Source organism: Microcystis sp. M144S2 (assembly GCF_020246065.1).
In the GTDB taxonomy this organism is placed as follows: domain Bacteria; phylum Cyanobacteriota; class Cyanobacteriia; order Cyanobacteriales; family Microcystaceae; genus Microcystis; species Microcystis ichthyoblabe_A.
In genome coordinates, this window is the sequence record NZ_JADBTR010000120.1 from 1 (window position 1) to 41,504 (window position 41,504).

The window sequence follows — 41,504 nt, forward strand, 5'->3', positions numbered from 1 at the left end:
AGATAAATCCAGGTAAAAGAATTATTATCTTTTGGGATGTAGCTTCCTATCATAGAGGGGAATTAATACAAGGTTTTTTAGCTGAAGTAAATGAAGGTTTAGCCCCAGAAAACTGGAAAATAACCTGTCATTTATTTGCTCCTTATGCTCCTGAAGAAAATACGATTGAAGCAATTTGGCTATCATTAAAAACTCTGGTAAGGAGATGCTACCGTTTCTGTAAAAATTTTCGGATTATGAAGAAGATATTTAATCTTTTAATCAACCTTAAACTATTTACTTTTCCTAATCTCCACAATTACGATGCTTTTTCATGTCTCATTTGAAAACGCTATATCTTCTCTGGAATCGGTAAACCCGAACCCTTATAAGGAGGAGCAATTTTTTGGGCATGGCGATCGCTTTTTGGGCAAGAGGAGGAACGAGCGCATCTCTCCTAGGGTAGAACGCTGATGGCAAAGGATGGTCAGTCACCCCTAGATAGTCAACAGCCTACCCGAAAAAGCTAGATTTTGTAACAAAATTTAGTATTACTTAGTGCTGTGTATAGAGAAGTTGCGAATTGTTAACCTTAGCTTTGCTAGGAAAATAAAATGTGATATTGTGACCCCAAGGCCGTGAAAAACGGCAAGGTTTTCAGTTTTTTTAAACATCAGGTCGCTACATTCTACAGCTATTTTCGCTCAAAAAAAACGATTTTCTAGGCCTTTCTATGACTTATCTTGTTGAACATCCTTCTACAACCTTTTATTCCTATACCGATACGGGGGTCGATCCCCTGAAAACCGCTCACGGAGTTTATATCACGGTTCACGGACATTTTTACCAACCACCGCGAGAAAATCCCTATCTAGACAGAATTGAACGGCAGCCGAGCGCCCATCCCTTCCACAATTGGAATGAACGCATCCATCACGAGTGTTATCGTGCCAATGCTTTTGCACGCATTTACAATGACCGGGGGGAAGTGATCAAAATAGTTAATAACTACGAATATCTCAGCTTTAACATCGGGGCCACCCTCATGTCATGGATGCAATCCCATGATCCCGAAGTTTATCAACGCATCCTGACAGCGGACAGAAAAAGTTGTCAACGCTTAAACGGTCATGGTAACGCCATCGCCCAGGTCTATAATCATATCATTCTGCCCCTAGCCAACAAACAGGACAAATACACCCAAATTCGCTGGGGAAAAGCTGATTTTCAGCACCGTTTCGGCCGCGATCCCGAAGGAATGTGGTTAGCGGAAACAGCCATTGATTTAGCCACAGTGACAGCTTTAATCGATGAAGGGATTAAATTCACCATTTTAGCCCCTTCCCAGGCCCTGCGCTGTCGTCCTTTCCCTAGCGACCACGATCCTCATCCCCAATGGCACGCGGTGGCCGGAGGTCAAATCGATCCCACCCGTCCCTATCGCTGTTACATCCCCGATGGTCGTTATCTGGATATTTTCTTCTACGATGGTCCAATTTCTCGCGATATGGGCTTTAATGATGTCCTAGCCAGTAGTGATTTTCTCGTCGGTCGTCTGGGACAAGCAATTAAAGGGGATCATCGACCCTCCCAGTTAATCAGCGTCGCTACCGATGGGGAAACCTTCGGCCACCACAAACAGGGGACAGAGAAGTGTCTTAGCTATGCTTTTACGGAATCTTTCCCTAAAAACGGCTGGACAGTCACCAATTTCGCCCATTATCTCAGTATTTGCCCCCCCACTTGGGAAGTGGAATTAAAACCCGTGACCGCGTGGAGTTGTGTCCATGGCGTAAATCGTTGGCAGGATGACTGTGGTTGCGGGGGAGGGGGAAATTACCAGCAAAAATGGCGTAAACCCCTGCGGGAGTCCCTAAATTGGCTCAGAGATGAGTTGATTAAGGTCTATGAGATTCAGGGACAGGAATTTTTCCGCGATCCTTGGCAGACAAGGGATGACTACATTGCAGTTATTTTAGATCGATCCCCAGACGCGATCGAACATTTCCTGGCTTTGCATCAAAGTCGCAACCTGAGTAAAAGCGAGAAAATCGATGCTTTGCGTTTATTAGAAATGCAAAGACAGGCTTTATTGATGTTTACCAGTTGTGGCTGGTTTTTTGAGGAAATTTCTCGACCTGAAGGCACGCAAATTTTGAGATATGCTGGCCGGGCCCTGGAATTAGCCGGAGAAGTGGCCGGAATTCAATTAGAAATGAATTTCCTCAGTCGTCTAGCTTTCGCTCCCAGTAACGTTAAGTTATATCAAGATGGGGCCGATGTCTATCGACAATTGGTCACTTCTGCGCGGGTCGATTTGGAACGGGTGGCGGCCCATTACGCTATTAGTTCCCTATTTACCAATTATCCCAGTCATCATCGGATTTATTGTTACAATACCCGTCAATTAGATTATCAAAAACAAGCGATCGGGTCTTTAACTTTAGCAGTGGGACAGGTGGAATTAACCTCGGAAATTACCCAAGAAAGTGAACATTTTGTTTTTGCTGTTCTACATTTAGGAGGTTGGGATTTTTACTGCTCCATTCAACCTTTTAACAGTCGGTTAATCTATACCAATCTTAAGGATCATCTCTTTGAATCTTTACAACAGGCCAGTGTCTCAACCATGATCGTAGAAATGGGGCGCGGATTGGGAGAAAACTTTTTTGCTTTACCCCATCTTTTTGCCGACGAAAGACACCGGATCATGCAGAAGGTGACAGCCGAAACTAAAAAACGTCTTGATCAATTATACACCCAAGTTTATCGGGATAATTACGGCATTTTAGCTGCTTTCCAACGGGATGAGATTCCCGTACCTCAAGAGTTACAGGTAGCGGCAGATATTGCCATTTCTCACCGTTGTTTACAGGTGATTAATGCCCTAGAAAAAGATTTTGAGCAGCGGCAAGCGACGGAGAATAATCTCGATCAATTATTGGCTATTGCTAAGGAAGCCAATCATTTACGCTGTCAATTAAATATTCCCGAAGCGCGTCAAACCTTAGAAAGTTTGCTCTGGCAATCTCTTGGGAAATTATTACACGATGGCGATCCTTTAACTGCGGAGGAGGATACTCGCTTAATCACCCGTTTAATTGAAGTTGGCCAACAATTAAAGCTAGGATTATCCCTCGATCGCTCTCAGGAATTATACTATAATTATTTCCACGAGCGTCTAGTTCCTAATTGTTTGCGGTCTAATTCAATAGATGTTTCCTGTCCCTGGCCGATGACTCAATTAAAATGGTTATTACTATTAGGACAGGTGTTAAAAGTGGATGTGAGTATTTGGCTGTAAAATCAGTCAAAGGGTGGGCAATGCTCACCCTTTGATTATTGGGTAGGTTAGGCGATGATTGCCCTCGAACTCAGGTTAACCCAGAGACTAAACCCTTAGATTTATAATGGATCACAAGTCTCTCATCGAAGGTTTACATGACTATCACGCCGATTTATACCGCCTCAGCCAGCACAGTAACCCAGTATCCCGATGCTTTTGGGCGTTTTGGACGCTACGGGGGCAAATACGTCCCAGAAACCCTGATGCCAGCCTTAAGTGAACTAGAAACGGCCTATAATCAGTATAAGGACGACCCCGATTTTCAAGACGAATTAAATCAACTGCTCAAGGATTACGTCGGCAGACCTAGTCCCTTATATTTTGCCGAACGTCTCACCGCCCATTATGCCAAAGCTGACGGCACTGGGGCGCAAATTTACCTGAAACGGGAAGATTTAAACCATACCGGGGCCCACAAGATTAATAACGCCCTCGGTCAGGTTTTATTAGCCAAACGCATGGGTAAAAAGCGAATTATCGCCGAAACCGGGGCAGGACAGCACGGCGTGGCCACCGCTACGGTTTGCGCTCGTTTTGGTCTAGAATGCGTGATTTATATGGGAATTCACGACATGGAACGCCAGGAACTCAATGTTTTCCGCATGAGACTGCTTGGCGCGACGGTGCAACCCGTGGCCGCCGGGACGGGAACCCTGAAAGATGCCACCTCGGAAGCGATTCGCGACTGGGTAACTAATGTCGAAACCACTCACTACATCCTTGGTTCTGTGGCAGGTCCCCATCCCTATCCGATGATGGTGCGCGATTTTCACGCGGTTATCGGTCAAGAAACTCGTCAGCAAAGTCTGGAAAAATGGGGCGGTTTACCGGATATTCTCCTCGCTTGCGTGGGGGGTGGTTCTAATGCTATGGGTTTATTTCATGAGTTTGTTAAAGAAGCTTCCGTGCGTTTAATTGGTGTTGAGGCTGCCGGAGAAAGTATCGCCTCTGGAAAACACGCAGCTACCCTTACCCAAGGTCAACCGGGGGTTTTACATGGGGCCATGAGTTATTTATTACAAGATAACGAAGGTCAAGTTATCGAGGCCCACTCCATTAGTGCCGGTTTAGATTATCCCGGAGTCGGGCCAGAACATAGCTTTTTAAAAGATAGTGGTCGCGCTGAATATTACAGTGTCACTGACCGGGAAGCACTAGAAGCTTTTCAACGAGTTTCCCGTTTAGAAGGGATTATTCCGGCCCTAGAAACTGCCCATGCTTTAGCCTATTTAGAAACTCTTTGCCCACAAGTAACTGGTAGTCCTCGCATTGTTATTAATTTCTCTGGACGGGGTGATAAAGATGTGCAATCGGTGGCTAAATATCTATCGATGAATGGTTAACAGTGAGCAGTTATCAGTTATCAGTTATCAGTGAGAGGGATAAGCTATGGTGCATCTAAATTTGATATTCGTTTTGACCTATTTCCCGTTCCAGACTAGCTTAACATGAAAAGTTCTTTTAAGAAGCGTTATCAGTTAGGAATTTTGATGCTTATATCGACAAGTTTAATGGCCTGTAGTGCCTTAAACTATAGCTCTTTTAAGGAACTCGTACCATCTTTCTCTCCCTCTCCTTCTCCCTCTCCTTTAGATGCGGCAACTTTACTTATTTTAGAGAATAAAATTTATCAACAGGTCAATCGCTATCGTCAATCTCGCAATTTATCTCCCCTACTGTTAAATCGGGCAATTTCGCAACAAGCAAGATTACATAGCCAACGTATGGCCTCGGGTTTGGTTCCTTTTAGTCACCAAGATTTTGACAAAAGAGCGCAAACTATTGGTGTTTCAGTTCCCTATGAAGCGGTGGGGGAAAATCTGGCAGTTAATCAAGGTTATGAGGACCCGGTAATGATTGCTGTGGATGGTTGGATTAAAAGTCAAGGTCATCGGGAAAATATGGAGGGAGATTTTGATAGTACCGGGATTGGAGTAGCGACGGATAGTCAAGGAAAATTGTACTTTACTCAAATCTTTTTAAAACGTCAATCCGCTCCTGTTTCTACTAATCCCCTTAGCTACGATCCTATCGGGAATCAATCTTTTTTTATTACCCTTGAAGAAAACACTAATTATCAAGTTAATCGCTACCGAATTTCTCAAAATTTACCGCCCCTACGTCTCGATGCTCGTATTAGTCATGAAGCTCGCTTATTTAGTCAAAAAATGGCCAATAAACAGGCTCCTTTTAGTCATGATGGTTTTGAGGGAAGAGTCAAGGCAGTACAAAGGAAGATTCCTTTAGAAAAAATGGGCGAAAATTTGGCTTTTATGAAGGGATATCCTGACCCCGTTAGCGTTGCCGTCAAGGGTTGGATTAATAGCCCCGGTCATCAAAAAAATATGGTTGGTGATTATAATCTCACTGGTATCGGTATCGCTAAAAATAATGCTGGTGAATATTATTTTACACAACTTTTTGTTAAAAAGCGTTGACAAAATGACCATGATGATACCTAAAATTAATTACCAGTCTTTAGCTATCAGCCTTTTCAGTTATCAGTGATCAGTTATCAGTGATCAGTTATCAGGGAAATAAAGGCACTCGTGCAATAGGCAAAAGCATTACAAATTTCCCTCCTGTCTCCTGTCTCCTATCTGCTAAATATATGAACTTAGATAATTTTCAAGTGTGCGATCGAGATTTAAGCGATGACCTATTATCCCGTTATCTAGGGGTTAATTCGATCGCTGTAGATACAGAAACGATGGGATTAATACCGGGGCGCGATCGACTGTGTTTAATTCAACTCTGTGATCCCAGTGGTTTTGTCACCGCTATTCGCATTTTTAGGGGGCAAACAGAGGCTCCTAATCTCAAAAAGGTCATGGAGAATGAGCGGATAGAAAAAGTCTTTCATTTCGCCCGTTTTGATGTGGCTCAATTGTCCCAAACTTTTGGCATTGCCACTAAACCGATTTTCTGCACTAAAATCGCCAGTAAACTGGCTCGGACTTATACTAGCAGTCACGGGTTAAAAAGTCTCGTGCAGGAATTGGAAGGCATAGAATTAGATAAAACCGCTCAAAGTTCTGATTGGGGAAATGTCGCTAATCTTACTCCAAAACAACTGATTTACGCGGCTAACGATGTGCGCTATTTACTGTCAGTGCGAGATAAACTAATTGTGATGCTGCAAAGAGAAGAAAGATGGGAATTAGCCCAAAAGTGCTTTAGTTGTATCCCCATCTTCACCGCTTTAGATTTACAGCAATACAAAGATATATTTGAGCATTAGTCGGCAAAAGTTACGGTCTATTTAATAAGTAAATAGAAGAGAGATTTTGTCTTTGATCCCCCCTTAATCCCCCCTTAATAAGGGGGGTATCTGACAATTTTTAACACCGACCTACTTAGTATGATTGACTCCCAATCGAACTTTAAAAACCCAGTTATGGATTGTTTCTCCCCACTCCCCACTCCCCACTTCCCTCACTGATTACTGATCACTGAAAATGCTTCCTACTGCTAAAAGCTGCCAAGATCACAAAAAAGACCGCTATGATCCAAAATAGAAATCATCGTCATTGGTAGAGAATAGGTAAAAAATCTATGACATCTTATGCGGCCTCCTCTGCACGAGCCGAAATGAGCGAACTTCGGCGCCTAAAAACCCTACTGCCCCCAGAATTACAAAGTTGGGTAACGGTAGAAGGTTCCACAGAGGTTAACCCCCCCCTGATCCGTTGTGAAGAAATTGGCAGAGACGAGGTAGAAATTCAGATAGATTTGGCAAAATGGGAAAATTTAGCCATCGATCAGCGTAATTTGCTCTTTTGGCATGAAGTGGCCAGGATTCAAAATGATAGTATTCCGCGGGAAGGCTGGGAAATGGCCGCCCTCGCTATTGGTTTAGGTGGTGCGGTGGGGGAATTATGGGTACAGGACGGGTTATTATTGCTTTTGGCTATGGGATTATGTGGGATTTCCGGTTATCGTCTCTGGCGCAAAAATAATGGCGATAAAATTCTCAAAGAAGCGATCGAAGCCGATGAAAAAGCGATCGCCCTGGCCACCCGTTTCGGTTATTCTCTGCCCAACGCCTATAAGAGCCTAGGCAGTGCCTTTAAAACCCTAATTGAACAAACGCCCAACCGTCGTCTGCGTAAGCGTTATGAGACCCGTTTAGATGCCCTGAGAAAGAGTGCTGCCAAAGCGAAAGCCCAAACCCAAGGCCGTCCGCCCCTGGGTGAGATTCGTTAGCCGATAATCACAGGTAATCTGTGACATTACCCATTGGTATTTGGGGAAAAGTGTAGTAAAAATTTAAGTGGGTCATCAGGCCTTGTTCATCTATCAAACCACCTCTTTGTGTCGATGACTTCCCAAATTCCTGAAACACGTTTTCTGATCATTCCGATGGAGTATCCGGTTTTGCGGATGCCGGATCGCTTGACTGTCTTGGAAGCAGTACAGTTTAAGGATCTGTTTCACCATCTCATCGCCCAAACACCCACTCCCGAAAAAGTCATTCTCGATCTGAATGCCACTCAATTTATGGATAGTAGTGGTGTGGGTGCTTTAGTCCATAATCTCAAAGCGGCCAGGGCAGAAAATATCGAGTTAGTGCTGGCTAACGTCCATCCCCCAGTGATGGGGGTTTTATCGATTACGGGACTAGATCAATTATTCACTTTCCAAACCTCCCCCCTAGCAGCCCAAGAAAACGGCCTTACTACCCCTGAAAACCATCTACCAGAAACCCATCCCTCGATTCGCAGTTGGTTAAAGCGCGGTCTTGACATTCTTGGTGGCATCGTGGGTTTATTAATCACGGGGGTTATTTTTGTCCCCATTGCTATCGCTATTAAGTTAGACAGTCCAGGGCCAATTTTTTTCAGTCAAACCCGCTGCGGTTGGTTGGGAAAGGAATTTAAGATTCTTAAGTTTCGTTCCATGTGTGTGGATGCAGAAACACTCAAGGATAAAATCCCCAATCAAGCGGAGGGAGCTTTTTTTAAGAATAAAAATGATCCCAGGATTACCCGGGTAGGAAAATTTTTACGTCGTACCAGTTTAGACGAATTGCCCCAGTTTTGGAATGTGATCGCCGGTGAAATGAGTCTTGTCGGCACTCGTCCCCCCACACCGGATGAGGTGGAACGCTACGATGTTCCCCAATGGCAACGTTTAGATGTAAAACCCGGTATGACGGGAGAATGGCAGGTGAATGGTCGCTCTCAGGTGCGTAATTTTGAAGAGGTAATTCAACTAGATTTGCGCTATCAAGAAAATTGGAGTTTAGGCTACGATCTACAACTGATTTTTAAAACAATTTTGATTCTCTTTCAAAAAAACAGTGGTGCCTTCTGAAGTCTTAAATTCCCCTTCTTCCCCCCTCCAATTCCATCTACAAGTCCAGACGGAATTGGCAGCTTTAATCCCAGTTCTACAATGGTTTGAATCTCACGGCAGTTCCTTTCTACCCGACTCGGTGCTTTGGCAGTGTAAGGTGGCTTTAGCAGAAGGATTTACTAATGCTGTCCGTTACGCTCACCAACATTTACCCCCAACTACACCCATCGATCTAGAATTAACTTTTTCGTCCCATTCTCTAGAAATAAGAATATGGGATCACGGTCAACCTTTTGATCTGCAAGCCAAACTCGATTCTCTACAACAACATCCCCTCGCACCTTTGGAAATGGAAAGCGATCGAGGATTACTTTTCATGCGTTCTCTTACCGATACTTTACAATATATCCGCACTGGCGAAGGCAGAAATTGTTTAATTCTCCAGAAAAGTTTTTAAGTCAATTTACCCCCTGTTAGAAACTACGTCAATGGCACACAGGTTTCCAGACGAGAAAAAAGAATTATTCCACCCCCCACACCCCACACAAGGGTGGGAAGATGTCCGGAGGGTGCTTTGAGAGAGAAAGTAATTTGATCGTAGTATAACCACTTGTTATTAACTCGCCAACCGACTTTTGTTCCAAAAGCGTTCCATTTTTGTTGATCATAATTGCCGCTTCCTCCCAAACTTTCATAGATTCTTTTCTGAACAGATATACCGAATTTTCCCTGACTATATTGTAACCAGAGTTGATTGATAGTGGCTAAATCTTCACAGGGAAAGTTATCTATATCTTCTATCTTAAGATATTTTTCTTTAGTTTGATCGGCAACTTTTAATAATAAATTAGCCGTTTCTTGATCTGCCTCTTGCCATTTTTCTTGCGCTAATAAATCCCGCAGATTGGTGTAATCAATTGCCTTGACACTTTTGAGGTTAATTTCCTCCCTGGTGGCAACTGGAAAAACTGATAAAACCGTTTCTTGAATTGTGTCCTGTGATCGGGGTTTTGGCGGAATCACTACGGCTAATTTTACCGCTAACTCTTGCAGGACTTCCTCGACTGATTGATAACGTTTTTTGGTACCAAATTCAATTAATTTATCTAAAATTTCGCCTAATTCAACACTAACAGGATTATTAATAAGGTACTGTCTCCATACCCATTCATGTTCACTGACATCGAATAATTCAAAGGGAGATACTCCCGTTAATAAATAGATACAAGTGACTCCTAAACTATATAAATCACTGCTATTAATAGCTTTACCATTACTTTGTTCCGGGGCGATATATCCCGCCGAACCGATCACTGTTCCTGTTAGGGAAAGATTAGCAATAGTGATAAATTTAGAGGCACCGAAATCAACTAAAATTAGTTTATTATCGATGCGTCTCCTAATTATATTAGCAGGTTTAATATCTCGATGAATGACTCTTTTAGCATGGATAAAATCAAGAATTGGCAAAATTTCTAATAAAAGATGTTTGATCTTTTCCTCATTAAAAACTCCCTCGCTTTGTAATTCTTGTTCTAGATTTTCTCCCTCAATATATTCTTGAACAAGATATTGTCGCCTATCATTGCCGGTAAAATAGGCATAGAGGGAGGGAATTTGTGGGTGTTGACCGAGATTATCTAAACTAATCGCTTCTTCTTTAAATAATTCCGCCGCTTTCTTGAGAGCATTACTGCCTTGAGCGCTAGGAAAAAATTGTTTAATCACACAATAGGGTTGAGAAGGTTTATCCTCATCAATTGCTTGGAAAGTTTTACCGAAACCTCCTTGACCAATTAATTTTATAGCACGATAACGATCTTTGAGTAATAATTGAAAGCGACATTTTTGACAGAATTTATCTGTAGGATCATTGTTATATAGACAATCGGGATTAAGACATAAACTCATTGTTAGTTCAAACAGGGATAGGGAAGATGTTTCAGTGAGCAGTAAACCGACAACTGATAACTGATAACTGATAACTGATAACTGATAACTGATAGCTAAATCGAGGTTTCTTCCTCTAGCCAAATTTCTGGCTGTTGATTTAATAAAAGCTGGGCTGCCTCTAACATATCATCAACAATATCGCGCAAATCTTCCTTATTGTCGATATAAGCTTTTAACGCCTCCATCGGATCTAATTGATTGCCCACCCCTAATTCCGGTAAACGGGGACGGGTTAATTGACTAATTAATTCCGCCCGAATACTATAACTATGGGCAGTTTTTAAAGCCTCGTCAAGCTGATTGGTGTTAATTAGTTCTAATTGTTCACTGCGAATTTTATAAACTAAGCGGATAACTGCTTCCTGAATATCATGTTTTTTGAGAGCTTTTAGCAATTCTTTTTGGGGGTTTGCTGCCTCGGAAACATCCACTTCGATGGAACGGAAACGACGCACGGGTAAAGGACAAAATTCCCATTTAACCTCTCCTTTAGCCACTTCTATTAAAACATAGCCTTTATCTTCTTTTTCCTCGCTAAAATCCACTCGATCAATGCTCCCCGGATAGACAATAGGCGGATCATTGCTAGGATTAAGATTTTGGTGTTTGTGAACATGGCCTAGGGCAACATACTCGAATTGTGGACGATTTAGCAGGGATAAAGGCACGGTAAAACCTTTACCAACCGCTAAAAATCTTTCTGCTCCTAAACTAGCTCTATCGGCCATTAAATGGGCTAATAAAACTGTTGGTACGCTTGTATCTAATTGGCGAATTTCTCCTTCTAAAACTGGTTCCAAACGGTTAATTAACAATTCATTTACCCCACTCAAGGATAAACCCTCGGTTTCGGGACGGGTTAAGAGAGTGGCGCGGGTTAACCAAGGTAAAGTAATTACTTGGATATCGCCGTTGCGAGTGGTGATGCGATGGGTGGTCAGGCGATCGCCAACAATAAACCCCGGCACCGCTAAGGTACGATAGATGGAGAGACTGACACCGCCATTACCCTGAGAATGTTGATCGTGATTACCCACTAATAACACCGTCGGGATCTTAGCATCGGCAAGACGACGGAATTGACTGGCAAAAGCTTCGTGAACAAAAGGAGGAGGAGTGGCATCGGGAAAGGCATCTCCCCCAAAAAGCACTAGATCCACAGGGGAGGCAATAGCCCGATCGATACAGAGGCTTAAACTGCCCATAAAATCCTCTAAACGAGTATTTAATCCCGTTTTTGGATTTAAACGTCCATGGGAAAAACCGCTCCCCATGTGAATATCCGATAAGTGCAGTATTTTAATCATAGTAAAGGAAAAACAGGCGCAATTAAGTACACCTGTTCAGAATTATTTATTTTCCTAATTTTTTATCGCCATCTTGACGACGGCGATCGCGCCATTCTGTAGTCGTCAGGTAGAGAATGCCACCACTGACGATAACGAGGAGAATTAAGGCGACTAGAAAGAGAGTGTTGAGAATCAAGGATGTTTCCATGGTATCTATAGATTACCTAGAAACCGTTACGACCCCAAACCACCATGGCGATCGACCAAGTGAACAGGGCGAGAATGCTAACCCAACCAAGTGTCAAAATATCCATAATTGCCTTTGTTAAACGAAATACTTAGGAGATAACTACTCAATTTATAATACTTCATCAGTGACTCCGTTTTAGAGAGGCGATCATGCAAATTACGCTCAAGGAAAGAATCGAATCCATACAGGTGGGGAGTATCTCGGCTCTGGCTTTCCTGGTTCCCTATCTGCTATTTTTAACTGTTGATCGACTATTGTTAGGGGAATCGCTCACACTAATTGGCGCTTTTGTCAAGATATCCGGGGCGATAATTAGCGGATTTCTCTTCGGTGTCACCTATCGTTATGTCGTCCGTAACGACGATAATCCCCATCTCAAAGATGGTACAGTGGCAGCTTTTGCCCTAGTCCGCGGCCTAGTTCCCCTACAATTATCCACAGACTTGATCGCTGACGCTTGGCAATTAAGTCTCTTTCTGGGAGAGAGCTTTATCTGTTTTTTATCCTGTCGTCTGCTCTTGGAGTTGACTAAGCTGCGCCCATAACCGACTCAGTTATCAGTTATCAGATTTAAGTTTTCAGTGAGCAGTATGTATTAAGTGAGCAGCATTAAATGGCAGTTTCCCACTGTCTTTTCACTGTTTACTGATCACTGTTTACTGATTACTGTTTACTGTTTACTGATCACTGAAACATCACCCCACACCCTATGGCTATTTGTATTCCCGTTAATTTACCTGATCGCTCCTATAATATTCTGATCGACAAGGGCAGTTTAGCTAATCTCGGTGCAGAAATGAGCCAGTTAAACTTAGGTAAAAAGGTTTTATTGGTTTCTAATCCCGAAATTTTTGAGTATTACGGACATACAGCCGTTAATTCTCTAGAAAAAGCGGGATTTGTCGTTTTTACTCATCTGATCCCCGCCGGCGAAAATTATAAAACCCTCGATTCGATCGCCCAAGTTTATGATACGGCCCTCGTTCACCGGTTGGAACGTTCCTCGACTATGGTTGCCCTCGGTGGTGGTGTAATCGGGGATATGACGGGATTTGCAGCAGCCACATGGTTACGGGGCGTTAATTTTGTCCAGGTTCCCACCACCCTGTTAGCCATGGTAGATGCTTCCATCGGGGGTAAAACCGGTGTTAATCATCCCCAGGGCAAAAATCTGATCGGGGCGTTTTATCAACCGAAATTAGTTCTGATCGATCCTAGCGTGCTTAAAACCCTACCCGTGCGAGAATTTCGGGCTGGAATGGCAGAAGTGATTAAATACGGTGTAATTTGGGATGCTGAGTTATTTCAACAGTTAGAAGACTCGGACAATTTAGCTAGTTTTTCTCAGATCGATGGCGAGCTATTGCAAACAATTATTACAAAGTCTTGCCAAGCTAAAGCAGATGTGGTAGGCAAAGACGAAAAAGAAGCGGGTTTGCGGGCGATCTTAAACTATGGTCACACGATCGCCCACGGCATTGAAAGTTTAACGGGATATACTAGCGTTAACCACGGGGAAGCGGTGGCCCTGGGGATGGTGGCGGCAGGAGCGATCGCTGTTAAACTGGGAATGTGGACCGCCGGGGAAAATCAACGTCAAACCGATTTAATCGAAAAAGCCGCCTTAGAAACCCGTATGCCGCCTTTAAATGCCGATGAGATGGTAAATGCTCTCACTGCCGATAAAAAGGTTAAAGATGGTCAAGTTAGATTTATTTTACCAACGGCAATCGGCCAAGTCACCATTAGCGATCGAGTCACCCCCACCCTGGTGCGCGAGGTGTTATCACCAACCGAATCCGGGCAGTAAAAGCTTTTTCAATTGTTGCATCGCTTGTCCCGTAACATCCCGGTATTTTAAATCTCCCACGAGAATACGTCCCATCAGTTGACCGGCGATCGGGCGTTTAACGGCGACATTGTAGGCGATTTGGGTAAATTGATAGAATAAACCGGCTAATTTAGCCGCTAAAGCCATATCTTCCCCCCATTCTTCCCGAATTATCCGACTATAGCCCGCTAAAGCCTGATTATCCCCGGCTAAAGCTCGATCGATCGCCTCGGCTGCCTTAACTCCCGTCAAAATTGCCGGACGGATACCCTCACCGATGAGCGGATCGAGAATACCCGCCGCTTCTCCTGCAATTAAGGCATTTTGGGCGTGTAGCGGTTGATTTCCATTCCAAAGGGCTAAAGCATACTCACTATAGCGATAATCCTCTAAATTCCAGCCCTTTTGATGGGCATAATTTAACAGTTGTTTTTTTAGCTCCTCGGATTTGATGCTGCCCTTAAAACAACCACCGCTAATTGTGTAACCATTAGACTTGGGAAAAGCCCAGATATAACCATTTTTTAGGGAACCAAAATCAAAAAAAGCTTTTTTGGGGGGAATAGTCGCTTCTGCGTTAGTAATTTCCAGAGTAGCCCCGATCGCTTGGTTTTTCGCCGGTAATCCCAACCAGCGACTGGTATTGCCCCTAACACCATCGGCAGCAATCAGATATTTGCCTGAAAATGTTCCTTGAGATGTGGTAACTTGCCAGTGATCTTGGACAAATTTGATCTGGGTAACTTCGCTGTTATCTTGGATAGTTGCCCCGACTGCGATCGCCTGTTGACCTAAAAAATCATCGAAACGATCCCTTTGTACCATCCACATCGGTTCTAGCATATTTAACTTAGTGGTGGCGGCATCCCCCTGTTTCCAAGTAAACTGTACTTGCGTGACGGTATTCTCGATCACGGGGGTAAAATCAAAATCAAACCATTGCTTAATTGCCGGGGATACTCCCCCACCACAGGGTTTATAACGGGGTAATTTCGCTTTATCGAGGATCAGGATCGATCGTCCCTTTTTAGCTAGATGATAACCCGCCGTCGCTCCTGCTGGTCCCGCACCGATGATAATACAGTCAAACATTTGTACTAATTCAAGTCGTTGAACAAATTTATAGACAATTTACGCTATTTTGGGCAACTTGTGTTGAGTCTGGTTTCTTGTCCCTTCATCAGGCGGTTGAGCTTGCCTCTCTAGTTTCTAACTGATTTATACCCCAATTTCCCAGAGAGTCTAATCTCTGGCTTTTTTGGCTAATTGATCAGTTATCTTCACCTAATCAATCGTATAATCAAAAAAACTATAACTGCTCGATTATGTCATGAAAATTGTTTCTATTAAAATAAAAAACTATCGTATGTTTAAAAATATACACATAAGAGATATTCCCCCTTTTTGTGTGATTATTGGAGCTAACGGCACGGGAAAATCTACTCTATTTGATATTTTTGGTTTTCTGCGAGATGCCCTCAAAAATAACATTCGCCAAGCTTTACAAATTCGCGGCGGTTATAGAGAAATTATCACTAGAGGTCAAGAACAGGAAGATATTGAAATCGAGCTGCAATTTCCCATGAAAATCTTAGATACAGAACGTCTGGTTACTTATATACTTATAATTGGACAAAACAAAAATCGCCCTGTTATCAAACGCGAAATACTTCGCTATAAACGGGGTGAACACGGTAAACCTTTTCATTTTTTAGATTTTCAACTTGGTCAAGGATATGCTATCACCAACGAAGAAGATTTTAGTAAACCGGATAAAGAACTCGATCGAGAAGAACAACAGCTAGAATCTAACGATATACTAGCAATCAAAGGATTAGGACAATTTCAACGTTTTAAAGCCGCTACAGCCTTTCGTTCTCTGATTGAAAATTGGCACGTTTCTGACTTTCATATTAGCGAAGCTAGAGGAAGTAAAGAACTATCTTATGCTGAACACTTATCCCCTACTGGCGACAATATAGCTACAGTTGCTCAATATATTTATCAACAATATCCCACAATTTTTCAGCAAATTCTCGAAAAAATGAAACAAAGAGTTCCGGGTATTTCCTCTGTGGAAGCCAAAGAAACCGAAGACGGTCGCTTGATTTTATGTTTTCAAGATCAGGCCTTTAAAGACCCTTTTATTGATCGCTATGTTTCTGACGGGACTATGAAAATGTTCGCCTATTTAATATTACTATTCGATCCCAATCCTCATCCCCTACTCTGTGTCGAAGAACCAGAAAACCAACTTTATCCTACTTTATTAAAAGAACTAGCCGAAGAATTCGCCCACTATAGCGATCAGGGGGGTCAGGTATTTATTTCTAGCCACTCCCCCGATTTTCTCAATGCGGTTCCACTAGCTAGTATTTTCTGGCTAATTAAATCCCAAGGTATCACCCAAATCCATAGGGCTGCCGATAGCGAAATCATCAAAAACTTAGTAGCGGAAGGCGATTTACCCGGCTATCTTTGGAATCAAGGCTGGTTTAAAGGAGTAGAACCCCAATGAACTATGATATCGTATTTTTGCTAGAAGAGTCATCTATAGAAAATGTGTTAAACGAACTTTTGCCTAAACTTATTCCCCCAGAAATTAGCTATATATGTATTAGTCATCAAGGTAAACAAGACCTAGCAAAATCTATTCCTATAAAACTCAAAGCTTTCAAGAAATCTAGTCCCAATACCAAATTTATTATTGTCCATGATCAGGATTCCCACGACTGTCAAAAACTCAAAAAAGACCTAGGGGAAATTTGTCAAAATGCCAGTGATGCTCAAGTCTTAATTAGGATTATTTGCCATGAATTAGAATCTTGGTTTCTGGGAGATTTAGCAGCGGTAGCCAAGGCCTATAAGTAGGTAGGCGTTAAAAATTATCAGATCCCCCCCTTATTAAGGGGGGATTAAGGGGGGATCCCCCCGCCTATCGGCACCCCCCTTATCAAGGGGGGCAGGGGGGATCGAACCTAAAATCCATTTTTAATTTAATTATAACCAGCTACTTAATTTAAATAGTCTCGGCCAAAAACAAAATAAAAGTAAATACAGAGAACCAGACCTGCTTAACTCGGCCAAACAAGAATTAAAAAAGCTAGTGAAAGAGTATTATGCAGGAACCCACTCTAAACAGATTGCCCCCCATCTTTCCCTAACTGAAAATAAATCGCGTAGTTTTCAAACTTTTATCCAAGGTATCAAAAATGTTGTGGAAATGATACAACGCCCCAATCCGAACCCGAACTAAAATAGACCTCGACCTAATATAATTAAAAGCTTGTAAACTCCTAACTAGAGTTGGCTGAAAAAATCTAATACCATTTCTCTAAATTAAAACTACACATCGAATTTAAGTCACCCTTTTTAAGGGGGATTTAGGGGGATTAAACTTCTGTAGTCAGACTTTGGAGAATTGGTATAAAAATCTTGTTGGATAATATCTTTAGGCTTTTTTAAAATCAAAAAGTGCCGGCCCTGGGAGTGAGCGGGGGGAAGATTTAGGCATTTTTGCGCCCAAAAATATTCCCCCCGGCAGAACCGAGGGGAAAGTGGAGAAAAACCGCTAATCTAGCAGTTTAAGGCTAAGTCTTGGGATTCTTTTTTCAAGAGATTAACGAGGGTTTCGTCACCATTCTCTTGAGCGATTTGTAAACGACGTTCCAGACGACGACGAATATTGTTCAGATGGACGCTAGAAAGGGTTTCCTCTTGGACGACAATAGGGGGTTTGACAACCGGCAACGGACAAGTGTTCGGGGTGACTTGTCCAGCAAGATGAGGACGGGTGCTGTAGGCAACTCCACGATACTGACGATGCAGTTTCGGTTCTAATTGGAGCATATGGCGAGGATAATGGTGATTCCAGTCTTGACCTCGGTATTTACCCCCGATATCTCCGGTCTTCATCTCCAAGGGGAGAGAATCCCTTTCGTACTTAACTCCTCGATAGGCTAACATCATATCACTGACTCCCTGCAATGCTTTAAAGTGACTTTAATCCCCCTTGTCGTCCCTATTTAGGGACAGCAAGCTAGAAGATTTTATTTCTTATTCTGTATCTATTTTTACATTTTGTTAGGGAAATTGAAAAAACTTTATAAAAATTTAATATTTTCTAGCTGGCGATAGTATCCTTTTCTGGCTGAGTTTGATTGCCCACCAAAGGAGCCTCTAGGGATTTGAGGATTAATTTTGGTTGCTCGTCCTCATCAATGAGACGAATTTGAATTTGCGGGCCGGAGGCGGCTAAACGAACCACCATACCATCAACGACGGCGGTTTTCTCGATCGGTTTGCCATTGAGAAACGTCCCATTTGCCCCTAAATTTTCCAATTCCCAATCATTGCGATCATTACGGTGGATTTCTAAGTGCCGCCTCGAAACCACAGCACTATAGAGAACTACATGATTATCCAGCGCCCTGCCGATGAGAATGGTTGATTGATCATTGTCAAATTGCCAATGTTGTAGAGGCGTGGCTTGACTGGGGTGTAAAAGAGTTAATGTGATCACGGTGACTGTTGGCGGCACGATAGAGGAGGTGGACAGGGTAAATCTTATCTGCTGTCAAGATTGATCCTTGCTATTAAGTCTTAAATCCTAGCAATGAATATCTCTAGTTAATTGACTGAGCCTTTTCTTTCCATTGTCTCATACTTTCCTCTTCCCTCGGAACCGACCTCCCCCAGAAAATCTAGCCCCTTCGCCCTAGTATTAATAAAACTGATGGGGGATGATTTCCACATTTTGACCAATTTTTAACCTCTTCAGGGATAAGATAGTGCTGGTGTCCCCTAAACATTCATCTATGAGCGGCTTTATTATCAAAATAATCTTGATATCGGCTTTAATTTCCCTGGGAATTAAATATCTTGCCCCTTTATTATCGATCGCTCCTGGTCCTCTTAACACTTTAATTCTGGTTTTTACTCCTTTTCTGCTCACGGTTTTTGCCCTCTGGAGACGGACAATAACTGATTAGGAATTTTTCTCCTTACTCACCATGACTTTTGGCAGCAGCCTCGGTTTAGTCCTGTTAGTCTTTTGTCTGCTGATTCTCTGGCAGATTCGACAGATTCTCTTATTACTATTGATGGCGATTCTTCTGGCGCAGATTTTAAATTTAGCTGTGACTTGGTGGCAGCGTCATCACCTCAAGCGTTCCCACGCCCTAATTATTACCCTTTTTGGCTTCTTTATTGGTATTATCGGTATTTTTGTGGGGATTATACCCGCTTTAGTTCAACAATTTCGCCAATTATTTAGTTTACTGCCCCAAGCTATAGAAAGACTCTGGGGACAAGTGCATCGTCTTGAGGATTATCTCGATCCTAGTTTGGCCAGTGTCTTTCCAGACTTTAAAACCCTGCTGGCTCAATTACAACCCCTGATTAACCAAATTGCTGGCCGGGGTTTGAGCATTTTTTACGGTACTTTCGGCATTATCCTCAGCTTACTGCTAATTATTGCCCTGAGCTTGATGATTCTCGCCGATCCTGCCGCTTACCACCGTTGTTTTCTGCGTTTATTTCCCGCTTTCTACCGTTCTCGGGTACGATCGATCCTAGAACAGTGCGATCGAGATTTAAAAGCTTGGCTAAAAGGGATTTTCTGTCATATGTTGATTATGACCTTGGGCAGTTGCCTAGGTCTATCCCTGATCGGCATTCCTCTGGCTTTTTCCCAATCTATTCTGGCGGGATTTCTCACCTTTATCCCCAACCTCGGGCCAGTTTTAAGCACGATTTTACCCTTTTCTATCGCCCTTCTGGAAGCTCCCTGGCAACCCTGGGCGGTTTTACTACTCTACAGCAGTATTTATCTGTTAATTCAATATTTCGACCGTCATTCACCGCTGCCGATTTTAACAGTGCAGTCGCTCAAACTCTTACCCGCTTTTACCCTGTTGGCCCAGTTGTTTTTCGCCTCGATTTTTGGCTTTTTAGGGCTATTTCTAGCGGTTCCCCTGACGCTTATCGGTCGTATTTGGCTAAAGGAAGCTTTGATCAAGGATATTCTCGATCATTGGCGGATTAGGGATAAAAAATACTAAACTGGGGATCTAGGATTCGAACCTAGGAAATGGCGGGACCAAAACCCGCTGCCTTACCGCTTGGCTAATCCCCATTGGACAGACCTTTTTAATATTAGCATTTATCTCCCCGGTTTTGTCAAGAAGTTTATAAAAATTTTTTACTTCGGGTTTGCGGCAAAAAGTTTTTCGTGGGGGCAGGGTGTGGGCTTCGGCCGTGAGCTCAGCCGAACGGGTGTAGGGTGTGGGCTTCGGCCGTGAGCTCAGCCGAACGGGTGTGGGGTGTGGGCTTCGGCCGTGAGCTCAGCCGAACGGGTGTGGGGTGTGGGCTTCGGCCGTGAGCTCAGCCGAACGGGTGTGGGGTGTGGGGTTTGGGGTAGGGTTGATTCATGAATCAACCCTACTATGAATCAACCCTAGGGTTTGGGGTATAAGGAGAAAAATCTATGGATAATAGCGCACAAAACTGGTACATTGTCCGGGAAAATACGGGAATTTGTCAGATTATAGCCCTAGAAAACGGAAAAACCCCAGTTAATGGTCAATACTGGGGTCCTTTTGCCGAGCGGGGAGAAGCGATCGCCCGTCGGGTGGGTTTAATTCGAGCGGGCAAATGTCAACCTATTGTTTAGCGGTATTGGTGGGCGTTTTCTTGCCTTCAGTGATTTCTTTTTCTAGGATTTCAAAAGCCTTCTTGAATTGAGGATCCTGGAAGGTTCCCACCCGATCCCGTTCCTGTTGAAGATTTTTGCGCTCTTCCTCGCTCAGTTCTGACTCCACATCCGGATGAATACCATCTTTATTGATGTCCCGTCCGTCGGGGGTGAGATACTTGGCAATTGTCACCGCTAATCCCGAACCGTCACTGAGACTGCGTACCGATTGCACTAATCCCTTACCAAAGGTTTTCGTACCGACAATAACCGCCCGATCATGATCCTGTAAAGCTCCGGAGAGAATTTCACTGGCACTGGCGGAACCACCATCGACGAGGACAACCAGCGGTTTATTAGTCAAAGCTTGATTGTTGGCCCGTTGACGTTCCGTCACCCCTTTGCGATCGACCGTAGAGACAATTAAACCATCAGGTATCCACATCCGAGCGATTTCGATGCTGGCGTAGAGTAAACCGCCGGGGTTAGAACGCAGATCGAGAATATAACCCTTCACCTCTTCGGTTTCCAATTCGCGAATCGCTTGACTCATATCGCCACTAGCTTGGGCGCTAAATTGATTAAGACGGATATAACCGATTTTACCGATCGGGGTGTTTTCCGTGTGGGCGCGCACCGGGTGAATTTCAATTTTGGCCCGGGTAAGAGTCAATTCTTTCTTCTCCTCACCCCGTTGAATCGTGATCTTAACGCTTGTCCCCACTTTGCCGCGGATCATGCTCACCGCTTGCTCCAGTTCCATACCTTCGGTAGATTTACCATCGATAGCGATAATCACATCTTTAGGCAGCACACCGGCTTTAGAAGCGGGAGTGTCTTCAATGGGTGAAACCACGACTAACTGCTTAGTTTTCTCATCTTTGGTCAGTTGAATCCCTACCCCGGTCAATTCTCCCGATGTATCGATCTTCATATTGTTAAACTCTTTGGGATCCATAAAACGGGTATAGGGATCATTGAGAGTTTTTAACATCTCGCGGATAGCGGTGTATGCTTCCTCTTGATTTTTGTAGGAACGATTTAAATACTGATTGCGGATGGCGTTCCAGTCCGATTGATTAAAAGTGCCATCTAAATAAGTGCGGTTGATGATCTGCCAAACCTCATCAACGGTTTCCTTGGGACTTTCCTGAAAAAAAGCTTGACTTTGGGAGAGACGGAATCCCGCCCCCGTGACGGCGACGGTAGACAGGACCACTGCTGTAGCACCGAGAACAAGTCCGCGTTTGTTGATAACCATAGGTAATTTTCGGATAAATTAGGCTGTTCTTGCCGAAATGCTCTTTCTGGCTGACCGTCGAAATATCTTGGCAAAAAGGAGCGTTTAGGTTTACTGGAGACAGACAAAAGAACGCCTGTAGACTACTACTGTTATAACATTGATTATCTCTTTCTTTGTCAAACTGGTTATTTGAGTAGCGATCAAGTTGCCAGCAGCCCACTTCGCGACCTAAGATAACAGCAAAACTGTCCCGGATTTCCCCTATGAGCGATCAAATCCTTTCTTCCCTCTCCCTGGAACAAAAACGACAAAACCTGCGCCACCAAAGGCGATCGAAGGTGTGGCAAGCCTTGGGTCGCTTTCTGGTGGTTAGTGGTTTAGCGACGGGATTAGCTTGGGGGATGACTTCACCCTATTGGACAATTACCAAGGCCGGACAGGTGGAAATCGCAGGCACGGAATTAATGTCGTCCGAGTCGATTCGTGCTTGGCTAAAATTAAGCTATCCTCTGTCTCTCTGGGAATTACCCACCCATCAATTGCGAGAAAAATTAGCGGCTATTCCCGCTATTGCCGATGTTAAGATCGAGCGGCAATTATTACCCCCGAAAGTGATTGTTTCTATTCAAGAAAGAAAACCTGTTGCCCGTTGGCGTTCCCATCAACAGCAAGGCTTTTTAGATGCCTCGGGAACGATAATTCCTCAAAACTATTATGGTCGAACTCTACCCAAAACCCAATTACCCAGCCTAGAAGTGCTTGGTTACGACCGACAATATCAACAACAGTGGCAAAAAATTTATCCCTTAATTGACAACTTATCCATTAAAGTTACCGCCATCGATTGGCGCAATCCTAGTAATCTTGTACTAAAAACCGAACTGGGGCAGGTCTATTTAGGTTTTTATAAAGATAGATTGCCGGAAAAATTAACCGCTCTCGTACAATCACGGCAATTGTCATCCAAGATACCTCTAGCGCGAATTATCTACATTGACCTGAGCAATCCCGATGCTCCCACTGTACAATTAAAACCGCAGCCAGCCCCTATGGTTGCCAAAGTAGCGGCAACTGGTAGGGATTAACTGGAATTGATCAGCAAAAAAACGCAATTATTCCCTTTAGGTATTGGCAAAAAAACCAAATTATGATTTTATGAACAAGAAACTGATACTGTAGATACTGGAACCGACATAATATTAGTGATAGTGTTAACAGTGCATCTCTGATTCATCAAACCAATAACAGAATCTTGTACTAATAGTGTTCCAATTCCAATGACATCGATTAATGAAATCGTTCCCACCTATCCCAATCTGAACAGTAACGATTATGCAAGTTCAGCTATGAGCGAAGATAATCATTACTCTCAGAATAATGCTGGAGTATTATTTACTCGTCCCCATGAATCACAGATGACACCCCGAGAAGAAAGTCGTAGTAATCGCATCGTGCCGAGCAATGTCGCCAAGATCAAGGTGATCGGGGTCGGCGGTGGGGGCTGTAACGCCGTTAACCGCATGATCGCCAGCGGCGTGACCGGAATCGAATTTTGGGCAATTAACACCGACGCCCAGGCCCTGGCCCACTCCTCCGCCCCCCAAAGGTTACAAATCGGGACAAAATTAACCCGCGGCCTAGGGGCGGGCGGCAATCCGGCCATCGGACAGAAAGCGGCGGAAGAATCCCGGGATGAAATCGCCCAAGCATTGGAAGGAACCGATCTAGTCTTTATTACCGCCGGCATGGGCGGCGGCACGGGAACGGGGGCTGCTCCAATTGTGGCCGAAATTGCCAAAGAAATCGGCTGTTTGACCGTGGGAGTTGTGACTCGTCCCTTTACCTTCGAGGGTCGTCGTCGCACTAATCAGGCCGATGAAGGGGTGGGCGGTTTACAAAGTCGGGTCGATACCCTGATTATTATCCCCAATAACCAGTTATTACAGGTAATACCCGCCGAAACTCCCCTACAGGAGGCTTTTCGCGTCGCTGATGATGTGCTGCGGCAAGGGGTACAGGGTATCTCGGATATTATCACTATCCCCGGTCTGGTGAATGTGGATTTCGCCGATGTGCGGGCAGTGATGGCCGATGCGGGTTCAGCCCTAATGGGCATCGGCATCGGTTCTGGAAAATCTCGGGCTAAGGAAGGAGCGATCGCGGCTATATCCTCGCCGTTACTGGAATCCTCGATCGAAGGGGCGAAAGGTGTAGTCTTTAACATCACTGGTGGTCAAGATCTAACCCTACATGAAGTCAATGCCGCCGCCGAAATTATCTATGAAGTAGTTGATCCCAACGCTAATATCATCTTTGGGGCAGTAATTGACGAGAAAATGCAGGGAGAAGTCAGAATTACCGTCATTGCCACCGGTTTTTCTGGCGATTCCCCCTCTCGTCCCACCGGTAGTAAGGTGGTGATCAATACCCCCGCACCCAGTCCGGCCCCGACTCCCGAACCAGCAAAACCCGCAGGATTAGATATCCCCGAATTCTTGCAACGTCGTCGTCCTTTTGATCGCTAACCTCCTATGACTGCCATTGCCCTCACCATCGCCGGTTCCGATAGTGGTGGCGGCGCGGGAATTCAAGCTGATTTGAAAACCTTCGCCTTCCACCGAGTTCACGGGACCTGCGCCCTTACCTGCGTTACCGCCCAAAATACTCTGGGGGTCGAGCGCGTCGAGTCCTTAAGTCCAGAAATGGTGACAGCCCAAATCGATGCCGTGGTCGGGGATCTGGGTGTGTCAGCGGTCAAGACGGGAATGCTGTTCAGCAGCGAGATTATCGAAGCAGTGGCCGAGGCGATCGAGCGCTGGCGTTTAATCAGTTTAGTGGTGGATCCGGTTATGGTTTCGCGGGTAGGAGCCAAATTAATTGATGATCGGGCTGTAGATAGTCTTTTTGATAGTTTAATTCCTCTGGCTTCGATTATTACCCCTAATCGTTACGAAGCGCAGCTTTTAAGTGGCATCGAGATCAATGATTTTGAGACGATGAAAGCGGCCGCCGAAATTATTTTCCAGAAGTCGGCCACACCGGTATTAGTGAAAGGGGGAGCCATGAAGGGCCGGCTGCGTGGGGTTGATATCTGCTTTGATGGACAGGAATGGGAAACTTTTCAGACCAGAAGCGTCGAAACCAATAACACTCACGGGACTGGTTGTACTCTATCGGCAGCGATCGCCGCTAACCTCGCTTTGGGGGATGACCTAAAAATAGCGGTGAAAAAAGCCAAGGATTACGTTACTAACGCCCTTGAGCATTCCCTTGCTATCGGTAGCGGAACCGGTCCTGTGGGGCATTTTTACTGCTTAAAAGCCCTAAATTAGTCGATTCATGACCAGTACGCCCCGTATTTCCCACCAAAGACCCCAGAGTTTCACCGGTCGCCCCTCGGTTCCCCTCTCGGTCTATCGAGAATTAGTCAAAGAATTGCAGGCCACCCAAGCACGGGTGGAATCTCTAGAAGCACAAAACCAGCAACTTGTCAAGAGTAATCGGCAATTACGTCAGGAAATCGAGACAGTAGTTGATCAGGGAAGACGATTAGAAAAAGTGGTAAAGAGTTTCGAGAGGAATCCCATCGAGGAACCCTCCTTCGTCATCCCGGTTCGTCCCCGTCTGGTTACACCCCCCTCCCCTTCGCTGCGGATTAAGGAAGAAATCCCAGTCACCCCTCCCATCACCGTTACTGCTTCAAAACAGCCATTTTCTAAAAATAGTTGGTTATTGGTCGGGTCAATTATTATCGTGGTTCTTACCTCTGGTTTAGGGGCTTTTTGGCTTATTTCTGCCTCTAGAAACGCGGGTTCGACCGACTGATTTACGGGTGATCTCACATTTGCAGAAATACCGACAATCAGCAATTATTAGTAACTCTTAAATTATTACGGATATATCAGCAGCTGGCTGTAAGCATCCCACCGAAAAGCTAATGCGCTCCAGGGTTTTGGTAGGGCTGATTCATTCTCCGAATCTAATTCTTTTTTTGCTACCTTTAATCGCTGTAGGTTGATTCATGAATCAACCTACTATAACTGGACTAGGGGAGCAGGGTAGGGCTGATTCATTCTCCGAATCTAATTCTTTTTTTGCTACCTTTAATCGCTTATGAGTTAAGCAAAGCACGAAGTTTAGTATCAGTTCCCATCTCTTGCCCCTAGGCTTTCTGTTCCTGTTTAGATTTATGTAGGGGATCCATATAAATCTCTAAGCGCTTAAATACCACAGAGGAAAGGGTAGTTAAAACCAAATAAACTAAAGCAACAGCGATATAAATCTCGAAAGCTTTATAGGTAGTGGCTACCATTAATTGACCTTGCCGGAATAATTCTTCAAAACCGATTACTGCCGCTAAACTGGTATCTTTAATTAGGGTGATAAATTCATTCCCCAACGGTGGCAACATCCGGCGAAAAGCTTGGGGAAAAATCACCTCGCGCATGGTTTGCACCGGGGACATTCCTAGACTAGAACAAGCTTCCCATTGACCATTATCGATCGATTGAATACCGCCGCGCATAATTTCAGCTAAATAGGCCGCCACATTTAAACTTAGGGCAAATAGGGCCGCTGGTAAACGATCTAAGTCGATATTTAAGCCAATTTCTCGGAACAATCCGGGCAAACCAAAATAGATCAAGAATAATTGCACCAGCATCGGTGTTCCCCGAAAGAAATCCACATAGATGCGGCAAATTGTTTTTAACCATTTGTAGGGAGAAATCAGGGCAATGGCCACTAAAGTTCCGCCGATTAACCCGAAAAGAAAAGACAGAACTGTTAACAGAATTGTCCAGGGAACCCCTTTCACAATAAGGTTATAGAATAATTCTCCCCAGTTAAAACTTGATTCCTGTAAATTATTTAAAGCTGGGGCAACTAAGGGTAATTCTGGCGGTTTTTCTCCAAACCATTGCCTAAAAATAACATCGTACTGACCACTTTCTATGACTCGACCGAGAGCATCATTAATTAACTGGAGATAGGGGGAATTTTTGGGTAAAGCAATCCCGTAGAATTCCTCTGTTAATAATTCTCCGACTACTTTTACTCTCCTTAAACCCGCTTGTTTAATTGCATACAAAGTCACGGGTTTATCGTTAACTACCGCCTCAACTCGACCATTAATTAATTCCTGCAAAGCTAAAGCCGCCGAGTCAAATTGACTAACCACTGCTCCGGGTATTTTTGTCGCTTCTAAGGCTCCTGTTGTGCCAATTTGGACGGCAATTCTTTTGCCTTTTAAGTCTTCAAAATTTCTAATCGTCTTATTATCTTCCCGAACAGCGATCGCTAAACCAGCCCTAAAATAAGGTCGAGAAAAAGAAATCGCTTGGGCCCGTTCGGCGGTGATGGTCATACCACTAATAGCGGCTTCCACTGTTCTCGCTTGTAGGGCCGGAATAATGCCATCAAAGGGTAAATTTCTAAAGTCAATGTTGAGATCGGCTTCCTCCCCAATCGCTCGCATTAAATCGATATCAAATCCGGTTAATTGTCCCCCTTGTTGAAATTCAAAGGGTGGAAAAGTCGCTTCCGTTGCTACTCGAAAAGGATTAGGAGGAGTCTGAGAAAAAGCCGGAATAACACTTAATCCGAGCGCTAAAACTAATCCTAACAAGGCAAAGATAACTCTCTGCACCACCCGCCCTCGCCAAAATTTAATCATTTTTTAATTGTTTCTCCTTGATTTTTTTGCTCAATTAAGTTAGTAATTTCGTCCTACTTCCCACCCAAGACAGATGTAGAGAGACTATTTGAGTATTATGATTATTCCTCTTGATAAAATGTCGTCAAGGATACAATCTGGCAGAAACTAATCTCGATACTTTTATACAGAATGTAAAATTTTTTACGAGAGGACATCATGACCACTACCACCCCTGTGATTGTTAGTGAAGGTTTACGCAAAAGTTACGGCTCTTTAGAGGTACTTAAAGGAGTTACAGGCACTCTTTATCAAGGGGATGTGGTATCGGTAATCGGTCCCTCTGGCTGCGGCAAAAGTACCTTTTTACGCTGTCTCAATCGTTTGGAAACAATTAACGGCGGCCGCTTGGAGGTGATGGGGATTGACATCTCTTCCCCGAAGTTAAATCAATCGGTCCTCCGCAACTTACGCAGCCGGGTAAGTATGGTGTTTCAACACTTTAATCTTTTTCCCCATCTCACCGTTTTACAAAACTTGATGTTGGCCCCCAAGCAAGTGTTACACCACCCGGAAAATGAGGCTAAGGATACGGCAATTCATTATCTGGAAAAGGTGGGTTTGGCCCCAAAAGCCGATGTTTATCCCGACCAATTATCGGGAGGACAAAAACAACGGGTGGCGATCGCTCGCAGTCTCTGCATGAAACCAGAGGTGATTTTATTTGATGAACCCACTTCGGCCCTGGATCCGGAATTAGTCGGGGAAGTGTTAAACGTTATGCGTCAATTGGCCGATGAGGGGATGACTATGGTAGTCGTCACCCACGAAATGCAGTTCGCTAAGGAAGTATCTAACAAGGTTTTGTTCTTTAATCAAGGTGTCATCGAAGAAGCAGGCGATCCCGACACCTTCTTTAATAATCCCCACAGCGAGCGCCTACAAGCCTTTTTAAGTCGCATCAATAGTAATTAGGGTTGGCTGAATTCAGGAGGCAAAAGACAGGAGACAGGAGGCAAAAGGCAAAAGGCAAAAGGCAAAAGGCAAAAGGCAAAAGGCAAAAGGCAAAAGGCAAAAGGCAAAAGGCAAAAGGCAGCTTTATTCTCCCCACACCCTACACCCCACACCCGTTCGGCTGAGCTCACGGCCGAAGCCCACACCCCACACCCCACACCCCACACCCCATCAATTGTAAAGAAATGTTACAATTGTGCCATCATAACAGCTTACCATCTTGACAGGGAGGAAAGACAGTGGTTATAGTAAGGACACATACCCGGGTAAACCAATTTAGTGATATGCAAGACAAGCAAAAAGTCACACTGTACCTTCCCCCTGGAGTCCATCGTCAACTAAAAATCAGAGCCGCAATCGATGAAGAATCGATGTCAGGGCTGGTGGAAAAAGCGATCGCTTTTTACCTGAAATACCCCGAAAAGGTAGAAGAAATCGAAGCCGCCGCCTATGGCAAAACCTATCAGGTTCATGTCTGTCCCGAGTGTGATGCCGCGTTAGTAATGAAAGAAGATCGGCTAAGGTCGATCAAACGCCAGCCCGGAATAGTGGGCGACGAGTTCCCGCTCGAAGTTCCCGAACCCGTTGGCGCTCAAGGAACCACAGAGGGAGAAGCAGCCTTAGTTCCCTGCTAAATTCTCAGTAGTCGAACAAGGCATCTACAGCCATCAGCCGCCCAAGGTCAAAACCGTTATCACAAATAGGGTCGATGTTATGAAAGAAGAGCTAGAAATTCTCGTCAAGGCTCAGTATCCCCTGATTTACCTCGTCACCTCCGAGGAGGAAAGGGCGGAAGAAGCCATCAGCAAAATAGCCCAACTAAATACACAACATCGACGGGTGTTTGTCTGGACTGTCACCCACGGCATGATCGAACTGGGTCAACCGCGCCAAACCAGTCAACATAATACCGTGTCGCCAGAAGCGGCGATCGAATGGGTAGTGCGTCAACGGGAAGCGGGCATCTACATCTTCAAAGACCTGCATCCGTTCATCACTTCTGCGCCGGTCAATCGCTGGTTAAGAGATGCGATCGCCAGCTTTAAAGGAACCGAAAAAATCATTATTCTAATGTCTCCCCTGCAAGAAGTCCCCATAGAACTAGAGAAAGACGTAGTAGTTCTAGATTTTCCCCTGCCGGATATGGGAGAGTTAGATACGGTTCTCTCGCAACATCTAGGCAAAAATCAAAATCGTCGTACCACCACGGAGGTCCGGGAAAAACTCCTGAAAGCGGCCTTGGGCTTAACCAAAGATGAAGCCGAAAAAGTTTACCGGAAAGCCCATGTAAAAGCGAACAAACTCACGGAAGACGAGGTAGAAATCGTCCTTTCTGAGAAAAAACAACTGATTCGCCGCAACGGAATCTTAGAATATATTGAAGAGGACGAGACCATCAATGCCGTCGGCGGTCTGGAAGAATTAAAAAGATGGTTAAAACAGCGCTCAAATGCCTTTACAGAAAGAGCCAGAGGTTACGGACTCCCCCAACCGAAAGGGATGCTAATTTTAGGAGTACCGGGCTGTGGTAAGTCCTTAATCGCTAAAACCACCTCGCGCCTCTGGAGTTTACCGCTCCTGCGCTTAGATATGGGACGGGTTTATGATGGTTCCATGGTGGGACGGTCCGAGGCTAACCTGCGTAATGCCCTAAAAACCGCCGAATCCATCTCTCCGGCCATTCTTTTCATCGATGAATTAGATAAAGCTTTTGCCGGTGGCACAGGATCCGCCGATTCCGATGGGGGAACCTCTAGCCGCATCTTCGGCTCCTTCCTGACTTGGATGCAGGAAAAAACCTCTCCCGTCTTCGTCATGGCCACAGCTAACCGGATTGAACGGCTACCGGGGGAATTTCTCCGCAAGGGGCGCTTCGATGAACTCTTCTTTGTCGATTTGCCCAATTCCGAAGAAAGACAAGATATCTTTAATATTCACCTGACTAAACGACGCTCCGACATTTCTCGCTTCGATTTGGAGCAGTTAGCCAAGGTATCCGATGGGTTTTCCGGTGCGGAAATAGAACAGGCGCTGATTGCCGCCATGTATGAGGCCTTCGCCCAAGATCGCGAATTCACGCAATTAGACATTATTGCGGCGATTAAGGCGACTCTGCCCCTATCTCGCACCATGACCGAACAGGTAACTGCCCTGCGTGATTGGGCCAGACAACGCGCCCGACCTGCTTCGGCCTCCGTCGCTGAGTACCAGCGATTGGAGTTCTAACAGACTTTCGCCCGCTCCCAACGGGATGAAAGGCTAGTTCTCAGGGACTAGCAATGCCTCGAAAAGCCGCTTGGCGGCACTCTTTAACTCTCAATCTGTTGTTGTTGATTCTTATCTACAAAGAGGAAATTCCAATGTCTCATTTCAGCACTCTCCGGACCAAAATCACCGATGCCGAAATCCTCAAAGCTTCTCTCCGCGACCTCGGTATTAGCGTAAAAACCGAAGCTGATGTTCGTGGTTACAACGGTCAACGGGTTCGCTCCGACATCGTTGCTGTTCTCGATGGCGAATATGATCTCGGTTGGACCCGCAATACCGACGGCAGTTTCGATTTAATCGCTGACCTCTGGGGTGTAGCCAAAAAACACAATCAAACCGAATTGATCAACTCGATCAACCAAAAATACGCTGTGAACAAAACCCTATCCGAAGTGAAACAGCGCGGTCTGCAAAACGCTAACGTTAAGCTAGTCGTTCAAAGCTAAGATTTACAGCGCGTTCCCAAGCCTAGGGGTTGACCAGTTCGGTTAACCCTTTTTTCTGTCTGTGGGGTATGTTAAGAATAGTAAAATTAACTTGACAAAAATGCTCCGACCCGAAGAAAGAACTAAACTCGATCCGACCAAAGACAGCGATTTTTATGCTTTTCCCCGCTTTGTCACCCACGTGGATGAGGGTTTTATCGATCGATTAACCGCTCTCTATCGAGAGATATTATCGCCGAATACGCGCATTTTAGACCTGATGAGCAGCTGGGTGTCCCATTTACCGGAGGAGATGGAATTCGAGCATATCGAAGGTCACGGGATGAATAGGGAGGAGTTAGCCAAAAATCCCCGCTTGCATAGTTATTTTGTCCAAGATCTCAATGCACAGCCAAAATTGCCCCTAGGGGATAGTTCTTTTGATGCGGTGTTAATCACGGTGTCGGTGCAGTATTTGCAGTATCCAGAGGCGATTTTTGCGGAACTGTATCGCATTTTAAAGCCTAATGGTCTGGTGGTGGTCAGTTTTTCCAATCGGATGTTTTACCAAAAAGCGATCGCTGCTTGGCGCGATAATAGCGATTTAGGCCGGGTGGCGTTAGTGAAATCCTATTTTAAATCGGTGGCGGGATTTAGGGAAGTACAGGCGATCGTTCGTCCTGCTACTACCCCCAGTTTCCTGCAAATGTTAGGAATTATGGTTGCTGATCCCTTCTATGCAGTGATAGGAAAAAAAGAATCTTCTCTAGGATTATAATCACCGTTAACAATCAGATGGCTATTCCGATAATATCTGTAATTCGTTGGAATAGCCTATTTGATCTCTCCTGGTTTGTTGTTCACTTGTGTTGGATGTAATTCCTCCGCAAACTGTAAACTAAAAGATTTGTGTAAATATTGCCAGAGGATTTCACGAATATTTGCAAGAATATCTCGATCTACAATATCAACTGATAATGCAAACTGGAGTAGGTACTCTCTAAAGCTGTTGAACAGCAATAATTACCTCGAAATCGTTGGCGTTTTTTCAAGAAAACTTACTACATTTTTTATTCTATCAATCACAAAATCACGCTCTAAATAAGACAATAAAGCTCCAGCTTTTGGCCCACGCTCTTTACCTAAGAACGATAAATAAACAGCTTTAAATGCAAGGGGTTGCTGCATTTCTAACTCTTTTGCTGTTGCAAATAAAGTTGTTTGCAATTCGTCAGCTTCCCAAACCTTAACATCTGTCAAGCTATGAGTTAGCTGTCTGAGATAAGCAACCTGCTCCTGAGTCAAGTCCCTAACTTTCTCAGGAACCCTGTCAAGATAAAGAACCAATTTCTCTTCTTCGTCAGCATAGTCCGCCAACCATTTTTGGGCAACTGAAATCCTTTGATTGGCAATTTGCCAATCATATTCGTTTAAAGGCTGAGTACTACGTTTTTCAATCTCTTGACGAATATCGAGGTGAGGCACTTGCAGTAAAGAAATCAGCGTGCTGAGATCAACAGGATGGTAAGGCTTAATCACTCCATCAAGTTGAGAGTAAAATAATGGCATTAACTCTTCAGGCAAAGCAGATTCTTGCTGGGCATCTGCTGATAAAGCTTGATACTTATCAGCTAGAGAATCGTAGTCTCTAAATAGCCTGGTTGTCGTTTCATAATTGGGCGCAAAGTTAATAACTGTCTTAGGCTGAGTTCGTAGCATTAAAAATCGAAGTAGCTCAGGAGGAAGCAACTCAGCGATTTCTTTGGCGCTTGAACCAACCCCCTTTGATGAACTCATCTTCGTGCCATTGACCAAAATGAATTCGTAGGGTGAATGGAAAGGTGGCTGTTTTCGTAGCACTTTTCGACAAATTGCATTCGCAACATCTCTAGATCCTCCTTTCTGGGAGTGATCTTTACCCGCAAGCTCAATGGTGATTCCCAATAAATCCCACTTTGCCACCCACTCAACTTTCCAAGGTAATTTACCATTGCCATCAAAAGGAGAAACCCAGCCTGAATGACCACAACCTTGAACCCAATCCGTTGCATCAGGCTTGCAAGTGTAGAAAACTTCTGACCCGTTATAATCTGACACCACCGTTGTTGCAATCTTGCCGCAATTTTCACAAGCGATCTGAAAGGGATACCAGTTATCTGGCCGACGCGCTTTGCTTACCTCTAGATAGGCTTCTCTGACCAAATGAGCGTTTTTGAGGAAGGTATCAATGTAGGAATTTAATCGACCTGAGCGGTATAGATCACGCAAATAGTAAACCTCTGGTCTAACCCCCAAATGCTCGAAAACCTCTAGAAACTCCCCCATGAAGTACTTTGCATAATCGCTGGCACTATTGTCCGGTGAAGGGACATTGCAAAGGGGAAACCCTAAGTAAGGTGCAAACTTCTCTCGATCGAGATAATGGGGAACAGTATCAAGTGCATCATAATCATCAACACCATAGAGGAATTTCGATGATTTACCAGAATGTTTCAAGGCTCGATCAATCACATCATGGATCACAACCCCTCTCAACGATCCAACATGAACTCTTCCAGATGGGGTTTTTGAATCGTTGACAACTTGGTTTCCTTGTGCATCCGCAGCAATTTTGTCGGCCCAAAACATGAATTAACCTTATGTATCTACAGTCTTTACATTTTACATTCTAAAGGAATATCTAACACTTGACATAGTGAGTTATCTGGAGTACGTCGAGATGAGGTGTAAATCTTTAGCGTGGGTTCAGGGGATCGTCTTCTTTGTGCCATTTAACCTCAAGACAAGATATCTTTAATATTCCTAGACTTCCCCTGTATAAACATACTAGCTATGGCTAAAAGTCTTACAGAGCCTGAGTTAAATCAACACAATACTAATGGACTATTGCACACAAAATCCTGAAGTCGTTACGCAGATAGGGTTTGAGGCAAAAACTTTCAAATTTGACCTTTAGACCATTATAGCTTGTTTCGGGGCATAAAACCAGCAAAAACATGGCTAAAGAGGGAATCGCTTACTCTAGAGATTAATGACACTATCTGTTACCATCAGGTTAGCGATCACTATACAGCCAACTCTACGGAATCGCTCTACTCCAGATATAGTCAACGGTACAGCGGCTCGACGGCCCGACTGAGCATCGCCGAACGTCCATTTTTAAGCGAAAAATGTACTCAGTAGCCTCTTTTCAATTTTTTCTGAGAAGCGACCTGCAGTAAAGGTTTTGTTGATTTTTTAGTATTTATCTATGGGGGAAGTCCAGATATATTTTCAAATCCTCGAACAGCAGATTTTTTATTAGTTATATAAATATGTTGATCAATATTCTTGATTTCCTTATTTTTGAGAAAAATATAGATAACCGCATAGGTCAGAAATGTTGAATCCTTAGATAAAACTTTATACACAAGCTGAAATTGCAAAAGTGTTTTAGAAAAACTAAATCATCAACAAAGTAATGCAATTGAGAATTTAATTGACCTTATACTATTTTTAGCCCTGAAATATATGATAGCGATGATAGTTTAAAAAATCTAAATCTGGTGAGAAGCGATCGGGAACATTTAAAGTTTTACCGCGATAGTTGATAAAATTTAGTTCTAACGTCTCGCTACCTTGATCCTGAGCCTTTTTTTCGATCTCATGGCCAATAATTAATCTTAAATCCTCATCGAAACTAATTAAACCTCGATCGAAAGCAATATCATGAGTACGAGCTAGGCACAAGCCATTATGAGGGTTTAAACGCTGTTCGGGAAATTGACTCCAGGGTAATATATGACTAGCTGTTAATAACAGAGGAATGGGATTTCCTGTAATACAGCAACGATAGTTATATAGGGCTAAAATTGTCTTTCTAAAAAAGTTTTGTCCGATTCTAACTTTTCTGATTGCCTCGGTTTCTGTTTTGATCTTTTCCGAAAAATCAAGTCTAGTAAAATCCTCTTGCTGTTCGTTGATAACTCCTAAAAGAACTTGTAATTTTTCCTCACTTTCTAGGGCTAATTCTGTCCAGTTATCATCGAACTCCTGCCAGATTTGTCGATCAGCTTTACTGATACCTTTTAACCCCTGTACTCCTCGCAATTGATGCCTGGGATCGAGAGAACCAAAATTACATAATTTCATCACCAGGGCCGATGGTGTTCGCTGTAACTTTTCAGCGACTTCGATAATAACAGGATTATTGGTGTGGAATTGTCCATAGGGAAATTTATAGTATAAATTGAGAGCGATCAGCAGCTCATCCCTTGTCCATAAATTCTTAGTCATAGCCCTTGGAAAATACCACCATCAGCCCTGAAATTACTGCTCAAATCAAATCGGGAAAAACTTCGCGCACTGCTGGATGAATTAACCGATGATTGGCGACATTTAACCCCTTAGCGAGGGAAACATCTTGATCCAAGGCTTTTAACCCATGGTCGGCTAATTTAATAACGTAGGGTAGGGTACTATTATTTAAAGCTTGAGTTGCCGTCCAGGGGACTGCTCCTGGCATATTAGGCACTCCATAATGTACTACTCCCGACTCCAGGTAAGTCGGTTGACTGTGGGAAGTGGCCCGCAGAGTTTCCACGCAGCCGCCTTGGTCCACTGCCACATCGACAATTACGGAACCAGGGTTCATTTTGGCGACTAAAGAGCTAGAAACTAGAGTCGGCGCTCGTTTTCCCAAGACTAGCACTGCTCCAATCAATAAATCGGCCTTAGGAACCACATTTTCTAATTGTGCCGGGCTACTGTAAAGCAATTCTACCCTGGAACCGAATAAAGTCTCTAAATAGGCCAAGCGCTCGACGTTAATATCTAAAATAGTTACTTTTGCCCCCATACCGATGGCAATTCTGGCCGCTTCCGTACCCACCACACCACCGCCAAGGATAACCACTTGTCCAGGACTCACCCCGGGGAAACCCCCCAGTAAAACTCCCCTACCCCCCTGTTGTTTTTCCAGATAGCGGGCCCCAAATTGTACCGAAAGACGACCGGCAATAACACTCATGGGAGTTAAGAGAGGCAAGCGACCATCGGCAAGCTCGACCGTTTCATAGGCGATCGCAGTTGTTCCCGACTCGATTAATGCTTCCGTTAAATAGCGCTCGGCCGCTAGGTGTAAATAGGTGAAAAGGAGAGCTTCCTTGTTTAAAAAACCGTATTCTGCCTTAAGCGGCTCTTTTACCTTAACAACTAGCGATTTATCCCAGACTTGGGCTGCTTTTTCCACAATTTTGGCCCCGGCTTTTTGGTAATCTTCATCGCTGAATCCAGCACCCAATCCGGCGGCCGTTTCCACAAATACCCTGTGACCGCGATCATTGAGTACACGCACACTACTGGGACTTAAACCGACGCGAAACTCTTGATCTTTAATCTCTTTGGGAACACCTATTTCCATGGTTTGCTTCTGGGGGACTATTTCTAACTACTTTAGCCTGTTAGTCCTAGTCTGCGAGTAATCAGACATACTATGTGGAAATTTTAGCGACTTTTTTGGTATTCTTCGAGCAAATCGATTAAATCCACCTGACATTTGCTGGGTAACAAATCCGCTAGAGAAACTTGCAGATGACCACCTCCGAGGGTGACTTTTATCTCCCGCAGGATAGACATGACTGCATTCTCGCTTAAGCTGTCGTTTTCGAGCAAAGGGAAGACTTTTTCGGCAACGACGCTGTGTAAATGTGCTTCCCGGAGATAGAGATGCCATTTAGCCACATCAATATAGATATTGTCGCCGATTTGGGCCGCCAGATTTTCGATGTCCTGAGTTGTGTTAGCCATGGGATGTTACCGAGTAGTTAGCGATCGCCGCTATATAAATCAAATGTCCCACCAGTAGAATAGCCCAAATTCCCGTGAACAGATTTAACCAAGTCCAATCGGAGAATTTAATGATATGAAAAAACCACAACCCTGAATTAATCGCTAAAAAAGCCGCTACATGAACGGCGAAATTCATGCGATCATCTAAACGTCGGAAAGCGGGATCGTTTTTGCGATCGGGTTGACGGGGCCAACGAGGAGGCATAAGCAGTGATCAGTGATCAGTTATCAATTATCAGTGTACCGTTTTTTTAGCCAATAGATTTTGTCTTTGATCCCCCCTGCCCCCCTTGATAAGGGGGGTGGCGATCCCCCTGCTCCCTGCTACCTGCCACTTGCTCCCAACTCTTGACCATCTCCAATCAGGATAAACGCCGCCCAAAAGAAAGGATGAAGGTCAATATGGGCGAGTTTTGCTTGACGGAGGGCTTCCGCTTTGGTCATGCCCTGTTGTAAATTGGCATAAAATTGATTTAAAATCGCCGCCGTGGGCAATTCTGGGCTGTTTTGTTGGGGGTATTGCAGAAAATCGGTGGCATTCCAAAGACTGGCGAGGGTGGTTTTGGCCCCCGCTCTTTCCCAAACATAGGCCAAACCCGCCAAACCGACTCCATCCACTTCCCGCGCCGTTTCACAAGCGCCAATAGTAATCAGTTCGGTGTTTTGCAGTCCCAGTTTCACGGCATCTTTGAGTTCATACTCTCTCTTGTTGGCAAACAGTAGGGTATTCGGTTTCATGCCTAGGCTAGGACACCCCTCTGGACGGAAACAACCATGAGTGCCTAAGTGCAGAATAGGAAACCGAGGCGATTGGCTTAAAAAGGCGTCGAGGGTGGCTTGTTGGTGTTTGTAGATTTGGCTGTTGGCATAGGTTTTTTGCAGAAAGTCGGCTTGAGCTTCTGTGCCGATTAATTCGACTTGGGTGGGACGGGGATTAGCAAAGACGAGGACACTAGGATTATTGACTTTCGGCGTGGGTTGGGGCTGCACTTTACTCAGACGGGTGAGGTAGTGAATGGGATATTTTTGCAGGAGATACTGTTGAGTTTGGTTGTCGTAGAGGGTTTCAAAGGGGATTCTTTGCAAAGCACCCGTGGCAATGATGGCCAGGGTTTGATTCGGGGCAATTTGGCCTTCAATGGGACGAATCAGCAGGTCATAGAGTTGGGAACTGAGGGCGCGATCGACGATTTCTAGGTCGCTTTCCAGTTGGCTGGCGTAGCGTTGCAAAAGCTGATTAAGATCTTTAGGGACGGGAACTTGCTGAACCTTAAGGGTGGTACGGGTGAGGATAAAGAGGGCAACGGTATGTTCAACGTTATCTGTCCCTGTGAGTAGGACGGGTTGGAGGAGGGTGGTATTAGCAGGTAGATTGGCTTGCAGTTGGGCGAGGTCGGTGGGGGTAATTTCCAGTAAATCGGCTAATTCGGGGTATTTTTCCACAAGGATTTCCGCTTGTTCGCTGAGGGCGGCTCGTTGTTGCAGGACTTGTTGGGAGAGGGTGTCGCTGAAGTTGGTTTGTAATTCTTGGCGCAGGGCTTCCAGTTGCCGTGCCTGTGCTTTCCACTCCTGATAAGCTTGATTGGCGACGGGATTTTTGACTTGTCCTTCTGTTCCTGCAAGGCGATCGTAATCCACGAGGTCAAAAGTGGTGCTGATATTTGCCCATTCAAAGGCTTTTTGAGGGGAATTCTGGCGAATCAGGAGATCCACTAGGGCGATGCTTGTCCCTTGCTCACTTTCTAGGAAGGTTGCCCGCAAGGAACGGCTAACTCCCCGCCGTAGCTCCAGAATCAGATTAGCGGATTGTTCCAAATAGTCCAAAGCCTTCTGTTTCTCCCCTAAAGCAGAATAGACACCACCAATATTATTCAGAGTAGTGGCTTCCCCAGAGCGATCGCCCACCGCCCGCCTTAAGGGTAATGCCTGTTGCAAGTAGTCTAAAGCCTTCTGTTTCTCCCCTAAATCATCATAGACACCACCAATATTATTGAGAAGTCCGGCTTCCCCAGAGCGATAGCCCACTGCCCGCGATAAGGGTAAAGCCTGTTGGTAGTAGTCTAAAGCCTTCTGTTTCTCCCCTAAAGCAGAATAGACAGAACCGATATTGTTGAGCGTCACGGCTTCCCCAGAGCGATCTCCCACCGCCCGTGATAAGGGTAAAGCCTGTTGGTAATAGTCTAATGCCTTTTGTTTCTCCCCTAAATCTCCATAGACAGCCCCAATATTATTGAGAGTGGCGGCTTCCCCTGCGCGATCGCCTCCTGCCCGTCTTAAGAGTAAAGCCTGTTGGTAGTAGTCTAAAGCCTTCTGTTGCTCCCCTAAAGCAGAATAGACAGCCCCAATATTACTGAGAGTGGCGGCTTCCCCTGCGCGATCGCCTCCTGCCCGTCTTAAGAGTAAAGCCTGTTGGTAGTAGTCTAAAGCCTTCTGTTGCTCCCCTAAATCTGAATAGACACCACCAATATTATTGAGAGTGGCGGCTTCCCCTGCGCGATCGCTCACCGCCCGTCTTAAGGGTAAAGCCTGTTGGTAGTAGTCCAAAGCTTTTTGCTTTTCTCCTAAAGCACCATAGACAAAACCGATACCATGGATGATAGCGGCTTCCCCAGAGCGGTCGCCAACCGCCCGCGATAGAGGTAAAGCCTGTTGGTAGTAGTCCAATGCTTTTTGCTTTTCCCCTAAATCTGCATAGACACCCCCCATATTATTGAGAGTAATGGCTTCCCCTGCGCGATCGCCCACCGCCCGCGATAGAGGTAAAGCCTGCTGGTAATAGTCTAATGCCTTCTGTTTATCTCCTAAAGCATTATAGACAAAACCGATATTATTGAGGACGACCGCTTGCTCTGATTTGCTGTCGAGTTGCTGATAAAGCTTTAACGCCTGTTGGTACTTCCCTAATGCCCCCTGATAGCCTTCTAATGTTCCCGACTGGAACAATTCAAATGCTTCTTGAAGTAATCGATCGGCTTCTTGACGTAAATCCGTCTGCACCAATAGGGGGGAAGCCATAACCGTCAAATGCGGCGCTGTTACGACTAGCCCTAGACTGAGTAAGATCCCTAAACCTGTCTTCATTGCTTCCCCTCGCCAGACTCAAATGATTCTTTATATTATCTCAACAATGCCAGTATCAGGATTTTGAGGATTGGAGGATTTTCAGGATAGATATAATATTCTTTATGATCCTTTAATTATAGACTCTTCACAAGTCACCTAATCCTGTTAATCCCTTAATCCTAAAAATCCTGATCTCAGGATGGGGTTGAGGGTGGGTGTCCTATTCCCTGTATCTTTTAATTATCTACTCCTTGCCAATAACCTAATCCTGTTAATCCCTTAATTCTCAATCCCAGTATCAGGATTTTGAGGATTTGAGGATTTTCAGGATAGATATAATGTTCTTTATGATCCTTTAATTATCTACTCCTTGCCAATAACTTAATCTTGTTAATCCCTTAATCCTCAATCCCAGTATCAGGATTTTGAGGATTTGAGGATTTTCAGGATAGATATAATATTCTTTATGATCCTTTAATTATCTACTCCTTGCCAATAACTTAATCCTGTTAATCCCTTAATCCTCAATCCCAGTATCAGGATTTTGAGGATTTGAGGATTTTCAGGATAGATATAATGTTCTTTATGATCCTTTAATTATGTACTCCTTGCCAATAACTTAATCTTGTTAATCCCTTAATCCTCTAAATCCTGATACTGATATTTGTTATCTATTATTAAATATCTTTTTGTATTCTAAACTCGTTGCGCCAAAGTTAATTAATAGACCAACAGGAAAATTATAAGCAACGACGTAATTTTTTGCTTGTGCAAGATGGACAGCTTCTAGGCGAATTACCGCTTTTAATTCGACAATGACTTTTCCTTCTACGGTAAAATCAGCGCGTCTTGTTCCGACTTGTATTCCTTCATAAAAGATAAGTTGTTCTTTTTCTCTTTCAAAGGTTAATCCTGTTTTTCCTAATTCAATATCGAGACATCTTTGATAGATGACTTCTTGAAACCCATTTCCCAGTGTTCGATGGATTTTCATACAACAACCAATAATTTTATAGGTGATTTCGTCTAATTCCATAATACCAGTATCAGGATTTTGAGGATTGTAGGATTTTCAGGATAGGGTTGGGGGTGGGTGTCCTATTCCCTGCATCCTTTAATTATAGACTTTTCACAAGTCACCTAATCCTGTTAATCCCTTAATCCTCAATGCCAGTATCAGGATTTTGAGGATTGGAGGATTTTCAGGATAGATATAATATTCTTTATGATCCTTTAATTATAGACTCTTCACAAGTCACCTAATCCTGTTAATCCCTTAATCCTCAATGCCAGTATCAGGATTTTGAGGATTGGAGGATTTTCAGGATGGATATTATAGTCTTTTTATCCTTTAATTATAGACTCTTCA

The 41,504-nt window shown here is 44.2% G+C and carries 38 protein-coding genes, 1 tRNA gene and 2 pseudogenes; 24 read left to right on the top strand and 17 right to left on the bottom strand.

What is annotated here, in order from left to right; genetic code table 11:
* The 8 genes from IM462_RS21270 to IM462_RS14250 all read left to right on the top strand — a co-directional run.
* A partial coding sequence (locus IM462_RS21270; RefSeq protein WP_287703720.1) for a transposase occupies window positions 1-326 on the top strand: 326 nt, incomplete at its 5' end.
* A gap of 386 nt (window positions 327-712) precedes the next feature.
* The gene (locus tag IM462_RS14220) at window positions 713-3,283 is read left to right on the top strand and encodes a DUF3536 domain-containing protein (protein ID WP_287703722.1); all 2,571 of its coding nucleotides are present in this window, start codon (window positions 713-715) and stop codon (window positions 3,281-3,283) included.
* A gap of 137 nt (window positions 3,284-3,420) precedes the next feature.
* Entirely contained in the window at window positions 3,421-4,668 is a 1,248-nt protein-coding gene (gene trpB, locus IM462_RS14225; protein WP_287703724.1) for a tryptophan synthase subunit beta, read from the top strand.
* 105 nt (window positions 4,669-4,773) lie between these two features.
* Complete coding sequence (locus IM462_RS14230; protein WP_287703725.1) at window positions 4,774-5,763, top strand: CAP domain-containing protein; 990 nt, start codon at window positions 4,774-4,776, stop codon at window positions 5,761-5,763.
* A gap of 173 nt (window positions 5,764-5,936) precedes the next feature.
* The gene (locus IM462_RS14235; protein WP_287703727.1) at window positions 5,937-6,566 is read left to right on the top strand and encodes a ribonuclease D; all 630 of its coding nucleotides are present in this window, start codon (window positions 5,937-5,939) and stop codon (window positions 6,564-6,566) included.
* 314 nt (window positions 6,567-6,880) lie between these two features.
* Entirely contained in the window at window positions 6,881-7,531 is a 651-nt protein-coding gene (locus tag IM462_RS14240; protein WP_002756971.1) for a DUF3318 domain-containing protein, read from the top strand.
* A gap of 114 nt (window positions 7,532-7,645) precedes the next feature.
* A complete protein-coding gene (locus IM462_RS14245) occupies window positions 7,646-8,641 on the top strand; it encodes an anti-sigma factor antagonist (protein ID WP_287703729.1) in 996 nt (331 codons plus the stop codon).
* Entirely contained in the window at window positions 8,628-9,080 is a 453-nt protein-coding gene (locus IM462_RS14250; protein WP_287703731.1) for an ATP-binding protein, read from the top strand. Before IM462_RS14245 ends, IM462_RS14250 begins: the two co-directional genes overlap by 14 nt.
* A gap of 6 nt (window positions 9,081-9,086) precedes the next feature.
* On the opposite strand, the pseudogene IM462_RS14255 reads toward IM462_RS14250, so the two are convergent.
* The 4 genes and pseudogenes from IM462_RS14255 to petN form a co-directional block, all read right to left on the bottom strand.
* Window positions 9,087-10,534: pseudogene (locus tag IM462_RS14255) on the bottom strand (GUN4 domain-containing protein).
* A 95-nt stretch (window positions 10,535-10,629) separates the two neighbouring features.
* The gene (gene sbcD, locus IM462_RS14260; protein WP_287703733.1) at window positions 10,630-11,883 is read right to left on the bottom strand and encodes an exonuclease subunit SbcD; all 1,254 of its coding nucleotides are present in this window, start codon (window positions 11,881-11,883) and stop codon (window positions 10,630-10,632) included.
* A gap of 46 nt (window positions 11,884-11,929) precedes the next feature.
* Window positions 11,930-12,073 carry a hypothetical protein gene (locus IM462_RS14265; RefSeq protein WP_002736416.1) on the bottom strand — a complete coding sequence of 48 codons (144 nt, stop codon included), beginning with the start codon at window positions 12,071-12,073 and terminating at the stop codon, window positions 11,930-11,932.
* Between the two features lie 16 nt (window positions 12,074-12,089).
* Window positions 12,090-12,179, bottom strand: coding sequence for a cytochrome b6-f complex subunit PetN (gene petN, locus IM462_RS14270; RefSeq protein WP_012265708.1), 90 nt, complete (start codon window positions 12,177-12,179; stop codon window positions 12,090-12,092).
* A gap of 85 nt (window positions 12,180-12,264) precedes the next feature.
* On the opposite strand from petN, the gene IM462_RS14275 reads away from it, so the two are divergent.
* A complete protein-coding gene (locus tag IM462_RS14275; RefSeq protein WP_287703735.1) occupies window positions 12,265-12,660 on the top strand; it encodes a hypothetical protein in 396 nt (131 codons plus the stop codon).
* Window positions 12,661-12,824: 164 nt separating this feature from the next.
* Window positions 12,825-13,925: a 3-dehydroquinate synthase gene (gene aroB / locus IM462_RS14280; protein WP_287703737.1), complete on the top strand. Its 1,101-nt coding sequence runs from the start codon at window positions 12,825-12,827 to the stop codon at window positions 13,923-13,925.
* Here aroB and IM462_RS14285 read toward each other — a convergent pair.
* Window positions 13,902-15,038 carry a geranylgeranyl reductase family protein gene (locus IM462_RS14285; RefSeq protein WP_287703739.1) on the bottom strand — a complete coding sequence of 379 codons (1,137 nt, stop codon included), beginning with the start codon at window positions 15,036-15,038 and terminating at the stop codon, window positions 13,902-13,904. The genes aroB and IM462_RS14285 overlap by 24 nt on opposite strands.
* 238 nt (window positions 15,039-15,276) lie before the next feature.
* On the opposite strand from IM462_RS14285, the gene IM462_RS14290 reads away from it, so the two are divergent.
* Window positions 15,277-16,464 carry an AAA family ATPase gene (locus tag IM462_RS14290; RefSeq protein WP_353737368.1) on the top strand — a complete coding sequence of 396 codons (1,188 nt, stop codon included), beginning with the start codon at window positions 15,277-15,279 and terminating at the stop codon, window positions 16,462-16,464.
* Window positions 16,461-16,811 (top strand): annotated as a pseudogene (locus tag IM462_RS14295) (DUF4276 family protein); the annotation flags it as partial. The gene IM462_RS14290 and the pseudogene IM462_RS14295, both read left to right, overlap by 4 nt.
* 711 nt (window positions 16,812-17,522) lie before the next feature.
* On the opposite strand, the gene IM462_RS14300 reads toward IM462_RS14295, so the two are convergent.
* Window positions 17,523-17,915 (bottom strand): DUF4278 domain-containing protein, encoded by a 393-nt coding sequence (locus IM462_RS14300; RefSeq protein ID WP_287701899.1) that lies wholly within the window; start codon window positions 17,913-17,915, stop codon window positions 17,523-17,525.
* Window positions 17,916-18,069: 154 nt separating this feature from the next.
* The gene (locus tag IM462_RS14305) at window positions 18,070-18,468 is read right to left on the bottom strand and encodes an FHA domain-containing protein (protein ID WP_287701901.1); all 399 of its coding nucleotides are present in this window, start codon (window positions 18,466-18,468) and stop codon (window positions 18,070-18,072) included.
* A gap of 295 nt (window positions 18,469-18,763) precedes the next feature.
* Here IM462_RS14305 and IM462_RS14310 point away from each other — a divergent pair, with 295 nt between their 5' ends.
* Window positions 18,764-18,937, top strand: coding sequence for a hypothetical protein (locus tag IM462_RS14310; RefSeq protein ID WP_199309408.1), 174 nt, complete (start codon window positions 18,764-18,766; stop codon window positions 18,935-18,937).
* 21 nt (window positions 18,938-18,958) lie between these two features.
* Window positions 18,959-20,008 carry an AI-2E family transporter gene (locus tag IM462_RS14315; RefSeq protein ID WP_287701903.1) on the top strand — a complete coding sequence of 350 codons (1,050 nt, stop codon included), beginning with the start codon at window positions 18,959-18,961 and terminating at the stop codon, window positions 20,006-20,008.
* Between the two features lies 1 nt (window position 20,009).
* Here the strand turns inward: IM462_RS14315 and IM462_RS14320 are convergent.
* A tRNA-Gln gene (locus IM462_RS14320) sits at window positions 20,010-20,082 on the bottom strand.
* A 351-nt stretch (window positions 20,083-20,433) separates the two neighbouring features.
* Between IM462_RS14320 and IM462_RS14325 the strand changes: the two genes are divergently transcribed.
* The gene (locus IM462_RS14325; RefSeq protein ID WP_287704239.1) at window positions 20,434-20,619 is read left to right on the top strand and encodes a hypothetical protein; all 186 of its coding nucleotides are present in this window, start codon (window positions 20,434-20,436) and stop codon (window positions 20,617-20,619) included.
* Here the strand turns inward: IM462_RS14325 and ctpC are convergent.
* On the bottom strand, window positions 20,609-21,901 hold the full coding sequence (ctpC, locus tag IM462_RS14330) for a carboxyl-terminal processing protease CtpC (RefSeq protein ID WP_287704241.1): 1,293 nt from the start codon (window positions 21,899-21,901) through the stop codon (window positions 20,609-20,611). The two genes, IM462_RS14325 and ctpC, sit on opposite strands and share 11 nt — an antisense overlap.
* A 245-nt stretch (window positions 21,902-22,146) precedes the next feature.
* Here ctpC and IM462_RS14335 point away from each other — a divergent pair, with 245 nt between their 5' ends.
* From IM462_RS14335 to IM462_RS14350, 4 genes are all read left to right on the top strand, one after another.
* Window positions 22,147-22,968, top strand: a complete 822-nt coding sequence (locus IM462_RS14335; RefSeq protein ID WP_287704243.1) for a cell division protein FtsQ/DivIB — start codon at window positions 22,147-22,149, stop codon at window positions 22,966-22,968.
* Between the two features lie 192 nt (window positions 22,969-23,160).
* The gene (gene ftsZ / locus IM462_RS14340; protein WP_287704245.1) at window positions 23,161-24,408 is read left to right on the top strand and encodes a cell division protein FtsZ; all 1,248 of its coding nucleotides are present in this window, start codon (window positions 23,161-23,163) and stop codon (window positions 24,406-24,408) included.
* Between the two features lie 6 nt (window positions 24,409-24,414).
* Window positions 24,415-25,215, top strand: coding sequence for a bifunctional hydroxymethylpyrimidine kinase/phosphomethylpyrimidine kinase (thiD, locus tag IM462_RS14345; RefSeq protein WP_287704247.1), 801 nt, complete (start codon window positions 24,415-24,417; stop codon window positions 25,213-25,215).
* 7 nt (window positions 25,216-25,222) lie between these two features.
* A complete protein-coding gene (locus IM462_RS14350) occupies window positions 25,223-25,708 on the top strand; it encodes a bZIP transcription factor (protein ID WP_287704249.1) in 486 nt (161 codons plus the stop codon).
* Window positions 25,709-26,045: 337 nt separating this feature from the next.
* Here IM462_RS14350 and IM462_RS14355 read toward each other — a convergent pair whose 3' ends face one another.
* Window positions 26,046-27,557: an ABC transporter permease subunit gene (locus IM462_RS14355; protein WP_287704251.1), complete on the bottom strand. Its 1,512-nt coding sequence runs from the start codon at window positions 27,555-27,557 to the stop codon at window positions 26,046-26,048.
* A gap of 198 nt (window positions 27,558-27,755) precedes the next feature.
* Between IM462_RS14355 and IM462_RS14360 the strand changes: the two genes are divergently transcribed.
* The 5 genes from IM462_RS14360 (at window position 27,756) to IM462_RS14380 (ending at window position 32,021) form a co-directional block, all read left to right on the top strand.
* Window positions 27,756-28,511, top strand: a complete 756-nt coding sequence (locus IM462_RS14360; RefSeq protein WP_287704253.1) for an amino acid ABC transporter ATP-binding protein — start codon at window positions 27,756-27,758, stop codon at window positions 28,509-28,511.
* A 323-nt stretch (window positions 28,512-28,834) separates the two neighbouring features.
* Window positions 28,835-29,185: a slr0373 family blue light stress response protein gene (locus tag IM462_RS14365; protein ID WP_287704255.1), complete on the top strand. Its 351-nt coding sequence runs from the start codon at window positions 28,835-28,837 to the stop codon at window positions 29,183-29,185.
* A gap of 79 nt (window positions 29,186-29,264) precedes the next feature.
* On the top strand, window positions 29,265-30,776 hold the full coding sequence (gene ycf46, locus IM462_RS14370; RefSeq protein ID WP_287704257.1) for a stress-responsive protein Ycf46: 1,512 nt from the start codon (window positions 29,265-29,267) through the stop codon (window positions 30,774-30,776).
* Window positions 30,777-30,910: 134 nt separating this feature from the next.
* A complete protein-coding gene (locus IM462_RS14375) occupies window positions 30,911-31,264 on the top strand; it encodes a DUF1257 domain-containing protein (RefSeq protein WP_287704259.1) in 354 nt (117 codons plus the stop codon).
* 100 nt (window positions 31,265-31,364) lie between these two features.
* On the top strand, window positions 31,365-32,021 hold the full coding sequence (locus IM462_RS14380) for a class I SAM-dependent methyltransferase (protein WP_002741401.1): 657 nt from the start codon (window positions 31,365-31,367) through the stop codon (window positions 32,019-32,021).
* Between the two features lie 245 nt (window positions 32,022-32,266).
* On the opposite strand, the gene lysS is transcribed toward IM462_RS14380, so the two are convergent.
* The 7 genes from lysS to IM462_RS14415 all read right to left on the bottom strand — a co-directional run bounded on the left by lysS (window position 32,267) and on the right by IM462_RS14415 (window position 41,171).
* Window positions 32,267-33,871: a lysine--tRNA ligase gene (gene lysS, locus IM462_RS14385; protein WP_287704263.1), complete on the bottom strand. Its 1,605-nt coding sequence runs from the start codon at window positions 33,869-33,871 to the stop codon at window positions 32,267-32,269.
* 867 nt (window positions 33,872-34,738) lie between these two features.
* Window positions 34,739-35,518: an HNH endonuclease gene (locus IM462_RS14390; protein ID WP_287704265.1), complete on the bottom strand. Its 780-nt coding sequence runs from the start codon at window positions 35,516-35,518 to the stop codon at window positions 34,739-34,741.
* Between the two features lie 40 nt (window positions 35,519-35,558).
* The gene (gene ald, locus IM462_RS14395) at window positions 35,559-36,644 is read right to left on the bottom strand and encodes an alanine dehydrogenase (RefSeq protein WP_287704267.1); all 1,086 of its coding nucleotides are present in this window, start codon (window positions 36,642-36,644) and stop codon (window positions 35,559-35,561) included.
* A gap of 83 nt (window positions 36,645-36,727) precedes the next feature.
* Window positions 36,728-37,030: a DUF3181 family protein gene (locus IM462_RS14400; protein ID WP_287704269.1), complete on the bottom strand. Its 303-nt coding sequence runs from the start codon at window positions 37,028-37,030 to the stop codon at window positions 36,728-36,730.
* A complete protein-coding gene (locus IM462_RS14405) occupies window positions 37,023-37,277 on the bottom strand; it encodes a hypothetical protein (protein WP_159294608.1) in 255 nt (84 codons plus the stop codon). Before IM462_RS14405 ends, IM462_RS14400 begins: the two co-directional genes overlap by 8 nt.
* Before the next feature lie 119 nt (window positions 37,278-37,396).
* Window positions 37,397-40,153 (bottom strand): CHAT domain-containing protein, encoded by a 2,757-nt coding sequence (locus IM462_RS14410; protein ID WP_287704272.1) that lies wholly within the window; start codon window positions 40,151-40,153, stop codon window positions 37,397-37,399.
* Between the two features lie 649 nt (window positions 40,154-40,802).
* Window positions 40,803-41,171: a GxxExxY protein gene (locus IM462_RS14415; RefSeq protein WP_002736595.1), complete on the bottom strand. Its 369-nt coding sequence runs from the start codon at window positions 41,169-41,171 to the stop codon at window positions 40,803-40,805.
* Window positions 41,172-41,504 lie beyond the last annotated feature (333 nt).

Bases quoted from the DNA above. Each gene is read 5' to 3' on its own strand.
- IM462_RS14220 (WP_287703722.1), top strand. From the start codon at position 713: ATGACTTATCTTGTTGAACATCCTTCTACAACCTTTTATTCCTATACC.
- trpB (WP_287703724.1), top strand. From the start codon at position 3,421: ATGACTATCACGCCGATTTATACCGCCTCAGCCAGCACAGTAACCCAG.
- IM462_RS14230 (WP_287703725.1), top strand. From the start codon at position 4,774: ATGAAAAGTTCTTTTAAGAAGCGTTATCAGTTAGGAATTTTGATGCTT.
- IM462_RS14235 (WP_287703727.1), top strand. From the start codon at position 5,937: ATGAACTTAGATAATTTTCAAGTGTGCGATCGAGATTTAAGCGATGAC.
- IM462_RS14240 (WP_002756971.1), top strand. From the start codon at position 6,881: ATGACATCTTATGCGGCCTCCTCTGCACGAGCCGAAATGAGCGAACTT.
- IM462_RS14245 (WP_287703729.1), top strand. From the start codon at position 7,646: ATGACTTCCCAAATTCCTGAAACACGTTTTCTGATCATTCCGATGGAG.
- sbcD (WP_287703733.1), bottom strand. From the start codon at position 11,883: ATGATTAAAATACTGCACTTATCGGATATTCACATGGGGAGCGGTTTT.
- IM462_RS14265 (WP_002736416.1), bottom strand. From the start codon at position 12,073: ATGGAAACATCCTTGATTCTCAACACTCTCTTTCTAGTCGCCTTAATT.
- petN (WP_012265708.1), bottom strand. From the start codon at position 12,179: ATGGATATTTTGACACTTGGTTGGGTTAGCATTCTCGCCCTGTTCACT.
- IM462_RS14275 (WP_287703735.1), top strand. From the start codon at position 12,265: ATGCAAATTACGCTCAAGGAAAGAATCGAATCCATACAGGTGGGGAGT.
- aroB (WP_287703737.1), top strand. From the start codon at position 12,825: ATGGCTATTTGTATTCCCGTTAATTTACCTGATCGCTCCTATAATATT.
- IM462_RS14285 (WP_287703739.1), bottom strand. From the start codon at position 15,038: ATGTTTGACTGTATTATCATCGGTGCGGGACCAGCAGGAGCGACGGCG.
- IM462_RS14290 (WP_353737368.1), top strand. From the start codon at position 15,277: ATGAAAATTGTTTCTATTAAAATAAAAAACTATCGTATGTTTAAAAAT.
- IM462_RS14300 (WP_287701899.1), bottom strand. From the start codon at position 17,915: ATGATGTTAGCCTATCGAGGAGTTAAGTACGAAAGGGATTCTCTCCCC.
- IM462_RS14310 (WP_199309408.1), top strand. From the start codon at position 18,764: ATGAGCGGCTTTATTATCAAAATAATCTTGATATCGGCTTTAATTTCC.
- IM462_RS14315 (WP_287701903.1), top strand. From the start codon at position 18,959: ATGACTTTTGGCAGCAGCCTCGGTTTAGTCCTGTTAGTCTTTTGTCTG.
- IM462_RS14325 (WP_287704239.1), top strand. From the start codon at position 20,434: ATGGATAATAGCGCACAAAACTGGTACATTGTCCGGGAAAATACGGGA.
- ctpC (WP_287704241.1), bottom strand. From the start codon at position 21,901: ATGGTTATCAACAAACGCGGACTTGTTCTCGGTGCTACAGCAGTGGTC.
- IM462_RS14335 (WP_287704243.1), top strand. From the start codon at position 22,147: ATGAGCGATCAAATCCTTTCTTCCCTCTCCCTGGAACAAAAACGACAA.
- ftsZ (WP_287704245.1), top strand. From the start codon at position 23,161: ATGACATCGATTAATGAAATCGTTCCCACCTATCCCAATCTGAACAGT.
- thiD (WP_287704247.1), top strand. From the start codon at position 24,415: ATGACTGCCATTGCCCTCACCATCGCCGGTTCCGATAGTGGTGGCGGC.
- IM462_RS14350 (WP_287704249.1), top strand. From the start codon at position 25,223: ATGACCAGTACGCCCCGTATTTCCCACCAAAGACCCCAGAGTTTCACC.
- IM462_RS14355 (WP_287704251.1), bottom strand. From the start codon at position 27,557: ATGATTAAATTTTGGCGAGGGCGGGTGGTGCAGAGAGTTATCTTTGCC.
- IM462_RS14360 (WP_287704253.1), top strand. From the start codon at position 27,756: ATGACCACTACCACCCCTGTGATTGTTAGTGAAGGTTTACGCAAAAGT.
- IM462_RS14365 (WP_287704255.1), top strand. From the start codon at position 28,835: ATGCAAGACAAGCAAAAAGTCACACTGTACCTTCCCCCTGGAGTCCAT.
- ycf46 (WP_287704257.1), top strand. From the start codon at position 29,265: ATGAAAGAAGAGCTAGAAATTCTCGTCAAGGCTCAGTATCCCCTGATT.
- IM462_RS14375 (WP_287704259.1), top strand. From the start codon at position 30,911: ATGTCTCATTTCAGCACTCTCCGGACCAAAATCACCGATGCCGAAATC.
- IM462_RS14380 (WP_002741401.1), top strand. From the start codon at position 31,365: ATGCTCCGACCCGAAGAAAGAACTAAACTCGATCCGACCAAAGACAGC.
- lysS (WP_287704263.1), bottom strand. From the start codon at position 33,871: ATGTTTTGGGCCGACAAAATTGCTGCGGATGCACAAGGAAACCAAGTT.
- IM462_RS14390 (WP_287704265.1), bottom strand. From the start codon at position 35,518: ATGACTAAGAATTTATGGACAAGGGATGAGCTGCTGATCGCTCTCAAT.
- ald (WP_287704267.1), bottom strand. From the start codon at position 36,644: ATGGAAATAGGTGTTCCCAAAGAGATTAAAGATCAAGAGTTTCGCGTC.
- IM462_RS14400 (WP_287704269.1), bottom strand. From the start codon at position 37,030: ATGGCTAACACAACTCAGGACATCGAAAATCTGGCGGCCCAAATCGGC.
- IM462_RS14405 (WP_159294608.1), bottom strand. From the start codon at position 37,277: ATGCCTCCTCGTTGGCCCCGTCAACCCGATCGCAAAAACGATCCCGCT.
- IM462_RS14410 (WP_287704272.1), bottom strand. From the start codon at position 40,153: ATGAAGACAGGTTTAGGGATCTTACTCAGTCTAGGGCTAGTCGTAACA.
- IM462_RS14415 (WP_002736595.1), bottom strand. From the start codon at position 41,171: ATGGAATTAGACGAAATCACCTATAAAATTATTGGTTGTTGTATGAAA.